The 57671-nt window shown below is 34.8% G+C and carries 48 protein-coding genes and 3 tRNA genes (1 of these 51 cut by a window edge); 36 read left to right on the top strand and 15 right to left on the bottom strand.

The window, feature by feature from the left end; all coding sequences use genetic code 11:
• From ABEB23_RS06730 to ABEB23_RS06710, 5 genes are all read left to right on the top strand, one after another.
• Positions 1 to 417 carry the 3' end of a RagB/SusD family nutrient uptake outer membrane protein gene (locus tag ABEB23_RS06730; RefSeq protein WP_348811737.1) on the top strand. 1179 nt of this gene lie to the left of the window's left edge, so 417 of the gene's 1596 nt are visible here — the last part of the coding sequence; the start codon falls outside the window, past its left edge; its stop codon occupies positions 415 to 417.
• Between the two features lie 112 nt (positions 418 to 529).
• Positions 530 to 1570, top strand: a complete 1041-nt coding sequence (locus ABEB23_RS06725; RefSeq protein WP_348811736.1) for an IPT/TIG domain-containing protein — start codon at positions 530 to 532, stop codon at positions 1568 to 1570.
• 515 nt (positions 1571 to 2085) lie between these two features.
• Positions 2086 to 3321 carry a glycoside hydrolase family 27 protein gene (locus ABEB23_RS06720; protein ID WP_348811735.1) on the top strand — a complete coding sequence of 412 codons (1236 nt, stop codon included), beginning with the start codon at positions 2086 to 2088 and terminating at the stop codon, positions 3319 to 3321.
• Between the two features lie 10 nt (positions 3322 to 3331).
• Positions 3332 to 4291, top strand: a complete 960-nt coding sequence (locus ABEB23_RS06715; protein ID WP_348811734.1) for a glycoside hydrolase family 5 protein — start codon at positions 3332 to 3334, stop codon at positions 4289 to 4291.
• A gap of 151 nt (positions 4292 to 4442) precedes the next feature.
• On the top strand, positions 4443 to 6551 hold the full coding sequence (locus ABEB23_RS06710) for an ATP-binding protein (RefSeq protein ID WP_348811733.1): 2109 nt from the start codon (positions 4443 to 4445) through the stop codon (positions 6549 to 6551).
• A 72-nt stretch (positions 6552 to 6623) separates the two neighbouring features.
• On the opposite strand, the gene ABEB23_RS06705 is transcribed toward ABEB23_RS06710, so the two are convergent.
• The 3 genes from ABEB23_RS06705 to ABEB23_RS06695 all read right to left on the bottom strand — a co-directional run bounded on the left by ABEB23_RS06705 (position 6624) and on the right by ABEB23_RS06695 (position 10010).
• Positions 6624 to 7958 carry an aminotransferase family protein gene (locus ABEB23_RS06705; protein ID WP_348811732.1) on the bottom strand — a complete coding sequence of 445 codons (1335 nt, stop codon included), beginning with the start codon at positions 7956 to 7958 and terminating at the stop codon, positions 6624 to 6626.
• A gap of 27 nt (positions 7959 to 7985) precedes the next feature.
• Entirely contained in the window at positions 7986 to 8435 is a 450-nt protein-coding gene (locus tag ABEB23_RS06700) for a GNAT family N-acetyltransferase (protein ID WP_348811730.1), read from the bottom strand.
• 117 nt (positions 8436 to 8552) lie between these two features.
• Positions 8553 to 10010 carry a CoA-acylating methylmalonate-semialdehyde dehydrogenase gene (locus tag ABEB23_RS06695; RefSeq protein WP_348811729.1) on the bottom strand — a complete coding sequence of 486 codons (1458 nt, stop codon included), beginning with the start codon at positions 10008 to 10010 and terminating at the stop codon, positions 8553 to 8555.
• Positions 10011 to 10216: 206 nt separating this feature from the next.
• On the opposite strand from ABEB23_RS06695, the gene ABEB23_RS06690 reads away from it, so the two are divergent.
• The 14 genes from ABEB23_RS06690 to ABEB23_RS06625 all read left to right on the top strand — a co-directional run bounded on the left by ABEB23_RS06690 (position 10217) and on the right by ABEB23_RS06625 (position 26768).
• Entirely contained in the window at positions 10217 to 11743 is a 1527-nt protein-coding gene (locus tag ABEB23_RS06690) for a Na+/H+ antiporter NhaC family protein (RefSeq protein WP_348811728.1), read from the top strand.
• 10 nt (positions 11744 to 11753) lie between these two features.
• Positions 11754 to 12401 carry a GNAT family N-acetyltransferase gene (locus tag ABEB23_RS06685; protein WP_348811727.1) on the top strand — a complete coding sequence of 216 codons (648 nt, stop codon included), beginning with the start codon at positions 11754 to 11756 and terminating at the stop codon, positions 12399 to 12401.
• Between the two features lie 55 nt (positions 12402 to 12456).
• Complete coding sequence (gene gabT / locus ABEB23_RS06680; RefSeq protein WP_348811725.1) at positions 12457 to 13803, top strand: 4-aminobutyrate--2-oxoglutarate transaminase; 1347 nt, start codon at positions 12457 to 12459, stop codon at positions 13801 to 13803.
• Positions 13804 to 13870: 67 nt separating this feature from the next.
• Complete coding sequence (locus tag ABEB23_RS06675; protein WP_348811723.1) at positions 13871 to 15226, top strand: agmatine deiminase family protein; 1356 nt, start codon at positions 13871 to 13873, stop codon at positions 15224 to 15226.
• A 5-nt stretch (positions 15227 to 15231) separates the two neighbouring features.
• Positions 15232 to 16098: a carbon-nitrogen hydrolase gene (locus ABEB23_RS06670; protein ID WP_348811721.1), complete on the top strand. Its 867-nt coding sequence runs from the start codon at positions 15232 to 15234 to the stop codon at positions 16096 to 16098.
• Between the two features lie 21 nt (positions 16099 to 16119).
• Positions 16120 to 17694 carry an amidohydrolase gene (locus tag ABEB23_RS06665; protein WP_348811719.1) on the top strand — a complete coding sequence of 525 codons (1575 nt, stop codon included), beginning with the start codon at positions 16120 to 16122 and terminating at the stop codon, positions 17692 to 17694.
• A 92-nt stretch (positions 17695 to 17786) separates the two neighbouring features.
• Complete coding sequence (locus ABEB23_RS06660; protein ID WP_348811717.1) at positions 17787 to 18272, top strand: Lrp/AsnC family transcriptional regulator; 486 nt, start codon at positions 17787 to 17789, stop codon at positions 18270 to 18272.
• Entirely contained in the window at positions 18265 to 19566 is a 1302-nt protein-coding gene (locus tag ABEB23_RS06655; protein WP_348811715.1) for an aspartate aminotransferase family protein, read from the top strand. Before ABEB23_RS06660 ends, ABEB23_RS06655 begins: the two co-directional genes overlap by 8 nt.
• Positions 19566 to 20987 carry an NAD-dependent succinate-semialdehyde dehydrogenase gene (locus ABEB23_RS06650; RefSeq protein WP_348811713.1) on the top strand — a complete coding sequence of 474 codons (1422 nt, stop codon included), beginning with the start codon at positions 19566 to 19568 and terminating at the stop codon, positions 20985 to 20987. Before ABEB23_RS06655 ends, ABEB23_RS06650 begins: the two co-directional genes overlap by 1 nt.
• A 74-nt stretch (positions 20988 to 21061) precedes the next feature.
• A complete protein-coding gene (locus ABEB23_RS06645; RefSeq protein WP_348811711.1) occupies positions 21062 to 21712 on the top strand; it encodes a GNAT family N-acetyltransferase in 651 nt (216 codons plus the stop codon).
• A gap of 69 nt (positions 21713 to 21781) precedes the next feature.
• On the top strand, positions 21782 to 22858 hold the full coding sequence (locus ABEB23_RS06640) for a CaiB/BaiF CoA transferase family protein (protein ID WP_348811709.1): 1077 nt from the start codon (positions 21782 to 21784) through the stop codon (positions 22856 to 22858).
• 48 nt (positions 22859 to 22906) lie between these two features.
• The gene (locus ABEB23_RS06635; protein WP_348811707.1) at positions 22907 to 24259 is read left to right on the top strand and encodes an NAD-dependent succinate-semialdehyde dehydrogenase; all 1353 of its coding nucleotides are present in this window, start codon (positions 22907 to 22909) and stop codon (positions 24257 to 24259) included.
• Positions 24260 to 24318: 59 nt separating this feature from the next.
• A complete protein-coding gene (locus ABEB23_RS06630; RefSeq protein ID WP_348811705.1) occupies positions 24319 to 25155 on the top strand; it encodes a TorF family putative porin in 837 nt (278 codons plus the stop codon).
• Between the two features lie 551 nt (positions 25156 to 25706).
• A complete protein-coding gene (locus ABEB23_RS06625) occupies positions 25707 to 26768 on the top strand; it encodes an outer membrane beta-barrel protein (RefSeq protein ID WP_348811703.1) in 1062 nt (353 codons plus the stop codon).
• Between the two features lie 180 nt (positions 26769 to 26948).
• Here ABEB23_RS06625 and ABEB23_RS06620 read toward each other — a convergent pair whose 3' ends face one another.
• The 5 genes from ABEB23_RS06620 to ABEB23_RS06600 form a co-directional block, all read right to left on the bottom strand.
• Positions 26949 to 27752 (bottom strand): N-acetylmuramoyl-L-alanine amidase, encoded by an 804-nt coding sequence (locus tag ABEB23_RS06620; RefSeq protein WP_348811701.1) that lies wholly within the window; start codon positions 27750 to 27752, stop codon positions 26949 to 26951.
• 11 nt (positions 27753 to 27763) lie between these two features.
• Positions 27764 to 28309, bottom strand: coding sequence for a hypothetical protein (locus tag ABEB23_RS06615; RefSeq protein ID WP_348811699.1), 546 nt, complete (start codon positions 28307 to 28309; stop codon positions 27764 to 27766).
• 46 nt (positions 28310 to 28355) lie between these two features.
• On the bottom strand, positions 28356 to 29669 hold the full coding sequence (rimO, locus tag ABEB23_RS06610; protein ID WP_348811697.1) for a 30S ribosomal protein S12 methylthiotransferase RimO: 1314 nt from the start codon (positions 29667 to 29669) through the stop codon (positions 28356 to 28358).
• 235 nt (positions 29670 to 29904) lie between these two features.
• Positions 29905 to 31416: an OmpP1/FadL family transporter gene (locus tag ABEB23_RS06605; protein WP_348811695.1), complete on the bottom strand. Its 1512-nt coding sequence runs from the start codon at positions 31414 to 31416 to the stop codon at positions 29905 to 29907.
• A 46-nt stretch (positions 31417 to 31462) separates the two neighbouring features.
• Positions 31463 to 32344, bottom strand: a complete 882-nt coding sequence (locus tag ABEB23_RS06600; protein WP_348811693.1) for a hypothetical protein — start codon at positions 32342 to 32344, stop codon at positions 31463 to 31465.
• Between the two features lie 101 nt (positions 32345 to 32445).
• Here ABEB23_RS06600 and proS point away from each other — a divergent pair, with 101 nt between their 5' ends.
• From proS to rpsT, 5 genes are all read left to right on the top strand, one after another.
• Positions 32446 to 33924, top strand: a complete 1479-nt coding sequence (gene proS, locus ABEB23_RS06595; protein ID WP_348811691.1) for a proline--tRNA ligase — start codon at positions 32446 to 32448, stop codon at positions 33922 to 33924.
• Between the two features lie 78 nt (positions 33925 to 34002).
• Positions 34003 to 34074 (top strand) — tRNA-Glu (locus ABEB23_RS06590).
• 49 nt (positions 34075 to 34123) lie between these two features.
• Positions 34124 to 34195, top strand: a tRNA-Glu gene (locus tag ABEB23_RS06585).
• 41 nt (positions 34196 to 34236) lie between these two features.
• Positions 34237 to 34308 (top strand) — tRNA-Glu (locus ABEB23_RS06580).
• A 34-nt stretch (positions 34309 to 34342) separates the two neighbouring features.
• Positions 34343 to 34594: a 30S ribosomal protein S20 gene (gene rpsT / locus ABEB23_RS06575; protein WP_039109573.1), complete on the top strand. Its 252-nt coding sequence runs from the start codon at positions 34343 to 34345 to the stop codon at positions 34592 to 34594.
• Between the two features lie 69 nt (positions 34595 to 34663).
• On the opposite strand, the gene ABEB23_RS06570 is transcribed toward rpsT, so the two are convergent.
• The gene (locus ABEB23_RS06570; protein WP_348811689.1) at positions 34664 to 35071 is read right to left on the bottom strand and encodes a response regulator; all 408 of its coding nucleotides are present in this window, start codon (positions 35069 to 35071) and stop codon (positions 34664 to 34666) included.
• Between the two features lie 4 nt (positions 35072 to 35075).
• Positions 35076 to 36788: a PAS domain-containing sensor histidine kinase gene (locus ABEB23_RS06565; RefSeq protein ID WP_348811687.1), complete on the bottom strand. Its 1713-nt coding sequence runs from the start codon at positions 36786 to 36788 to the stop codon at positions 35076 to 35078.
• Positions 36789 to 36976: 188 nt separating this feature from the next.
• Between ABEB23_RS06565 and typA the strand changes: the two genes are divergently transcribed.
• Entirely contained in the window at positions 36977 to 38773 is a 1797-nt protein-coding gene (typA, locus tag ABEB23_RS06560) for a translational GTPase TypA (RefSeq protein WP_348811685.1), read from the top strand.
• 63 nt (positions 38774 to 38836) lie between these two features.
• Here the strand turns inward: typA and ABEB23_RS06555 are convergent, their stop codons facing one another.
• From ABEB23_RS06555 to ABEB23_RS06535, 5 genes are all read right to left on the bottom strand, one after another.
• A complete protein-coding gene (locus tag ABEB23_RS06555; RefSeq protein ID WP_348811683.1) occupies positions 38837 to 39256 on the bottom strand; it encodes a DUF2141 domain-containing protein in 420 nt (139 codons plus the stop codon).
• Between the two features lie 219 nt (positions 39257 to 39475).
• Positions 39476 to 42262, bottom strand: a complete 2787-nt coding sequence (locus ABEB23_RS06550) for a T9SS type B sorting domain-containing protein (RefSeq protein ID WP_348811681.1) — start codon at positions 42260 to 42262, stop codon at positions 39476 to 39478.
• Between the two features lie 81 nt (positions 42263 to 42343).
• Complete coding sequence (locus tag ABEB23_RS06545; RefSeq protein WP_348811680.1) at positions 42344 to 44671, bottom strand: T9SS type B sorting domain-containing protein; 2328 nt, start codon at positions 44669 to 44671, stop codon at positions 42344 to 42346.
• Positions 44672 to 44685: 14 nt separating this feature from the next.
• A complete protein-coding gene (locus ABEB23_RS06540; RefSeq protein ID WP_348811679.1) occupies positions 44686 to 45522 on the bottom strand; it encodes an ABC transporter permease in 837 nt (278 codons plus the stop codon).
• A 75-nt stretch (positions 45523 to 45597) separates the two neighbouring features.
• Entirely contained in the window at positions 45598 to 46494 is an 897-nt protein-coding gene (locus tag ABEB23_RS06535; protein WP_348811678.1) for an ABC transporter ATP-binding protein, read from the bottom strand.
• Between the two features lie 278 nt (positions 46495 to 46772).
• On the opposite strand from ABEB23_RS06535, the gene ABEB23_RS06530 reads away from it, so the two are divergent.
• The 11 genes from ABEB23_RS06530 (at position 46773) to ABEB23_RS06480 (ending at position 57656) form a co-directional block, all read left to right on the top strand.
• Entirely contained in the window at positions 46773 to 47213 is a 441-nt protein-coding gene (locus ABEB23_RS06530; protein ID WP_348811677.1) for an META domain-containing protein, read from the top strand.
• 68 nt (positions 47214 to 47281) lie between these two features.
• Positions 47282 to 47803 (top strand): DUF4251 domain-containing protein, encoded by a 522-nt coding sequence (locus tag ABEB23_RS06525; protein WP_348811676.1) that lies wholly within the window; start codon positions 47282 to 47284, stop codon positions 47801 to 47803.
• 96 nt (positions 47804 to 47899) lie between these two features.
• Entirely contained in the window at positions 47900 to 48385 is a 486-nt protein-coding gene (locus ABEB23_RS06520) for a copper resistance protein NlpE (protein ID WP_348811675.1), read from the top strand.
• A gap of 257 nt (positions 48386 to 48642) precedes the next feature.
• On the top strand, positions 48643 to 49203 hold the full coding sequence (locus ABEB23_RS06515) for a DUF4136 domain-containing protein (RefSeq protein WP_348811673.1): 561 nt from the start codon (positions 48643 to 48645) through the stop codon (positions 49201 to 49203).
• Between the two features lie 82 nt (positions 49204 to 49285).
• Complete coding sequence (locus ABEB23_RS06510) at positions 49286 to 49768, top strand: hypothetical protein (RefSeq protein WP_348811672.1); 483 nt, start codon at positions 49286 to 49288, stop codon at positions 49766 to 49768.
• 337 nt (positions 49769 to 50105) lie between these two features.
• Entirely contained in the window at positions 50106 to 51374 is a 1269-nt protein-coding gene (locus ABEB23_RS06505) for a BamA/TamA family outer membrane protein (protein ID WP_348811671.1), read from the top strand.
• A 290-nt stretch (positions 51375 to 51664) separates the two neighbouring features.
• On the top strand, positions 51665 to 53005 hold the full coding sequence (locus ABEB23_RS06500) for a TolC family protein (RefSeq protein WP_348811670.1): 1341 nt from the start codon (positions 51665 to 51667) through the stop codon (positions 53003 to 53005).
• Between the two features lie 12 nt (positions 53006 to 53017).
• Entirely contained in the window at positions 53018 to 54082 is a 1065-nt protein-coding gene (locus tag ABEB23_RS06495) for an HlyD family secretion protein (RefSeq protein ID WP_348811669.1), read from the top strand.
• A gap of 5 nt (positions 54083 to 54087) precedes the next feature.
• Positions 54088 to 55656: an MFS transporter gene (locus ABEB23_RS06490; protein ID WP_348811668.1), complete on the top strand. Its 1569-nt coding sequence runs from the start codon at positions 54088 to 54090 to the stop codon at positions 55654 to 55656.
• A 181-nt stretch (positions 55657 to 55837) separates the two neighbouring features.
• On the top strand, positions 55838 to 56533 hold the full coding sequence (locus ABEB23_RS06485) for an ion channel (RefSeq protein WP_348811667.1): 696 nt from the start codon (positions 55838 to 55840) through the stop codon (positions 56531 to 56533).
• Positions 56534 to 56588: 55 nt separating this feature from the next.
• Complete coding sequence (locus ABEB23_RS06480) at positions 56589 to 57656, top strand: AI-2E family transporter (RefSeq protein ID WP_348811666.1); 1068 nt, start codon at positions 56589 to 56591, stop codon at positions 57654 to 57656.
• The last annotated feature ends 15 nt before the right edge of the window (positions 57657 to 57671 follow it).

Below are 57671 nucleotides of genomic sequence, written 5' to 3'. Positions count from 1 at the left end.
GATAACAATACTTATGTAATGCGTTATGCTGAGTTATTATTGATTCATGCCGAAGCTGTTTTAGCGGGAGGAGCAAGTACTTCGAATGCTTCAGCCTTGAATTCTATAAATGCTGTCAGAAGAAGAGGTGGATTAAGCAATTTGACATCGATAACTTTTGATGATATTTTTCTTGAAAGAAGAAAAGAATTGTGTTTTGAAGGAGACTATTGGTTCGATTTAGGCCGTATCGATAAAACAAAAGCAATTGCAATTATGTCGGCACAAAATAGAGGAGACCGATACGGAGCCCGCTATTATACTCCTGTATACAGTGAAGATCATGCAGCGAATGATTTCTATATGGATTATCCGGATAATGAGGTAGCAAAGAATCCAAAATTATTAGAAGCACCAGTTCCATATACCTTTAAATAATTATTAAAATTGATATTATGAAATCACCATTAATTGGAAGTTTGCGTTAGTAAACACCAATAAATAAAAGGTGATACCATATATGACTACTAACAAATAAAATTTTACATATATGAAAAATATAAAAATAAAATACCTACTGTCCTTTATTTCAATGGCTCTTCTGGTACTGGGTGTATTTTCGTCCTGTGATGATGAGAGTGCTGATTCTGGTTCAGGGCCGTTAGCAATCACCAGCGTGTGCAAATCAGTTGAAGGTGACCTGGTTCCGGTAACGAAAGGAGATCCTAAAAATTATTATATCATTAGAGGGTCTGGTTTTTTGACTCTTCAAAAAATTTACTTTAATGATTTTGATACTTATTTTAATCCAACGCTTGTTACAGATACTGAGATATTTGTATTAATTGATGAAAAAACACCTTATGCAGATGCGAGTAATAAATTAAAAATTGTTACAAAAGCAGGTACGGTCGTTTACGATTTTGTGATATCTCCTCCGTCACCAACTTTTGGAAGTTTTAATCCGGTTAATGCAGCAGATGGTGAAGAGATTACAATTTATGGAAATTATTTCTTAGATCCTGTTGTCAAAGTTGGAACCGAGACTGTTCCTGTGATTTCTTCTACTTTAACTGAGATTAAAGTTAAACTACCGGCGGGAGCCAACAAAAAATACATTTCAGTAACTAATATTTCAGGTACCGCAACTTCTGCTTATGCTGTTGGAACTGCAATTTACGATGATGTATCTTATTATGGTTTAGATTTCCCAGCTTGGAACAATCATACGTATGAATCGGATGGTAAAGCAGAGCAAGGATTAATTCATATCAAAAAGAAAATGGCCGCTTGGGATAATTTACAAGGAAACTGGTCTTGGTATGATCAAATCTCTGATTACAGTGGAATTAGAATTTCTGTAAAAGCAGATAGCCCTGGTACTCTTAAGTTTATTTTCAATGGAGATTGGTCTGAAAGAAACATGTTAACTGTTGGAACAGGATGGACTACTTTCATTATTCCATGGTCTGAATTAGGCAATGCAGATCATGTGCAAAACATTTCATTCCAAAACATGTCTAAGGATGCGGCAGGAAATGGTGTTGAAAACACATTCTATATTGACAATATTGGTTTTGTATTAAAATAAGTAATTTGGTTTTTTGAGTTAGTTTTAAGAATTCCCTAATCTGAGCAATTAGGGAATTTTTTTTTTTAAGAGTACACTAGTTCTGTTAGAAAAGTACATCCAATAGCTTAATTGTTACTGTATGCTGGCTAGTATTAAAAAACAAATAGTAGCAGAAAATGAAAAAAAAGTATCAAAATATGTAGGTTCTATTGACTATCCTTGTATGTTAAACTGTTTAGAGGTCGGGCACAAGTCATCGTCTAATTAAGCGAGTTAACAGGAAAAAATAAATGCGATAGAACAATGATTTTTTTGGGCGTGACCACAAGGGTCGGGCTGTACGTTCCCGCTTTTTTTCTTTTCAATTGCCCTAGGTTTAAACCAGAGGCAATTGAAAAGAAAAAAGAGCTCCACTGCCATCCCTCACGCGAATCCTGCAAAACAAGACCATTCGACTCTGAAGAAATCTGATTAAAGCGGCAAAATTTACGCGTCAAAAAACAAATAAAATAAATAATAAAACAGAATATAAAATGAAAAAAATAATCCTCAGCTTACTTTTAAGCGCAACAACAATTCTATGTTTTTCTCAAGGCAACACCCGCACACAAGAATTAGGAAAATACAAAGGCTTAGCCATGACGCCGCCAATGGGTTGGAATTCATGGAATACTTTCGCAACCAATATCGATGAAAAATTAGTCAAAGAAACAGCCGATATTATGGTGTCTTCCGGAATGGCTGCAGCAGGATACAATTATATTGTTCTTGATGACGGCTGGATGACAAAAGAACGTGATAATAACGGAGATTTAGTTCCCGATCCCGCAAAATTCCCTAGCGGTATGAAAGCAGTAATCGATTATGTACACAGTAAAGGATTGAAATTCGGTTTATACAATTGTGCCGGAACCCATACCTGTGCGGGTTATCCCGGGACGCGTGGTTACGAATATCAGGACGCTCGTTTTTATGCTAAATTAGGAATCGATTTTTTAAAATACGATTGGTGTAATACCGCTGGAATTACTGCCAAAGAAGCTTATACAACTATGAGCAATGCCTTAAAAGTTGCCGGAAAACCAATTGTTTTTAGCTTGTGTGAATGGGGAGACAATCAGCCGTGGGAATGGGGTGAGCCCGTTGGGAATCTTTGGAGAATTTCTGGGGATATTTATCCTTGTTTTGATTGCGAGTTCAAACATCCTGAAAATTGGTCTTCTTGGGGATTTATGAAAATTGTCGAAATGCGAAAAGACATTCGTAAATATTCAGGTCCGGACCATTGGAACGATTTTGATATGATGGAAGTGGGTAACGAAATGACTACTATCGAAGACAGATCGCATTTTGCCATGTGGTGTATGATGGCTTCGCCTTTAATTGCCGGAAATGATTTCCGAACAATGAAACCGGAAACATTGGCAATTTTAACAAACAAGAATTTAATAGCCGTAAATCAAGATGCTTTGGGAATTCAAGGATTCAAATTAACGATAGAAGACGGTGTGGAAGTTTGGGTAAAACCATTATCCGATGGAGCTTGGGCAATTACCTTTTTGAACAGAACCGATGTTCCTAAAAAAATCAATTTCGATTGGAAGAAGAACCCAATCAAAGATGCTGATTTTGGTTTTGAAGCCGATTTTAATACATCGACCTTCAAAATTAAAGACCTTTGGAAAAACAAGGACGCTGGTACTACCAAAAAGAATTTCACTGCCGCTATTGCTTCTCATGACGTTATTACTTTGAAATTAATTAAATAAATTCAACATCATGAAAATTAAAATAAGTGTGCTGTTTGCCTTATTGAGTTTTGCGTTTGCGCAGGCACAATTTGTGAAACGACACGGACAACTAAAAGTAGAAGGGACGCAATTGATTGATGAAAAAGGAGAAGCAATAGTCCTTCGGGGAATGAGTTTTGGCTGGCATAGCATTTGGCCAAGATTTTATAATGAAGGAGCTGTAAATTGGCTGAGAAAAGATTTCAATTGCAACATTGTCCGCGCTGCGATGGGTATCGAAATAGGGGAGAGACCTTATATGAAAGAACCTGATTTTTCAAAAGAAAAAATGGAAGCCGTAATAAAAGGCGCAATCAAATCTGATATTTATGTAATCATCGATTGGCACAGTCATAATATCAATTTGAAAGAGGCCGTAGCTTATTTTGATGAGATTTCGAAGAAATATGGTAAGTATCCGAATATAATTTATGAGATTTTTAATGAGCCTGACTACGAAACCTGGCCCGAAGTAAAGGACTATTCCGAAGCAGTAATTAAAGTTATCAGAGCGAACGATCCGGATAATATTATTCTTGTAGGTTGCCCTCGTTGGGATCAGGATATTCATCTTCCTGCAGCAGATCCAATAATAGGATACGACAACCTGATGTACACCATGCATTTTTATGCCGCCACGCATGAAAAATGGCTGCGGGATCGAACCGACGATGCCATAAAAAGTGGTTTGCCTGTTTTTGTTTCAGAATCCGCAGGAATGGAAGCCTCTGGTGACGGACCATTAAATGATGTGGCTTGGCAAGAATATATCGACTGGATGGAAAGCAGAAAATTAAGCTGGATTACCTGGTCGGTTTCAGATAAAGAGGAAACCTGTTCCATCTTAAAAAAATCAGCAAAGTCGGAAGGGAAATGGAAAGATGAGGATTTAAAAGAATCAGGAATCAAGGCGCGGACGTATTTACGGAAATATAATATTGAAAACTAAGTTGAAAAACTCCAGACTCAAGTCTGGAGTTTTTTTTTGTTTCCCCAGTAAAATAGCTAACTCACACAGTTTATTCAACATACATTGCCCGAAAACCAAAAATGAATCGATTTAAGTTTTGTATTTTTATTTAAAAAATTATCTTTGGTTCATGAAAAAAAGAGTAAAACTCAATACTTATATCAAGCTAATATTACTTATTAGTGCAATAAGTACACTCTTTTTATTATTGTTCCTTTCCCTTTATATTTACACTGTCCGGCAGGAAAAAGAAGTTTATAATTCCACTTTAGCACGCTATGATATTGAAATCAAAACCCTGTTTGATTTTAATTCCAAAACACAAATTGTAGCCATTTATGATATTACTTTTTGGGACTCCTTAGTTAATTTTATCAATAATAAAGATCAAGAATGGTTTGAAAGTCATATTGTGACCGAATTCGAATCATACGAAGTCGATTATATCGGAATTTACACTTTAGATCATGAGCTGATTAATAAAATATCCTCTTCAAAAATTAAATCAGTCGATTTTATTCCCGAACGAGTAATGGATCAATTGTATAAATCTAAGTTTAAAAGATTTTACATGAGGGTTCCCGAGGGAATTATTGAAGTTTTTGGGGCAACAGTACATCCTTCAGACGATCCAAAAAAAATCAAGCACAATCCTTCCGGATACTTTTTTATGGCCAGGCTTTTGGATAAAGCCTATTTCAAAAATCTTCAAAAAATTTGCAGTTCAAATGTTGATTTTTTAGAGCCTAGTGACTTGAAAAATGTGGAACACAGTTCCATTTTTTCTGTTTTAGAACTCAAAAATTCAGATGATAGTGAGGTTTCAAAATTATTTTTCAGAAGACCTTTTCATATCAATTTCGAGCGCACGAAAGAAATTCTTTATATTATTATTACGACTACCTTATTTAGTATTATAGGTTCTATATACTTTACAAGACGATGGGTTTATGGTCCTTTAAAGCTAATTACAAATATTCTGGAGAAAGGCGCTGAGAGTACCATTTATACTTTAAAAATGGAACCGGGTGAATTTGGATATATTGGAAATCTATTTGAAGAAAATAATAATCAGCAGAAGCAATTAGAAATTTCGAAGAAGAGAGCAGAGGAAAGCGATAAACTGAAATCCTCGTTCTTAGCTAATTTATCACACGAAATCAGAACGCCAATGAATGCTATTGTTGGTTTTAGCGATCTTCTGGCTAATCCTGATCTGAACGAAAAAGACAAAATGGAATTTTTAAAGATTATTAAAGATAGTGGTAACAGTTTAGTTTCGATTATTGAAGATCTTATAGAAATGTCTAAGATCGATGCCAATCAAATAACGCCAAATTACAGAGGAATTAATATTGAGAAATGCATGGAGGAATTGTACAACACTTTGAAAGTGACAATTCCTGTCGATAAAAATATCGATTTCTATATTATTCAAAATGACGAGAAAATTACAAAGGAGATTCTGACGGATGAGATTAAGTTAAAACAGGTTTTTGTAAATTTAATTACCAATGCCATAAAATTTACAAATACGGGACATGTGGCTTTTGGGTATACCGTGAATCATCAAAAAAATGTTATTGAATTTAGAGTAGAAGATTCCGGCGTTGGAATAAATGAGGGAAATCTGGACATGATTTTTGACCGATTCAGAAGAATAGAAGATGATTATACGATTGAATTTTGTGGTTTGGGACTTGGTTTGTCTATTTCTAAAGCCTATGTTGAAATGTTAGGGGGAACAATAGATGTTAAATCTACAATAGGTATCGGGTCTGTTTTTGTATTTGAAATTCCTCTGATTTATCAGGAATCAATAAGTATGGGTAACACTCTTCTGCCAAATCCAGTTTTTGAAAATCCAGGAAATAAAACAATTCTGATTGCTGAAGATGATAATATTAATTTCTTATTGCTCAAGAAAATTTTAGAATTAAAAAACTATACTATTCTAAGAGCTAGAAACGGTCAGGAAGCAGTCGATATGTGTATAGAAGACGGAACGATTGACGTCGTTTTTATGGATATTAAAATGCCAGTTTTAGGTGGTTTCGAGGCTTTTGAGACAGTTAAAAACAGTAGGCCAAATCTTCCTGTGATTGCTCAGACAGCTTATTCTTCCTCAGAAGACAAAGAAAAAATCATAAATAGTGGTTTTGCAGCCTATATTACAAAGCCATTAGATAAAACCAAAATATTTGAAATATTGGATAGAATATTTTCGAAAAGAGAATAAATAGAAATTTTAGGTATAAAAAAGGAAGACGTCCATATAAGATGTCTTCCTTTTTTTATAAAATGATACTGCTTAGATTACATATTCATCCGCAATTAGTAAAGCTTCTGAAATAATGGCTAATCCTTCGTCAATTTCGGATTCCGTAATCATCAAAGGCGGCGCAATAAAGATATAGCCCCATCTAACAAAGGTGTATAATCCTAATTCTCTCAGTTTAGCACCCACTTTGTTCATGACCTCCATTTCTGAAGCATTGGCATTAAAGGGCGCCATGAGTTGGTATGGCTTTTTACTTTTTACGATATCGAGACAACCTAACAAACCTTTGTTTCTAAAATCACCCATTGACGGATGTTTTTCACGCAGTTCGTTGATTCTTTTCTCCATATAAGCTCCCATTTTATTGGTGTTTTCGATCAGATTGTCACTTTCGTAAATATTGATTACGGCTAGCGAAGCTGCTAATGACACTGGATGCGAATTATAAGTCAATCCCAGCCATAATGGGGAATCTTCAAATTTAGCCGCAATTTTATCAGATACCATCAAACAACCCAGTGGAAGATAGGAAGAAGTCAGTCCTTTTGCCATACAAATCATATCGGGAATAATGTCGCTGTGTTCAAATCCAAACCATTTTCCGGTTCTCCCAAAACCACTCATTACTTCATCGGCAATAAAAAGGATGTCGTATTTTTCGCATAATGCTTTGATCCCTTTTAAGTAGCCATTTGGATAATGCAAACAACCGGAAGATCCGCTTTCTCCTTCAAAAATGAATGCCGCAATAGTATGACCACCTTCATAACGGATGATTCTTTCAACAGAATCAAGACTCCATTTCAATCGGGTTTCCTCGTCCTGATCACTTAAACCATAAAAATCATAGGGATCATCGAGATGAAAAATATTAGTGGCTTGTTGTGCATCAGTATATTGTTTTCTAGGATCTCCACCTACAGTCATACTGGCTGATGAGTTTCCGTGAAAACCTCTGTATCGTCCAAATATTTTATGTTTACCCGTGTATAATCGGGCCAGTTTTATAGCATTCTCAATAGAAGAAGCTCCGCAAAGAGTGAAAAAAGCCTTGTTTAAATCGCCGGGACAAATGGATGCTAATTTTTTAGCTAATCGTGCTCTGATTTCTGTAGTGCAAGACGGTGTCACATAACTTACCTTTTGCATTTGTTCGACAACAGCATCCGTGACGCGTTGGTCTCCGTGACCAATATTCACCGACATTAATCCACTGGAGAAGTCGATAATTTTTTTACCACCTATTTCGTATAAATAAACGCCTTCGGCTCTTTCTACAGGGATTGGATTTACATTTTTTTGGGCAACCCAGGTAAACAAACTATATTGTTTACTATCATTTATTATTTGTTCTTTGCTTAACATTCTTTTTTTAGAGTATTAGTGTTTTAATTATTTGACAGTGAGATCATAACTATATAAACCTTCTTCTCTGACAAATCCCATTTTATGATATAAACCTTGTGCTATTATATTATTTTTCGCGGTTCTTAATCGAATAGTGTTAGAATTTAATTCTTTTGCCAGAGCAACAGTTTGCTGAATTAATTTTTCACCAATGCCATTTTTACGGGTACTGGGGTCAACAAACAGGTCATTTAAAATCAGTATTTTATTCAGTGCTAAAGAGGAAAAAGTGACGTAGATTAAAGCAAATCCGATGGCTTTTTCTTTATTTTCTTCATCAAAAGCTAAAAAAACTATAGCTTCGTTGTTTTCCAATCTTTCTTTTAAATACGCTTTGTGTTTTTCGAAATTGGAAGGGTTTTTATAAAAAACAACATATTGATCAAATAAATTAGTCAATTGATCCAAGTCTTGAAGAGTAGCTTTTCGTATCATAACTATTTGTTTTAAAATGATTTGAATGTTAAATTACGAATTATATTTTTAATTTATATAAAAAGATACTCTTTCGTTTAAACTCAGCCTTCTGATTTCTCCATCACTGACGCATTTTTAGCTCATCCAGTTGGTTCCCGCTTCCGGATTCCATTTGGTCGTCGTTTTCTTTTCTTTAGTGAAAAATACAATAGAGCTTTTACCTGTAATATCACCTGAACCAAAACGGGATTCGTTCCATCCTCCAAAACCAAAGGGCTCTCTTGGAACCGGTACGCCAATATTGACCCCGCACATTCCGGCAGAAGCGTTTTCTGTTACATAGTTTGCCAAACCACCACTTTGTGTAAATACGGAACAAGCATTTCCGTAAGGATTTGCATTCTCAATTGCTAAAGCTTCATCTATAGTATTCACACGTACAATGGCAAGTACAGGTCCGAAAACTTCTTCTTTTGCAATTTTCATATCGGCAGTAGCGTAATCTATAATCGTAGGGCCAACATAAAAACCATTTTCTTTTCCAGGAACAATCGTATTGCGTCCATCCAAAAGGATTTTAGCTCCTTGTTGTTCTGCCTCGGTAATATAACCTTCAATTCTGTCTTTGGCAGCCTTTGAAATAACGGCACCTAATGTTGTGCCGCATTGTATTTTTGTGGCATCACCAACTAATTTATCCAAAATAACATCGCAGTTCCCAACAGCTACCAAAGTGGCGGCTGCCATACAACGCTGACCGGCGCAACCGCTCATAGAGGCTACAATATTAGAGGAAGCCATTTCGGGATGGGCGTCCGGTAATAAAATAATATGGTTTTTTGCTCCGCCAAGTGCTAATACTTGTTTTAGATTTTGACTGGCTCTTTGGTATACAATCTTGGCTACTTTGGTAGATCCTACAAAAGTAACGGCATTAATTCCCGGATGATCACAAATGTTTTCTACTGTTGATTGTGTACCGTTTATAATATTAAAGAGGCCGTCAGGAAGACCAGCTTCTTTTAATAGTTTTGCTGTATATTGACTGCTGATAGGCACTGCTTCAGATGGTTTTAAAATAAAAGCATTTCCTAGTGCAATGGCATTTACAATGGTCCAATGAGGAACCATGGTAGGGAAATTGAAAGGAACTATTGAAGCGACAATTCCTAAAGGTACTCGTGTAGAGGAGCAAAATACACCTTTACTCACTTCCATGTTTTCACCGTTTACAAATTGAGGAAGTGAACAGGCAAATTCGGTCAATTCGATCGCTTTATCAATTTCTGCTTTGGCCTCTCCATGAATTTTTCCATTTTCACGATAAATAATTTCGGTGAGTTCTTCGCTATTTTTCTCCAATAATTGTTTGTATCGGTAAAAAACCTGTGCTCTTTCTTTTAAGGTGATTTTCTGCCAGGCCTTTTGTGCTTTTTGTGCAGATAGTACAATTTCATTTAAATCTTCTATTGTTGATTCTTTGAAAGTAGTCAATTCACTACCGTCCAAAGGAGAAATAACAGTATGGATTTTATTGGAGCTTCCCGATTTAAACTCCCCATTTATAAAGTTTTTTACTTCGTTAAATAACATATTGTTGGTTTTAAGTTTTTTCAAATATACAATATTTATCAAAATAACAATAAATTTTTTTGGTTGTATTGAAAATATTGTTAGATTTACAAAATAATCACATGTAGATTAACTTTTTTACAAAACGCAATTTTATTGAAGTTGCCTGCATGTGAGTTTAAATACCAACCAATTTAAATTATAAATCTTAACCAAAAACAAAACGAATGAAATCAGTATCAACTATTATTGGAGTCGCCTTATTATTTCTGGCAGGACTTTGTTATTTTATTAATTGGCATGCCTTGGTTCCTGCTTTTACGGTGTTAGGAATTGCCATTATTACCAGAAAAGCTTTAGAGCCATTAATTATTGGTTGCGCGATAGGATTCATTTTATTAGCCCAACAGGGTGGTTCGGAAGAATATTTCCCGGAAGGAAAAGGGATGATTTTTCCTTTAAATATGTTTGATGGCCTTTTTAGTTCTATTGCTAGGGACGCACATGATCAAGGATTGATTTGGGTAATTCTGGTTTGTATATTATATGGAGCTTTTGTTCAATTAGTAGTTGTTTCGGGCGGTATAAAAGCAGTAGCCAGATATTCGGAGAATCACGTGCACAACAAAAAACAGTCACTAATAATGGCTTATTTTCTTAGTTTCTTCTTCTTTTTAGATGATTATTTGAGTGCTTTATCTGTAGGAAACACGATGAGACCAATAACTGATAAATTTGGTATTTCGAGAGAAAAATTGGCTTTAGTAATAAGCTTTGTTTGTGTTCCATTGACGATTATATTTCCTATTTCCACATGGACAATATTTTACGGGTCACAGTTAACAGCAATAGAAGGTGGTGTTTTAGACAGCGCTGGTCATGCAATTACCAGTCCAATAGAGGCCTTTTTAGGTACAATTCCGTATAATTTTTCGGCTTGGGTTTCATTAATTCTTGGAGCTTTAGTTGTGTTTCATGTGTTTCCAGATTTAAAAGGAATCAGAGACGCAGAAGCGAACGTGGTACCAATTGAACCAAAGCCTGAAAAGATTAAAAAGAATCCTGCGAAACAAGGAAAGCTGATTTATTTTATTCTTCCATTATCAGTTTTGGTGTGGTGTACTGTTTTTCCTTATCCTTTTGATATGGATTATTGGGGGACGGTGACATTTTCTACTGATTCAATCTTTGGAAGCATTGATGCACTTCGTGGTATTGCTACTGCAGTTGTTTTTACCTATTTGTATTTCATGATATTTAAAGTGATCAAATTTGATAAGATATCCAGACACTTTGTGTTAGGATTGGAGACGATAACTTTTGTATTAACTGTTTTAGGCTTTACTTATTTACTGAAAGATGTTCAAAATGCATTAGGTTTTAACGAATTTGTAGCTACTAATTTGCAAGGAATCAGTTGGTTAAATGGGTCTACTTTACCGTTTATAGTTTTTGCTTTGGTAGGTTGGATTTGTTGGGCTACTGGTTCAAACTGGGGAATCTACGCTATTTTGGTGCCAACAACGGCAATTATGTCGCATACATTGGGTGCTGATTTTTGGTTGTCACAAGGTGCATTGGCATCTGGAACTGTTTGGGGAGCAGCTGCTTGTTTCTTCTCGGATAATAGAGTACTAACGGCTCAATCCTGTAAAGTGGATATGATGAAACATGGAATTTCACAATTTCCGTATCAGTTGGTAATATTTGGGGTTTCTTCTATCATGTATCTTATAGCTGGTTTCATCATGTAATTTTTATAGTATGATAAACAAAAAGGTTTTAAACGATGCTTTTGTAGTCAGAAATGCTACTGCTCAAGATGTAGTCCGGATGGAGTACGTACAATCACAATGTTTTCCCACTTTGCATGAGTCAGAGTTGATGAACAGAAATCATTTTGCCAATCATATTAAAGTATTTCCAGAAGGGCAACTTGTAGTAGAAAAGGAAGGTTTAGTAATAGGGTCCGCCAGTACATTGAGGTGTCGTTTTCCCGAACATGAACATACTTTTTTAGAATCCTGCGATAATTTGTGGATTACTAATGCCCATGTAGCAGATGGTGACTGGATGTACGGTTTCGATATGGGCGTTTTACCAGAATACAGAGGTTTGGGATTGTCAAAAGAAATGTATAAGGCCCGTCATGAAGTATGCAAAGCATTAGGGATAAAAGCACAGATAATTGCTGGGATGACTATTGGTTATGGTAAATTCAAGGATCAGATGACAATTGAGGAATATTGTGACCGATTAGGAAAGAAAGAATTTACAGACCCTACAATTACCCCTCAAATGAATGCGGGATTTAGATGGATTAAACCGGTATACGATTATATAAACGATCCGGAATCCGGAAATGCAAGTATACTAATGTATTACCCGGTCGATGAAAATTATAGCATATAATATCATTTTTGAAATAAACAAATACAATAATAATTAGAATTAAATTAAAAAAGAAATGGGAACTCAAATTAAAAAAGTATCAGAAATTCCTGGACCAAAAAGCAAAGAAATGTTAGCAAGAAGAGCTGCGGCTTTACCTGCTGGTTTAGGAAAATCTACCGAAGTGGTTGTTGAAAAGGCAGAAGGTGCTTTGGTATGGGATGTTGATGGAAATCAATTAATTGATTTTGCTGGTGGAATCGGGATGGTGAATTTGGGTCACAGGCCTCAAGTGGTTATTGATGCCGTTAAAGCGCAATTGGATAAACACATTCATCCGGGTGCTTTGGTAACCACATTTGAACCTTATCTGGAATTTGCAGAATTGTTAAATAAAATTACACCAGGAGATTTTCCGAAAAAGACTTTGCTTGCCAATTCAGGTTCGGAGGCAGTTGAGAATGCTGTAGCGATTGCAAGATATTATACCAAAAGACCTGCAGTAATATGTTTTGAAGGCGCTTACCACGGTAGAACTATGCTTACGTTGAGTTTGACCAGTAAATACGGTTTGTTTAAAAGAGGATTTGGTAGTTATGCACAAGATATTTATCGTTTCCATTCTCCAAATGTATACAGAAGACCGGATAGTATGACCGAAGAGGAGTATATTGATTTTTGTATTGAACGTTTCGATCAAAACTTAATTTCTCACGTAGATCCGTCCGCTGTTGCGGCGATCATAATTGAACCAGTACAAGGTGAAGGTGGTTTTATTCCAGTACCGAAACGTTTCTTGGAGAAGATTCGTAAAGTTTGTGATGAGCACGGAATCGTATTTATTGCTGATGAGGTTCAGGCGGGAGCTGGAAGGACTGGGAAATTCTTGTCGATAGAACATTCGGGAGTGGTTCCTGATATTGTAACTATGGCAAAATCAATCGGTTCAGGATTGCCTATTTCTGCCATTACCGGAAAAGCCGAAATCATGGACGCTCCTCATTTAGGTGGAATCGGAGGTACCTATAGTGGAAGCCCGATTGCTGTTGCAGGTGCTTTGGCTACGGTAAAAGAAATCATTAAACCTGAGTTCTTGGATCGTGCCACTCATGTTGGTAAAATAATTACCGACAGAATCAATGCCATGAAAGAGAAATTTTCTGTGATAGGAGAAGTTCGTGGTCTAGGAGCGATGTTGGTTGTCGAGTTTGTAAAAGACAGAAAAACAAAAGAACCGGATATGGATTTTGCAATGGCCGTAATCAAAAAATCGGTTGCTAATGGAGTGATATTAATTAGAGCTGGTTTGTATACGAACTGTATTCGTTTTTTACCTCCAATTGTTATTACAGATGAGCAATTACATGAAGGTTTAGACGTAATTGAAAATGCAATTCAAGAAGTTTTGAACGAAAGAGTTTAAAGAAAAGTGTTCGGTCTCAGTTTTCAGTTTAAAAAAGTGGTTATTATAAATTTTTTATAAACAATATATGTTGAACAAAAAAAACATAATCAGAGGAGTAGGATTTGCATTAATAGTTGCCACTATTTCTTCTTGTAAAAAAACAGAAGAAAAAGGAAGTGTTTCGGAAACAGCTGCAACAACAACAGCTGTAAGATTTCCGGCTGAGTTTGAACCTCAAGAATCTGTTTGGATGGGATGGCCCACTTATGAAAATAAAGCGGGTTGGTCGATTGAAGATTTGCATGTGCAAATTTGGGCGGCCTTAGCACCAACCGTATTTGTAGATGTTGCCGTGAATCCGGATAATAAAGAAAGAGGTTTTAGTTATGATGACCAGATTAAGAGGATTCAGGGATTGATGGCAAAATACCATGTACCAGCAAATAAAGTTCGTTTTCATAAAATCGTGCATGAAGATGTATGGTGGAGAGATATGGGACCAGTTTATGTGGTAAATAAATCAAACCAACTTGAAATTGCTGATTTCTCTTTTAACGGTTGGGGATATGAACCCAGTGATTCGGAGTACTCCGTTGCCGAAGAAAAAATTGATGAGAATGTTGCCAAGGAATCAGCCCTGAAAATAATTTCTTCAAAAATGATTAGCGAAGGCGGTAATAGAGAATTTAATGGAAAAGGAACTATGATAGCGGTTGAAGCGGTTGAAAAACAAAGAAACCCTCATATGACTAAATCCCAAATGGAAGCAGAATACAAGCGCTTACTGGGAGTGACGAATGTTATTTGGCTACCTTACGGAAGATTCGATGATGACTTGACTTTTAAATCAAAATTGCCAAATCAGCAGGGAGTTAAGGAGATTTATACAGTAATTACGACTGGTGGACACATCGACGAGCACACTCGTTTTGCAAGCCAAAATAAAATTTTATATACGGCTATTTCAGATGAGGAGGCTAAAAAAGATCCAATTGCGGCCGAAAATAAACGTAGAATGGAGGCTAATTTACAAGTCCTGAAAAGTGCAAAAGATCAAGATGGCAATGCATTTGAATTGGTTCCAATGCCATCGGCTCCTGCAATATATGAAACATTAAAAGCAGGAGATGGAGTCTATGATTATTTAGTGTCTAATGACAGTATTATCAAACAAAATCCTATTCCAAAAGACAAACCCATAAAAGTGATATTAGCTTCTAGTTATTTGAATTTTTTAATTTCAAACAAAGTCGTGATTGCTCAAAAGTTTTGGAAACCAGGGGCTCCGGAAGCTTGGAAAGTATTAGACAAAAAAGCTGTTGATATTTTGCAAAAAGCATTTCCGGATAGAAAAATAGTAACCTTTGATCCTCGTGCTATCAATATTGGAGGAGGAGGAATTCACTGTAATACACAACAAAAACCGCTAATTACGAAATAGTTTTTATGAACAGTACAGTTAAAATAGCTTTGATTCAAGCGGCTTGCGTCGAAAATGTAGAACAAAATATTTTGGACAGCATTGCCAAAGTCAAAGAAGCAGCTCAAAATGGAGCCCAAATAGTTTGCCTTCAAGAATTATTCAACACTTTATATATAGGTCAGGATGTCGATGTCGCCTATTACGATTATGCCGAAGTGCTTCCCGGAGCAACATCGGATCGTTTTGGTGCCTTGTCAAAAGAACTGGGTATAGTGACAATTGTTCCGATGTATGAATTTGTTAGACCCGGAATTTATTTCAATAGTGTTGTAGTTTATGATGCTGATGGAAGTTATTTAGGGAAATATAGAAAAAATCATATTCCTGATGGACCGCAATATTTGGAAAAATATTATTTCACTCCAGGAAATACAGGCTACAATATATTCAATACAAAATTTGGAAAAATAGCAGTGGGAATCTGTTGGGACGAATGGTTTCCGGAGGTGGCAAGGATATTTGCTTTGCAGGGAGCACAATTGATTTTCTATCCTTCGGCAATTGGTTCAGAGCCTGATAGACCTGACATCAGTACTGCAAAAGCTTGGGAAAAAGTAATCAGCTCACACGGAATTTGCAATTCGATTTACATAGCTGCTGTTAATAGAGTGGGAACAGAGCAAGGGAAAAATTCAGAAATGACATTTTATGGTTCCAGTTTTATCAGTAATCCATACGGAGAAATCATGTCAAAAGGAGGAACTGACGAAGAAATTGTCTACGCCGACGTTGATTTCTCTATATGCAAAGAAGCCTCAGATTTACTTCAATTTCATAGAGACAGAAGAGTGGATACATATAAACCATTATTAAAAATGGTAATTGAATAATTTAAATAAAAAGAAAGAGTGTTGCTAATTTTAATACATAATGCCACAATTGTTACTATGGATCCTGCTTTACCCAAAGCGGATTCCATGGTAATTAATGGCTTGGGGAAAATTGAGTCCATTGGAACGGAGGCAGCCTTAAGAAATCAATTTGATTCTTTTTCTGAAGAAATTGATTTTGAAGGGAAAACAATTGTCCCTGGTCTAAATGATTCACACATACATGTTTGGAAAATTGGACATCTTCGCACGTATATGCTAGATGTTCGTGGAGTGAAATCTATTGCTGAATTCAAAAGATTACTGAAAGAGTTTGCTGAGAAAAATCCAAATTCCAAATGGATTATGGCGCGTGGCATAAATGAAATGGTAGTAGAAGAAAAACGGTTGCCAACCAAAGAGGATTTAGATGAAGTTATTTCAGATAGGCCGGTTTTTGTAATTCGGACTTGCGCGCATATCGGAATTGCAAATTCAATAGCTATCGAAATTTCGGGTGTTGATGAAACAACAGAAGTTCCTTTTGGTGGGGAAATCCGTAAAAATGAAGATGGAAGTTTACAAGGTATTTTTACCGAACGAGCTTTAGGGTTAATCATGAATAATATTCCTTCATTTACTTTTGAAGAATACAAAAACATGATTCTTGAAGCGCACAATTATTTAATGAGTCTGGGTATAACCAGTGCCACTGATCCGGCAGCGAATGAAGAATTGCTGGATGCCTATATTAAATTAGATCAAGAAGGTCTGTTGAAAGTGAGGATGAATGTTTTTCCGTTGAGAATTCCTGACGGAAGCGATGAAATTCAGGTGTTACCGGAACCATATGAATCGGAATTTTTGCAAATTAAAACAGTGAAATTTTTCTCAGACGGAGGTTTGAGTTCGGCTACAGCTGCTTTGAATGTACCGTATAAAAATACCGATGGTTACAAAGGTGTTCTGAGATTAGATTATGATAAATTTTTTCAGACCGCAAAAGAAGCTGTTGATAAAGGATTTTCGGTAGCAACGCATGCTATTGGACATCAGGCAGTCGATTTGACTTTGAAAGTGTACCGTGATTTATTTAAAATTGACAATACTTTAAAACATAGAATAGAACACGTTGGATTTTTATCCGATGAAAACATAAAAGATTTTAAAGAAATGAATATGACCGCAGCCATGCAGCCTATTTTCATTTACGAATTGGCCAACAATTTCAAAAATACCTTAACGGATGATTTGTTAGCCGTGGTCTATCCTTGTAAAACAGTACTAGATAACGGTATTAACCTGGCATTATCTACCGATGGTCCGGTGGTAAAAGAAATAAATCCTTGGATTAACATAGAAACGGCCATTACTCGTAAAGCAGCTGACGGGTTTGTCATTGGTGAAAATCAAAAAATTACATTGGAGCAGGCATTACGAGCCTATACGGTCGGGAGTGCAGTTGCCGATAATTTGAATGAGGTCAAAGGCAGTTTGTCTGTTGGTAAATATGCAGATTTTATTGTTTTGAACCAAAATCCATTTGCATTAGAGGACGTTTCTGTTGTAAAAACAATCGAAACTTGGATTAATGGAAAATTAAATTACAAAAAATAAGTATTAAATCGATAAATAAAACAAAATAAACGATGTTTTTTGTAAAATAATTAATTATATTTGACTCGTTATAAATTTTAAAATAAATTAAAATGAGCGTATTAGACGATGAGTTAGATTATCAAATATTAACTCTACTTCAAAAAGATGGTAGAATGTCATTTACAGAAATTTCTAAAGAAATAAATGTAGCTGTCAGTACCATTCGACACCGATACATCAATTTGGTCGAAGATGGAACCTTGAAAATAATTGGAAGGGTTGATCCAAATAAAATTGGATTTAATGCTTATGCCAGTGTATTGATTTCGGTGAAACCAAAGTCCTATATGAATAACATTTTTGAAGAATTGACAAAGCTGCCTGAAATTAGTTTTTTGGCTTTGGTTTCGGGAGATTATGATATAGAAGCGAATGTCATGTGTCGGGATATGGAACATCTTAATGATTTAATAGGCGATAAAATACATGTTTTAGAAGGTGTTTTTGATACGAAAACGAATATGTATATGAAAATTTATAAAATTTCACAACCAGATTTAGAATTAGCAAAATTATCAAGAAAGCAAAATGAGTAATACAGATAAATTATACGAAAGAAGAAAAAAAAGCGTGCCAAATGCTTTGGGGATTTTTAATCCGTCGAGTATTCAATCCGCTAAAGGGGCTATAATCATTGATGCAGACGGGAGAGAATTAATTGATTTTGCTGGCGGAATTGGTGTAAATAATGCAGGTCATGGCGTACCTGAAATTATTGATGCCATAAAAAGTCAAGCGGATAAATTTATTCATGCCTCTTTTAATGTTTCTGTTTATGAGCAATATTTAGATCTGTCTGAGAAATTATGTGAGTTATTGCCACACGGAGATTCGACAAAAGCAATGTTGACATTATCTGGGGCAGAATCTGTTGAAAATGCTATTAAAATTGCTCGTGCCGTAACCGGTAAATCAGGGATTATCTGTTTTAACGGATCGTTTCACGGACGCACAATGATGGCCATGACATTGACCTCAAATGTTAAATATAAAGAAGGTGCCGGTCCGTATGCTCCAGAGGTATATCGATTAGAATTTCCTTATTATGGACCAAAAGAGAAGAAACAATTTCCAACAGAACAGGAATTTGCAGATTTTCATATTGATAAATTAAATAAATTTTTCTCTTCCTATGTTTCAGCTACACAGACGGCTGCAATAATTATGGAATTGGTTCAAGGTGAAGGCGGGTTTACTGTTGCTTCAAAACCGTATGTTGCCAAGCTGAGAGAAATTTGTACTGAAAATAATATTTTTCTGATTTTTGATGAAGTGCAATCCGGTTTCGGACGTACTGGACAATGGGCCGCTTTTCATAATTATGGAGTGACTCCGGATTTGTCGACTTGGGCAAAATCTATGGGTGGCGGAATGCCAATGGGTGCCGTTATTGGTAAACAAGAAATTATGGATGCGATAAAACCGGGTCTTATAGGTGGAACTTATGCGGGAGGTCCTTTGGGATGTGTAGCGTCTTTGGCAAGTATTAATTACATGCAAAAAAACAATATTAACGCTGCTGGTGATAAAGTAGGGAAAGTGGTTCGTGAAAAATTCAACCAATTAAAGGCATTGTATCCAAATAATATCAGTGATGTTCGTGGATTAGGAGCAATGTTAGCCATAGAATTTATTAATCCAGAAACTAAAGCGGCTGATGGAGATACGACTAAAGCTATTGTAAATAAATGTTTAGAGAAAGGATTGATTGTAATCACTTCCGGAACCTACGGGAATTGCATCAGAATTTTAAGTCCATTGTTTATAGAAGATGAGGTGTTGCAAAAAGGCTTGACTATTTTGGAAGAAACAATAAAAGAAATACTGTAATGAGAAAGCAATATATAAACGGAAACTGGTGTGACTCAATTGATGGCGGAACCTGGGATGTACAAAGCCCTTCTTCTGAAGAAATTATCGATATAGTTCCTTTTGGAAATACAGCTGATTGTAAATTGGCTATTGAAGCGGCTGATTCTTCTTTCAAAGAATGGAAAAATACGACCCCTTATTTTAGAGCTGAAATACTAAAAAAAGCTGCTAATTATATTCGCGCCAATGCAGAATCATTTGCAAAGGAAACATCATTGGAAACTGGAAAACCAATGCTGGAATCCAGAGGGGAATGGCAGGTTTCTGCTAACCTTTTTGAATGGTATGCAGAGGAAGGTAAAAGAAATTATGGTCGGGTAGTACCAACAAACAGAGCAGATAAACGCTCGATGGTGATTTATCAGCCATTAGGCGTAGTGGGGGTGATTACAGCTTGGAATTTCCCTGCTTATAATCCAGCCCGTGCTGTTGCAGCCGCTTTGGCAGCAGGTTGTAGTGTGGTGATGAGAGGTTCAGAATTCACGCCTTTGTCGAGTTTTAATTTGGCCACAGCCATACATGAAGCTGGAATTCCTAAGGGAGTTTTCAACTTAATTAATACCGAACCTGTTTCTACAGGAACTGAAATGATTGAAAATCCCTTATTGAAAAAAATAAGTTTTACAGGAAGTACTCGTGTCGGTAAAATATTAATGGATGGTGCTTCAAAAACGTCTACCAAATTGTCACTTGAATTGGGAGGTAATGCACCTGTAATTATCGAAAAAGATGTAGATGTTGAAGCGATTGCCAAACAAGCCTTAGTTGCCAAATTGAGAAATTGCGGTCAGGTTTGTGTTTCTCCGCAACGTTTTTATGTTCATGCTGATATATTCGACCAATTTGTTTCGATTGTAAAAGAGGATATTTCAAAATTAAAAACAGGTATTAATGGTGGTGATGTTGATTTTATTGGTCCGCTGATTAATAAGAGACAACAGGAACATTCCCTGACTATGCTTGAAAAAGCAAAAAGTGAAGGAGCTACAGTTCATATTGGAGGCGAAGCATCTGATAAAGGATTTTTTGTTCATCCGGCACTAATTGAAGCAAGACAGAATCAAACCTTTATTAAAACCGAAATCTTTGGTCCTTTGATGTTGGTTATTCCTTTTGAAACCAAGGAGGAGGTTTTGGAATGGGCTAATGATACCGAGTATGGTTTAGCGTCTTACGTATTTACCAATCATATCAAAACAGCCAATTTCTATGCTGAAAATCTGGAGTTCGGAATGGTAGGAATTAATGAATGGGCGGCACATGGAACTGAATTGCCATTTTCCGGATGGAAAAGTAGTGGCATTGGTCATGAATCGGGTGCCGAAGGATTAAAAGAATACATGGAGTTGAAACTGATCAGTTACGGGAATATGTCATAAAGTTGAAAGTCATAAAGTCAAAAACAATTGGTCTTTCAATCTTAAATCTTTTACTATTTCAATTAAAAATATATATGAAAAAAGAAATTTTAGGTAAATATATTTTGCAAACACCTTTGCCGGAACATGCAAAACAACAAGCCGAATTACAAGCAATTGTGTTTCCTACGCTTTCAGCTGAAGAGCTAATTACAGAAGAAAAATATAAAAGACATTTGGAGATTTTTCCAGAAGGGCAATTTATTGTTTTAGACGGAGACAGAGTAATTGCTTCTTGCACCACTTTACGTCAAAATTATCATAAAGGACACCATACTTTTTTAGAGATTTCAGATGATTTATGGTTAGGGACTCATGATCCAAAGGCAGAATGGATATACGGATTGGACGTTTCTGTTCATCCTGATTACCAGGGAAAAGGTATTGGAAGAGAGATTTATAATGCCAGACAGGAAGTAGCAAAAACATTAGGTTGTAAAGGTCAAATGACTGCCGGGATGCCAATTGGCTATGACAAAGTAAAAGAACAAATGACTATAGCCGAGTATTGTGACAAATTAATAAAGGGAGAAATAATTGATCCTACCGTTACGGCTCAAACCAAGTGTGGCTTCATTCTCGTAGAACCATTATTCGATTATTTAGATGATCCACGCAGCGGTAATTGTTCGGTGTTAATGTACTGGCCATTAGACCCGAATACAAAATTAACAGAACATCATTAATTATTGTTTCATTTAACCCTGTGGAGTGAAGTGAAAAATCAATAATTCTTTCTCGAAATTATTTTAAGAATGAAAAAACAAGAAGTGTTTGCGGACTTAAAAGTTGTTGAATTGGCAGGTGTTTTAGCGGGGCCAGCAGTAGGAATGTTTTTTGCCGAATTAGGAGCAACCGTTCTCAAAGTTGAAAACCCTTCAAATAATGGCGATGTAACCAGAAGCTGGCTTTTAGAAACGGAAGTAAAAAATGGTCAATCAGGTTATTACAGCAGTGTAAATTACCATAAAAAAGTACTTTGGGCCGACTTAACCCTCGAAGAAAAACGCGATAATGTTTTGACTCATATTGCTCAGGCAGATGTGGTTATTGCCAATTTCAAATCTTCTTCAGCTAAAAAAATGGGTCTGGATGCCGATACTTTACGAAAAAAATATCCAAAACTGATTTATGCTCAAATAAGCGGTTACGGGGTCAATGATGATAGACCGGCTTTTGATGTAGTGCTACAAGCCGAAGCAGGATTTATGTATATGAATGGAGAAAAAGAGGGTGCTGCTGTCAAAATGCCAATCGCCATTATTGATATTTTGGCAGCACATCAACTTAAGGAAGCTATTTTAATCGCTTTATATCAAAGAACTATTTCTGGCCTAGGTGCAACAGTTCATGTTTCCTTATATAATGCAGCTTTGGCGTCACTTGCGAATCAAGCTACTAATTATCTGATGGGAGGTATTACGCCACAACGAATGGGAAGTTTACATCCCAATATCGCTCCATATGGTGAGACTTTTTATTCCCGTGATGGCAAGGGAATTGTCCTTGCGGTAGGAAATGATAAACAGTTTGCATCGCTTTGTAACTGTTTGAATTTGGATGCTTTGTCAACAAATGTTTTATTTAGTGCCAATATAGAGCGGGTTAAAAACAGGGATAGTTTGAGTATTGTTTTGGCAAACGCTTTTGCGTCTTTCGATAGTGAAGTACTAATGGCTTTACTGAAAAAGAATAACGTGCCTTTTGGAGATATTCGAACGATGCCAGAAGTCTTGAATACTGAAACCGCCCAAAAATTGATTCTGACAGAAGTACTTCCGGATGGTCAAATAACAAAAAGAATGGCGACCGCTGTTTTTGATATTAATTAAAAAAAACGTAGCGACTTAGCCACTCAGTAACTTAGAACCTTAAAAGAAATGATATTCAAATCTATAAATCCGTTTACGCAAGCAGTGATTGCTGAGCATGAAGTTTTGACTAAAGCACAATTAAATGAAAAATTGGAGTTAGCAGAGAAAGCTTTTAAAAACTGGCGTACGACTTCTTTCCAAGAAAGAGCAGATAAAATGAAAAAGTTGGCAAATGTATTACGAGCCAACAAAGATGAATTGGGATTGCTTATTACTAATGAAATGGGTAAGATTCTGCCGGAAGGAATCGGCGAAGTCGAAAAATCAGCAGGGAATTGTGATTTCTACGCGGAGAATGCTGAGAAAATGCTCAAGGACCAACAATACGATACACCTTTTAAAAGCATGTCGGTTTACGATCCGATGGGGGCTGTATTTGCCATCATGCCTTGGAATTATCCTTTTTGGCAAGTATTACGTTACGCAGCGCCAGCAATTATGGGAGGTAATGTCACACTTTTGAAACATGCTCCAAATGTTATCGGCTGTGCCAAAGCTATTGAAAAGGCTTTTTTGGAAGCAGGTTTTCCGGAAGGAGTTTTTCAGCAAATTACTATTGATATTCCGCAAGTCGAAAGTGTAATCGCCTCGGACATTGTTCATGGAATTACGTTGACAGGAAGTGAAATGGCAGGTTCTTCTGTAGCGGCATTGGCTGGAAAGCACATAAAAAAATCAGTTTTGGAACTGGGAGGCTCAGACGCTTTTATCGTATTGAACGATGCTGATCTTGATAAAGCAGCTACTGTAGCAACACAATCAAGAATGCTCAATGCAGGTCAGGCTTGTATTTGCGCTAAACGTTTTATTGTCACTGAAAAAGTGGCTGATGAATTTGCAACCCTTTTTGCCCAAAAAGTAAGTGCTTTAAATCAAGGAAATCCATTGCGAGAAGGCATCAGTATGGGGCCTTTAGCCCGACTGGATTTAGCCGAAAAATTGAGCCATCAATTAGAGAAGTCATTGCAACAGGGCGCAAAAATTGTAATAGGAGGAGAGCGCGACCATTGTAATTTCCAACCTACACTGATTGATTTTGTTGATTCCAATAACATTGCTTTTCAGGAAGAAACCTTTGGACCTTTAGCAACCTTAATTAGAGCCAAAGATGAAAATGATGCTGTCGCCATAGCGAATAACCACAGATATGGTTTAGCATCGGCAATTTGGACCGAAGATCGTGAAAATGCCTACAGGTTGGCCAGAAAAATTGAAGCGGGTAATGTTTTTGTGAATTCGTTAGTACGCTCTGATTCCAGAATTCCTTTTGGAGGAATTAAGAAATCGGGCTATGGAAGAGAATTATCTGAAATTGGGATAAAAGAATTTATGAACATGAAATCGTTAATCATTGAATAATCATACCTAAGAATAAAAATTATATCTATTAACTTAAACAAACCGAAACCAACCAAAAGATGAAAAAAGTAGTCCTAATTTTAGCATTAATGTTAACCAGTAGCTTGGCATTTGCACAAGATGTGCCCACTAGTACCGAATCAACTGCTCCAGAAGAGGAGGATCCAAAATTTACAGCCGCGGTAGATGTTGTATATCCTTATTTATGGAGAGGTATCAAATATTATGGAGATAAAGTTGCTTTCCAGCCTTATGTTGCTTACGCATTTACAGATAAGTTTAGTGCAGGTTTGTGGGCAACAACCAATTTTTCAAATGCTGCAGATGCATACAATGAATTTGATTGGAATATTTCTTATCAGGTAACTCCAATTGTTGCTGTTATGTTGAGTGATTATTACTGGCCGGCAACCAAAAATAACCCAGATTGGGAAAGAAGTAGTTATTTTGATTATTCAGAAGGGTCTGCACAGTCATTAGATTTGTCTATTTTATTTGATTTTTCTGAAAAAGGAGTTCCTTTAGATCTTCAATGGAATACTTTAATCGGAGGGAATGACTATAAATATGATGACAACGGAAATAGATCAAGAGCTTTTTCAAGTTATGCTGAAGCTGGGTATACGCATTCTTTCGAAAGCGTTGGGATCGATGTAAGACCTTTTGTTGGAGCGGTAGTAATTAACGGAGGTTATTACGGTGTCGATGAAAATGATGAAGCAGGATTTTTCTTTTCGAATGTAGGAGTAAATGTGTCAAAAGACTTTAAAATTACCGAAAAATTTAGCTTACCGGTTTTTGTTAGATATACTTATAACGAAAATGGAAATGCTAATTCAGACGGAGAAATAAAACATAATTTTATTTCTGGAGGGATGACATTTACTATCAGATAATTTTTTTATTGATTGTTTTGGAATGCCAAAACGCAGATTGCGTTTTGGCATTTTTTTATGTTTGAAAGTTATCGTAATGCTTTTTTTATAGATTAAAAAAGCAAAAGGAAATACTAGTTTTTGTTTGTTTTTTATATTTTTAAATATATTTAAAAACAGGGGGTATTGTTTATTTTTGTTTTAAAAAATGGTTTAAAATGAATTATTTTTAGTTTAAAAATATTTTTAACTCTATTTTTTTAGGGGTGTGTATCTAAAAATTGATTATTGATTTTTCAAAATACTTTCTTTAAAATGTCAAATACCCATTATTTATCCGTGATTTTTTGATATCAATAATTCTTCCTTGAATGAGTGAAAAAAATGATTAAACTAAAATAAAAGTTAATAAATTCGCTTCAAGGAACAACAAATTACTTAGTAAAAAGTACCATTCTAAAGTTGTTTTTTTAATATAAAATGCATTGAAATATTAAAAAGTTTAGATTAAAACGGATTAGCTAAAACCGGAACAATAACCAAACTCGATACTAATTAAAACTAAATTAAACATGAAAAAAGGATTACTGATTATTGCATTAATGCTAACGACTACTTTTACATTTGCACAAGATGAAACACCATCAGCACCAGCTACAACATTTGCAGGTTCGGCTGACATGTATTACAAATATGATTTTTCTAACCAACAAGGAAATGGATTGACCAGTTTTACTTCTGCGCACAATTCATTTGAACTAGGGATGGCTTCTATTGAAGCATCTCACAAAATGGGTAAAGCATCTGTTTTTGTTGATTTAGGTTTTGGTAGCAGAGCTAGCGAATTTACCTATAATGATGATGCCAATACTTTTATGATTAAACAATTAAACTTCACTTATGAGTTTTCTGATAAGTTTAAAGTGATCGCGGGTAGTTTTGGAACACACATCGGATATGAATTATTGGATGCGGTAGATAACAAAAACTACAGTATGTCATACGCATTTACTAATGGTCCTTTCTTTAATACTGGTGTGAAAGCTCAATATACTTCAGGTAAATTCAGTATTATGGCTGGAGTTACTAATCCAACCGATTTTAAATCTGCAATTGATGCAGGTTCGACTCAAAAAACCTTTATCGGACAGCTAGGCTATGTGGCTGATTCAGGAAGTGCGTACTTTAACGTGACTTCAGGAAGCGCTAATCCAACTTCTGATAAAAATATCACTCAGTTTGATTTTGTAGGTTCTAAAAAACTAAGTGATGCATTCTCTTTAGGGTTTAATGGAACTTATGCTATGGTAGCAGATGATTTTGATAGTGATTTAGATGGAGAATGGTTTTCTTTGGTAGGTTATGCTAATTATACATTTAAAGAAAATCTTAGCTTAGCTTACAGATTGGAATATTTTGATGACGAAGATGGACTTACAGCTAGCTCTTCAGTTCGTGGAGGTGTAGGTAGTGTTGTTGGAAATACTTTATCATTAAACTATAAAGTAGGAAACTTAACAATCATTCCTGAGATTAGATATGACAGTGCATCTGAAGATGTTTTCTTTGATAGTGATGCTGCAGCGACAGGTTCAAATGCTTATGTTTTACTTGCGACAACGTACACTTTTTAATTACACAATATATTTTTTTTTACTGCCAGGGCACTTAATTTTGTGTTCTGGCAGTTTTTTTTACACATGAAAGGTCGTTACTTAAAAAGAGGTTTGTGTTCAGGAAAGACAGATATCCAAAAAATAAAAAGGTACTTTGAATGTTATTTCAAAGTACCTTTTTTACTTCTAGTTGGTTAGCTATTGTTTTTTGTAGATGCTATAAATAGTGTTTATTGTTTTTTCATCTAAAACATCATTAACCTCTGTTTGGATATAATGCAATTTAAATGCAGTAATGGCAGCCGAAAGGTTTTTGGTATTGTATCCAATAATTCGTAATCCTTGTTCAGCATTAAAATCTACAGGAGCGTTTTCCAAGACTTCATCAGGCCAAATACCAAATTCCTTTTTTGCTAAAAGTTGCCACGGAAATAAAGCGCTTGGGTCTTGTTTTCGACTCGGAGCAATATCTGCATGACCAATAATGTTTTGGGTGGGGATATTGTAATCTTTTTTTAACTTCGTTAAAAGAGCAAGTAAACTATTGATTTGTAAATCCGAAAAAGGTTCTGTTCCATTGTTGTCCAGTTCAATTCCTATTGAAGCAGAATTGATGTCGGTGTTCTTTCCCCAAGTGGCATTTCCTCCATGCCAGGCTCGCAAATAGTCATTTAGCATCTGAACAACACGCCCATCATCAGCAATGACATAATGTGCGCTAACTTGAGGCTTTACCAGGGTAAATGTTTTTAAGGTCTGCTGTAGGGAATCTTGTGCTGTATGGTGAATGATAATGAAATTTGGTTTTCGAAGATTGAAATTAACAGTTGCAATCCATTCCGTTCTAGTCCCATTTTGCAAAGGCACTGACTCTTTTTTAGAGATGTTTTTTTTAAGAGTAGTCAGTTGTTTTTTATATAATTTCTCGCTGCCCCTGTAAGGATTGGAAGCACATGAAGTTATAATTGCTGCCGAAATCAGGTAATAAAAAGGTTTTTTCATAAGGTAAAATATTACTCTTCTGCTTTTATGTCCAGTTTCTCTTCAGGTTTTATTTCTGATTTTTCCTCTGATTTTTCCTCTGATTTCTTTTTGGATTTCTTTTCTGATTTGGATTTTTTTGGATTCTTCATTTCCTCACTCAGAATGATGTATTTTTCTTTCTGCTCTTTATTTAAAAGAACCGTTACTTTTGAATCCGTAATATCAGAAAGGGCTTTAATGTCTTTAATTTTGTCTGCCTGACTGGTCTCCTGTTTTATAATGATACCCTGAGTTCTCATACTCTGAGTCAAAATGTTTGATATGGCGATTACCTGTAGTTCATCAAGAGTAAGCTCTGTTTTTAGTCTGTCCATTATTTTCCCTACAGTTACTTCAACAGGTATTTCTTTTGGCTGACTTCTCTCTGGGCCAGCATTATTCATTTGACTCATTCTGTTATTTCTGCCATAGCCATTATTTCCGTATCCATAACCACTATTGCCATATTGTGCTGAAACAGTATGGGCGGATAATAATAAAAATGCACTTACTAATAGAATTTGAAATGGTTTCATGTTAAGTTTTTTTAGAGTAGGACATCAGAAAATGGTTGTTGTAAAGCTAAGCAGGTTCTCCGTATAAATCAAATTCTGTTGCTTCAATAATTTTTACCATTACAAACTCTCCTGTTTTTACATAATGTTTAGAGGCATCAATCAATACTTCATTATCAACGTCTGGGCTGTCAAATTCAGTTCTTCCTACAAAATGCCCTCCCTCTTTTCTATCAATGATGCATTTAAAAGTTTGACCAACTTTTTCTTGATTCAAATCCCAGGAAATTTGAGATTGTAATTCCATTATTTCGTTCGCACGATCTTGTTTTACGTTATCCGGAACATCATCCTCAAGCAAATAAGCATGTGTGTTTTCTTCGTGTGAATAAGCAAAACAACCCATTCTGTCAAACTTCATTTCCTGAACAAAATCTTTCAAAATTTCAAAATCTTCTTGTGTTTCTCCTGGATAACCTACTATTAATGTTGTTCGAATAGCCATCCCTGGAACAGCAGCTCTAAAATCTTTTAAGAGTTGTGTTGTTTTTTCTTGCGTAGTTCCGCGTCGCATCGATTTCAAAATGGAGTCGGATATATGTTGTAGCGGAATATCAATATAATTACAAATTTTAGGCTCACGTTTCATAATTTCAAGCACATCCATCGGGAATCCGGTAGGGAATGCGTAATGAAGGCGAATCCATTCGATTCCTTCTACTTTTACTAATGCTTCAAGCAATTCGCCAAGATTGCGTTTTTTGTAAATGTCGAGACCGTAGTAAGTTAAGTCTTGTGCAATCAGGATCAATTCTTTGACACCATTTTTAGCTAGACCTTCGGCCTCTTTAACTAATTTTTCAATGGTTTGGGAAACGTGTTTTCCACGCATAATTGGAATAGCACAAAAGCTACATGGTCTGTCACATCCTTCGGCAATTTTTAAATAAGCATAATTTTTAGGAGTTGTAGTTAAACGCTCTCCAAGTAACTCATGTTTGTAATCGGCTCCTAGGGCTTTTAGTAATTGAGGCAATTCTGTAGTGCCAAAAAACTGGTCTACGTTTGGTATTTCCTTCTCTAAGTCTGGTCTGTAACGCTCCGATAAACATCCTGTTACGAAAACTTTATCGACTAACCCTTTATCCTTTTTGTCTGCATATTCTAAAATCATATTTACAGACTCAGCCTTGGCATTATCAATAAATCCACAGGTGTTGATTACAATAATGTTTCCTTCTTCAGCTTCGGGAGCCTCGTGCGTCACATCTTTTCCACTAGCGCGAAGTTGCCCCATAAGCACTTCACTGTCATATACATTTTTTGAACACCCAAGGGTGATAACGTTGATTTTGTTCTTCTTTAAAGACTTAGTTCTCATAGTATTATAGTCCCGATAATTTAGGAATTTTGCAAAATTACAATTTTTTATTCAAACTGGACTTGTTTCAGTTTCTTTTCAATTTTTTTATGAAGCTATTCCTGCTGTACGTTGCAATCTCCCGAAAAAAAATCGGGAGGATTTTCACTGCCATCAGGGCTAAAAAAAAACCGTCTTGTCAAAAACGAGACGGTTTTTCGATTATTTTTTATCTTTTATCGCGGATAGTCAAGATTTATAATTCAAACAATAAAGTCATCGTGAAGTTATTGTTTTTAGTGATGATGTTAGCGCCATCTGTAAATCCTTGGCTGAAAAATCCTTGGTTAGAATCTCTTTTGGCATAGGAATAGGAAAGGTCTGCTTTAATTGATCCAAAACTGTATCCTAAACCTCCTGAATAACCATTTAAATCTCCAATTGTATTTCCATTTTTATATGGACTTTGTTCGAAACGGTAACCTGCTCTTAGGCTCAAAGCTTCAATTTTATATTCGCCACCTATTCTTATTTCGTTTGAAACATCCAGAAGATTATTCATATTGTTATTTACTTCACGGAAATAAGGATCGTTTTCTGGTTCAAATTGGGTGTTGCTATAATTTTTTATAGCGTAATCAATACTTATTAATCCATTTTTTCCGAAGATATAAGCAAAACTTCCGGTAAGTTTATCTGGAGTCTGTAGTTCGTAGGGTGGGAAAAAATTGATAATGAAAGGGTCAACCACATCTGATGGTAATTCATCAATGTTATTGCTGCTTACACTAACCAGTCTTTGTGAAAGTTCATCATTCAAATCATACCAGGTTGGAGATTCATAGGCTAGTCCTAAACGAATTTCATTGGAGACCTTGGCAATTGCACCAATTTGAAAAGAGAACCCGGTACCGTAAGTATGTAAATTATTTTCGAAACTTAAGCGGTTTAGATCGTAATTGATATTCAGAGGATCGTGGTTGTTGTTTCTTTCGTAAAATGAGGTAGATTTTACGTAATCTGTAAAATGAGAATTTAAATTTATTCCTATATACAGCTTGTCTTTGTATAGGGTTGCTGCATTAAAGATTAGTTTTCCATTGTAGCCACTGGCGTAAATACTGTTTTCTTGATAATAGTTGCCACCAGCAGGAACATTTGATGTGTATAGAGTATTGTTAAGGTTGTTTTCGTCAACAGGATTTATAACATATCCCCAATATCCTAAATAAGCTTGTTGTCCGCCGTAATCTAGCTGCGCATATTCAGAGTTTTCTAAAGCATCCAAGGGCACTCCGTTCGCATAGCTTAAGAAGTAGCCGTCAACTGAGTTTGTTGGGTTAATTCCTGCAGAAAAAATGGAATTGTCATAATTGTTTGTGTTTTCATAGTTTACTGCCACAGAAAACTTTTTCCAATTGCTATTAGGATTATGGTTTTTAAAAACAAAGACACCCCCAGCTTGATTCAATTCAAATGAATTGTCATCCTCATTTGTTTGGGTGCCAAAATAGTTTGAATTGTTTTTAGTGTTATAATTATTAAAAGTCAATCCCATTTGATTGTTTGAAAAAACAGCGGAACCAGCTGGATTTACATTTAGTGAAGATAAATCACCACCAAGTGCTCCAAAAGCACCATTCAGAGCTCTAAAACGTGCTGTACCGTTCATGTTGTCTTGTGAATAACGGATAGCATCTGATATATCTTGTGACTGTGCTACACTAAAAGTGAGACCAGCGAATAAAAGGAATATATGTTTTTTCATTTTTTGTAGCGCTAAGTTTTATAATTTTTACATAAAGATAAGGTGGTTATCTTCTTCCACCACCTCCACCGGATGATCTTCCACCGCCACCGCCACCGGACATTCCGCCGCCGCCGCTAGATGATCTGCCTCCGCTATAACCTCCACCGGAGTTGTAACTTGGAGTGGATGATCTGGAAGGGCTGTAGTTTTGACTGCGAGAGCTGTTTGTTCGCGAAGAGGAGTTGTATTGAGATTGTGAATTACTTCTTCTGAATGTTGGACTGGAACTGGTGGTGGTGCCATTTCTATTGAAATTAGTGTAGCTTGTTCCTCTATTAGTGTTAGACCTATTTTGGGAATAACTTCTGTTATTGTAATTATTACTGCTGTAGACGCCATTAGAATAAGAAGAACCTCTTCTGCTGGAATTGTATGAATAATTGCCGTATCCATATCCGTAGTAAGGATATCCGTATCCATAGTAAGGATAGCCATAGCCATAATATGGGTAACCCCAACCGTATCCGTAATAAGGATAGCCGTAATAAGGATAACCCCAACCCCAACCGTAGCCATAATAAGGATATCCCCAGCCAAAACCGATAGACCAGCTCCAATTGCTAGGATAAACGCTTATGCTTGTTTCTTGATAATTACTTCCCCAGGCAGGATAGCCTGTGCTTATGGAGTCGTTACTAGTGCTGTAGTTGCCATAACTATCAACATCTGTAAAAGATTGATTGTTTTGTAAAGAGTTGAAGTAGTTCGCGTATTGATTATTTTGAGTTGTATTTCTGTTAGTTTTGGCGCCTGTATCGCCATATATACCATCACTGTCATAGTAGGAACTGTTTTGATACGATCCACAAGATGTAAACAGAAGACCCAAAAATCCAATAAAGGAATAAAGAGATGTTTTTTGGAAAGAAAAATGGTTAGTTTTCATATCTAGAGGATTTTTTATTGTTGCACATGACAAAAATAGTTAGTTTTGCGTAACTATTTAGTTAAAAAGAAGAAAACAAAATTTGTGCCAAACTATTCAATATGAGTAAGAACCTTACTACAAGATCGGAAGATTATTCGAAATGGTATAATGAGCTAGTTGTAAAAGCTGATTTAGCCGAAAATTCAGGAGTTAGAGGCTGTATGGTTATCAAACCGTACGGGTATGCAATCTGGGAAAAGATGCAAGCAGAGTTAGATCGTATGTTTAAAGAAACAGGGCATCAAAATGCTTATTTTCCTTTATTTGTGCCCAAAAGCATGTTTGAGGCTGAAGAAAAAAATGCAGAAGGATTTGCAAAAGAATGTGCGATTGTAACACACTATAGATTAAAAAATGATCCGGATAAACCAGGAAAATTAATGGTTGATCCGAATGCGAAATTAGAGGAAGAGTTAATCGTTCGTCCTACAAGTGAAGCAATCATTTGGTCTACTTATAAAGGTTGGGTTCAGTCTTACAGAGATTTACCTTTATTGATTAATCAATGGGCAAATGTTGTGCGATGGGAAATGAGAACCCGTTTGTTTTTGCGTACAGCAGAATTTTTATGGCAAGAGGGGCATACTGCCCATGCTACAAGAAAAGAAGCGGTTGAAGAGTCGGAAAAAATGATGAACGTATATGCTGAATTTGCTGAAAATTTTATGGCTATACCGGTTATCAAAGGATTGAAAACCGAAACAGAGCGTTTTGCCGGAGCTGAGGAAACTTATTGTATTGAGGCTTTAATGCAGGATGGTAAAGCTTTACAGGCAGGGACGTCACACTTTTTGGGTCAGAATTTTGCAAAAGCTTTTGATGTGAAATTTGCAAATGCTGAAGGGAAACAAGAGCATGTTTGGGGTACGTCTTGGGGGGTTTCTACCCGATTAATGGGTGCGCTGGTAATGACGCATTCAGATGATCAGGGATTGGTTTTGCCGCCTAATTTAGCTCCAATTCAAGTCGTGATAGTTCCTATTTATAAAACGGATGAGCAATTAGCTGAAATAACAAATGAAGTGAATGTTTTGACAGCAGCTTTAAGAAAATTAAAAATTTCTGTGAAGTATGATGATAGAACCACTCAAAAACCTGGCTTTAAATTTGCGGAATGGGAATTAAAAGGTGTGCCAGTTCGTATAGCTGTTGGTCCAAAAGATTTAGAGAATGGAACTTTTGAAGTTGCAAGAAGAGATACCTTGTCTAAAGAAATTGTTTCTAAAGCAGAAATCACAACTTATGTCGATGATTTATTAGTTCAAATCCAAGAAGATTTATTTAATAAGGCATTAAATTATCGAAATACGCATATTACTGAGGTAAATAGTTTTGAGGAATTTAAAACAATACTTGATACCAAAGCAGGCTTTGTATCAGCTCATTGGGATGGAACTGCAGCTACAGAAGAAAGAATTAAGGAGCTTACAAAAGCTACTATCAGATGTATTCCATTGGGTAGGTTAGAAGAGGCGGGAAGCTGTGTGTTTACTGGTAATCCTTCCGTTGGAAGAGTGTTGTTTGCGAAGGCATATTAAAAAAAAATAAATTTTTTTACATGTACTCTTGTGCGTTTGAAAAATAGATGTATCTTTGCATCCGCAATACAGAAGCAGGGTCCGTTCGTCTATCGGTTAGGACGCCAGGTTTTCATCCTGGTAAGGGGGGTTCGATTCCCCCACGGACTACAAAATCTGTTCGGTGCAAAAGAGTTTTCCTTAACTTTAAAAAGGTAATGGTCCGTTCGTCTATCGGTTAGGACGCCAGGTTTTCATCCTGGTAAGGGGGGTTCGATTCCCCCACGGACTACAATTTCAGTTGACAAATTGAAAAAAAACTTAGAGAGAATTGGTCCGTTCGTCTAGGGGTTAGGACGCCAAGATTTCGTCTTGGTAACAGGGGTTCGATTCCCTTACGGACTACAAAAGAAATAGTAAAAGATAAAAATAAAATAAAATGGCAAATCATAAGTCAGCTTTAAAGAGAATCAGAAGTAACGAAAAGAGAAGAGTGTTAAACAGATACCAACACAAAACTACTCGTAATGCTATCAAAGCGTTAAGAATAGCTACTGATAAGGTTGATGCTACATCTAAATTGTCAAGTGTGATTTCTATGATTGATAAATTGGCAAAAAAGAATATCATTCATGATAACAAAGCTTCTAATTTGAAATCTAAATTAACGAAACATGTTGCTAAATTGTAATAATTGCAATTTGTAGATATATAAAAAGCTCCTTTTTTAAGGAGCTTTTTTTGTGTGTGTTCATCTATTTTAAATTTTGGTTTTTACGTATTCCAGCATTGATTGGGTGATAGGTTTGGATAAAAAATCAATAATTATTGGATATGTTTTTGCTTTCTCTATGTCGTCTGGATCTATGGTTGAGGAGAGTATAATGACCTTAGTGGTATTAAAATCTGAATAATCATCCCTGATAAACAGATCTAAAAATTCCCAACCTCCCATTACAGGCATGTTTAAATCTAAAAATATTAATTGGGGATTTTTATTTGGCGCGCTATTAGTATTGGAATATTTGATAGTGTTAAAGAATTTAAGGGCTTCTTCTCCGTTTTGAGCTGTAATTATTTCATTTGCAAATGAAGACTTCGTAATTACTTTTTTACATAACATCAGTGTTATAGGGTCGTCATCAATGCATAAAATTAAATCAAACATTTTTTTATTTGTTTTTAAATGTTAATGTGAAGGAAGTTCCTTTATTGACTTCGCTTTCTATATCAATAGTTCCTCCCATTGTTTCTACTTGTGATTTTACCAGATAAAGGCCCAGTCCCTTACTATCAGGATAGTTGTGGAATCTTTGGTAAAGACCAAAGACTTTGTCTCGATTCCTTTTTAAATCAATACCTATTCCATTGTCTTTAAAAGTTAAATCTACAGAATCGTCAATTTGAGCAGCAGTGATTGTTATTTTTAGTTTTCGGTTTTCTGACTTGTATTTTAGTGCATTGGTCAGTAGGTTTAATAAAATACTTTCTATATAGGCTTTGTTTGTGTTGATAATAGAAACGTTTTCAAAATCTATTTTAATTATTGGTTTGTGTAATTCAATCTGAAAACTGAGTTGGCTAAAAACATTTTCAAAAACTTCTTTTATTAATATAGGTTCTTTTTTTATTGAAGGATTGTCTTTAATGATAATGACTTTCGTTAAATCATTGATCGTTTCGTTTAGCAAATGAGTAGATTTATTGAAGCCCTCTAAAATTTCTTTCAGTTCTTCGTTTTCGACCGGAATATCTTCTATTAGGTTTAATAGGCCTGTTAGGTTAGATAAAGGAGCTCTAAGGTTGTGTGAGGTGATGTATGAAAATTGTTTTAAATCTTTGTTATTTTGTGTTAATTCGCGAATGAGCTGTTCTTTTTCTTTTTCTTGTTTCTTCTCTTCAGAAATGTCTCTTTGTATGGAGATCCAATGAGAAAGTTCGTTTTCTATGTTGTAGATAGGTATCATGGAGAATCGTACCCAATATTCTTCTTTGTTTTTTTTGTAACTGATAATCTCAATAAGACATTCTTCTTTTTCTTTTATGGCTGTTAGAAGTTTTTGAAGTTCATTGGTGTCAGAATTTGGACCAAAAAATAAATCAAGAGATTTTCCCGTAATCTCTTGTGATTGGTATCCGGACATAATGGAGAAAGCGGGATTGACATAAATTATTTTTGGAATTCTGTCATCGCTTGAATTTGCTTCAGTTATTACAATGGAGTCTTTTGATTGTGTAATTACAGTTTCTAGTAATTTAAGTCGTTGTTCTTCTTCTTTTTGTTTGGTGATGTCTTGAATAGCACCAATCATTCTTATCGCTTTGCCGTTTTCATCTTTTAAAAGAAATCCACGGTCGAATACATATTTGTAAGTGTTGTCAGCACATCTGAAGCGGTATTGATCTTGCCATTTTTCTGTTTTTTGCTCTATAAAGGAGTAAAGTTTGATAGACATTTTTATACTGTCTTCGGGGTGAATTTTGTCAAACCACCATTTGGAACTATCGCCGACCTCATCTTCTTTGTAACCAAAGATGCCTTCAATTCCTTTATTCCAGGTAATTTGATCCTCCTGAATTTTCCAGTCCCATATTGTGTCACTTGTTGCCTTTGCTACAATATCATATTTTTCGTTGGACTCTTTAATCTCATCATTTGTTTTCTTTAATTTTTCGAAAATGGAAATATTTCGAGTGTCATTTTTAGATAAAATGTATTTGAAAAGTATTCCTGAAAACACTATAAATAATATGTCTTTTATGAGATTATAAGAATGATAATCAGCTTCGGAAGTATGTTTTTGCAATAATTTATGACAGATAATAGCCATAAACAAGGAGGCGATAATGTAAATTATTGTTATTTGATTGGTTTTATTTTTCATTACTTCAAATATAATTAATTTATAGTAAAAATATTAATTACCGTTTGAAACTTATTTTTAAAGTTTGTTGTTTTGATGCTTATTTGTAAGTCTAATTAGTTAACTATATGTAAATTATATGTAAACTATAACGTAAATGTTTTTTATATCAAAATAAAGTGTACTTTTGCACCCATTAAAAATCACAGATGGAATCTATTAGAAACATTGCAATTATTGCCCACGTCGATCACGGTAAAACAACTTTGGTTGATAAAATTATGTATCACTGTCAGTTATTTCGTGACAACGAAAACACAGGTGACTTAATCCTTGATAACAACGACTTAGAGCGCGAAAGAGGTATTACTATTACTTCTAAAAATGTTTCTGTAGTTTACAAAGGAACAAAAATCAACATTATTGATACTCCCGGTCACGCCGATTTCGGTGGAGAAGTAGAGCGTGTATTAAATATGGCAGATGGAGTTTGTCTTCTTGTGGATGCTTTTGAAGGACCAATGCCTCAAACTCGTTTCGTTTTGCAAAAAGCGATTGATTTGGGATTGAAACCTTGCGTAGTAATCAATAAAGTTGATAAAGAAAACTGTACTCCTGAAGAAGTTCATGAGAAAGTTTTTGACTTGATGTTTGAATTAGGTGCTCAAGAATGGCAGTTGGATTTTCCAACAGTTTATGGTTCGGCTAAGAATAACTGGATGTCTGATCACTGGGAAAACGTAACTGATAATGTTGAAGCATTGTTGGATATGGTTGTTGAAAATGTACCTGCTCCTAAGGTTTCCGAAGGAACTCCACAAATGTTGATTACATCTTTAGATTTCTCAGCTTTTACAGGCCGTATCGCTATTGGTCGTTTGGAAAGAGGAGTTTTAAAAGAAGGTATGCCAATCTCATTGGTTAAAAGAGATGGTACAATAATGAAATCAAGAATTAAAGAGCTTCATACTTTTGAAGGTCTTGGACGTAAAAAAGTACCTGAAGTAATTGCTGGAGATATCTGTGCGATTGTTGGAGTTGAAGGATTTGAAATTGGAGATACTATCGCTGATTTTGAAAACCCAGAAGCGTTGAAAACAATTGATATTGATGAGCCTACAATGAGTATGTTGTTTACAATTAACGATTCTCCTTTCTTTGGAAAAGAGGGTAAATTTGTAACTTCTCGTCATATTAGAGAGCGTTTGACAAAGGAATTAGAGAAAAACTTAGCAATGAAGTTAGGTGAAACTGATTCTGCTGATAAGTTTATGGTTTTTGGTCGTGGTGTACTTCACTTGTCTGTTCTTATTGAAACAATGAGAAGAGAAGGGTATGAGTTGCAAATCGGTCAACCACAAGTTATCATCAAAGAAATTGATGGTAAAAAATGTGAGCCAATTGAGGAATTGACAATCGATTTACCAGAAACTCTTTCAGGTAGAGCTGTTGAGTTCGTTACTATGCGTAAAGGTGAAATGCTGAGTATGGAAACTAAAGGTGACCGTATGATTGTAAAATTTAATATTCCATCACGTGGAATTATTGGATTGCGTAATCAATTGCTTACTGCTACTGCTGGTGAGGCTATTATGGCACACCGTTTTATAGGATACGAACCTTACAAAGGAGAAATTGCTGGACGTAACAAAGGTTCATTGATTTCTATGGAAAAAGGAAAAGCTATTCCTTATTCTATCGATAAATTGCAAGATCGTGGTAAGTTTTTTGTTGAACCAAATGCCGAAATTTACGAAGGTCAGGTAATTGGAGAAAACTCTCGTGGTGATGATATGTGTGTAAACGTAACGAAAGAGAAAAAACAATCTAACGTTCGTTCTTCTGGTAATGATGAAAAAGCTAGAATTATCCCTCCAATCATTTTCTCTTTGGAAGAAGCTTTAGAATACATTCAAAAAGATGAATATGTAGAGGTTACTCCAAAATCTATTCGTTTGAGAAAAATCTATTTAACAGAAACAGATAGAAAAAGATTTAAAATCTAAAAAGATTTTAATTTCAATATTTAAAAACCCGAATTCCAATTATAGGAGTTTGGGTTTTTTGTTTTAATGTGCTGTATTTATTTTGATATTCATTTTTGTATCAGCAGTAACTGTAAATTTTGCATCTTCGTATTTAGGTGGCCCCATAAATCCTTTTGCATTGTTGGAACAGGCAACTGGTTCTTTGGGCATCCCGATAAAGTTTTTGTCTAGTTTGCCATTGTTGTTTTCATCATGATAGATCATAACAGTATATTCTGCTTTGGGTATTCCGATAAAAGTAACAGCAGCTGTATTTGATTTAATTGCTGTCGAAACAGTTTTAAAAGCTGTTTTGAGGAATTTTCCTTTGGTATTGTATAATTCGGCGGTTAGTAATCCAGTATTGTTTTTCAAACCAGAGACGGCAATGGTTAGATTTGAATTTTGAGCGGATAGAAAACTAGAAACAGATAGTAGGATTGAGATAAAAAGTTTTGACATAGATGTTGATTTAAGTAGGCTATTGTAGCTGTGATGTGAGTAGATAAATATACAAAATTAGATGGTTATTGGAAAATGCTCTTGGTCTAGGAATGCGTGAGGGGTAGAAACTTGCTACCGAAGTAGCGTGGATGACCTGACTGCATAAAGATAAAGGGCCGACTCATCATTATGATAAGTCGGCCCTTTATCTTTATGGGGTCACGCCCCAAAGATTGTTTATCTTTTTAAAGTAAAATGTCCATTGCTTTCCCTTCCATCTGCTAATTTCACTGTAAACCAGTAATCATCAGAAGGTAAAGGAGCTCCGTTAAATGTTCCGTTCCAACCCTGGCTTGCCGGTGATAATTGTTTCAGTAGTTTGCCATATCGATCAAAAATATAAATTGTGGTACTTAGATCGAAAGTTGCATTTATCCCTTGAACGTTCCAATAATCATTGTAGCCATCGCCATTAGGGGTAAAATAATTTGGAGCTTGTAAAACTATTATTTCTTTCATTATCTGGCCACAGCCATTAGTGTTTTCTATCACCAACTGATGGATACCACCAGGAACATTTTCAAAAAAGGCGGAATTTTGAAAAGTTGTTGAAGTTCCGTTTTGAAACTGAATCATGTATTTATAATCATCTGGATTTACCACATCAATGATTACTTGATTTTCTGGTTTTAAATCGTGGATTGCAATATCATTTATTCTTGCTAAACGGGATACATCCACGTTAAAATTTATTGTTGTTGAACAATCGGATTTGTTTTTTACGACAACGGTATAATCTCCTTCTTTATTTATGGATATTGAGGGAGTACTTTCCCCTGTTGACCATGTATAGGTAAAATCACTGGTTGAGAAAGGAGTAATGATATCAGGTTGTAATGTAACTATTGGATTGGTGTCTCCTTCGCATATAATTCTATTTTCTAAAACATTAATTTGTGGTGTAGTTTCCACAAGGAGTTCTAATTGTCCGGTTCCGTAACAGCCTTCGTCGTTTTCTGCACGAATATATATTGTTTTGGGAGTTGATATAAATTCTCCGCTTAATTCATTTTTGCCTAGTGCACTATCGTTTTCAGTAGGATAAAAATACAGTCGCACATCTGTAGGTAAATCTAATTCACTTTTAATTTGTTGACTTTTTGTTGCCAAATTAAAAGCAGCAGTTCCGTCGCCGAGATCACATGCATGCATTGGTTCAGGAAGTATTGAGATATTTTTATTGGCATGAAGTATGACACTCCCTAAACTATAACAAGAGGAATTAGGCTGAGTAATTTTTGCATGTAACAGTTCGTCAGGAATATTGTTTTGATAGATAGTGGGAATTGATTGTGTATTATAGATGTCATTCTCCGCATCACTGATACTATGGTAATAATAGACTTCGAAATCTTTTTCACCCAAACAAATTCCCTCGTTCGCCAGTGTTAGATTAAAAGTACTTAAACCATCCGTTGGATTAGCATCTTGAGTATCACATTGTATTAATTTGTATGGTGTTGATAAGACTTTTGGAGCATCATAGATTGTGATTACTTTTTCCAGTGGATCTCTTGTTTCGCCGTTAACAGTTTTTGTTAAAATAACCTTATAGTCACCTGCTTTTGTATAGGCGTGATAAGCTTCGCGGTCGGTAGAGCTGGTGCCATCCCCAAAATCCCAAAGAACACTGTCAATAGTTTCAACTGAATTAATATAAAAATGAGTTGTTTGCCCTAAGCAATTAAATTCATAGTTAAAGGAGTAAAGGAACAATGAAGTAATAAAAGGTGGTAAGCCTAATTTTACAGTTTTTGATTTTAAATCAATGGCATTTTGCATGTAATTACAATCCGTACCATTTAATTCAGGATTATTTATAACAGATATTTTAGTTGTTCCTTCAGAAAAAATAGGATAGCCGGAACGGTATATTTTTTCATCTATTCCTAGCTGTAATGCACCTGCCACATGTAAGGATGTTGTTATTGTTTTATTTGAAGTAATAATATTGGAGCTTTTTAAATCAAATTGAAGTAATGAGCTTCCAGTTATAATAGATTCACCGTTAAAATTATTTGTGGTTACATAAAGTTTCTTTGATTTAGCTGAAAATTCTAAGCCATAAGGATTTGAATTTCCTAAAAGTTTTATTTCATTTGCTAACGATCCCGTAGTTGAATTGAAATCGTAAAGCAAAACAGTTCCAGTATTCCTTATGACATTGCCTTTTGGACCTTGTTCATTCGAAGATCTTGTGGAAGCATTAGCCATCGCTATTTTTTTTCCATTTGGGGATGCTTTCAAGTATCCAATAGCATTACCATTATATCCTCCTGTGGGAATATTGGATGAAGAGGTTGTTTTAACAGGTTTTTTTTCAACTCCTGCAGTACTTATTTTAAAAGCATAAAAATTATTTTTAAAATGAGTGATAACCCAAAAAGAAACACCATCACCATGTTGTACGGCTGTGATTTTTTCCGAACATTTAAATTTAACTTCCTCTTCATTATCCTTATTATAGGTTATAAGATGGACGTTTTTTTCTTCGCTGGAAATATCACCTAAACCATTGTTTAGTCTCAAATCTACCAGTGAGTAGTTTAAACCATTATTAGGAGGATCTTTATCATTTAAGGGATCGTCATCCACATTGTTTGGGTTGGGTTCATCTACCGTAAATATATAATAGAGATTGGGATTATTGGGTTTTGGGACAATGATTGCAGATTGTGTACTTGAATTATGCCCCAATAATCCAGAACCATTTGGCATTACCTGATGAGATTTATCATATACCAGAGAACCATCTGTATAAAAAAGTAAATTTCCGTTTTTGTCTGAAATACTGGCACAGCCTTCTGCCGTGCTTAACTTGCCATTTGTAAGGGCTACTGGACTACCGGAATTAAAATCGAGGCCTGCATTAACGCCAAAATACCAAATTGCGGCTTCTTTTTGTGCAAAAGAAGGAGTTGCAAAGTAGAGAGAAATACAGAATAAAAAAGTGCTAAATTTCATGTGTTTTATAAACTAACAAATGTAGGTATAATTTTGTGAAAAATAAAATATTAACATAATGCATGAATATTGTTTGATATTTTACCTTTTTAGGCTAAAATGACCTTTACTTTCTCTACCATCTGCTAATTTTAGGGTGAACCAATAATCATCTGAAGGCATCGGATTTCCGTTTAGTATCCCGTTCCAACCTGCATCTGAATTTGTCACTTGTTTAATAAGTTTACCATAGCGGTCAAAAATAAACAGGACACTGTTTGGAAATAGATCAAGATTTTTAATTTCCCAAAGATCATTATAGCCATCACCATTTGGCGTGAAATATTTTGGATAATCCATTACATAAAGAGTATATGGGGCTGATAGTCCGCAACCGTTTTTGTCTCTGGCATAAGCAAAATATTTTTCAGCGGCTACATTTTTGAATAGTGGGTCGTCTTGAAAATAAAATCCATCAAGTGAGAATTCATAGTTCCCAACACCAGAGTATTCTATTAAAACAGAATTTTCATTTTCGGAAAAATCATTTATGACAACTCCAGTAATTGTTGCAATTTCCGATGATTTTACAGTGTATTTTTTTATTTTTTCACAGCCATTTGAGTCAGTTACCTTTACAGAAAACTCACCAGGAGTGGTAACGATTATTGTGTTAGAAGTGGATCCTGTATCCCATAAATAACCAGAATAACCAGAATCAACGGTTAAAGAGACTGAACTTCCATTGCACAAAACAGCGGTTTCATCTTCAAAATTCGCAGGATTAAAAATATTTACTATCAATGTAACAGGAGTAATACTGTAACAATCAGAACCATTTATTATTCGGGCAAATATTGTTTGTTGATTTGGAATAGTTGTAGTGAATAAATTTGGCAAAGAATTTTTTTCTGAGACTGCATCGCTTTCGTTTATATAATATTCAACAAGAAGCCCAGAAGGCAATCCATTCAAAATTTGTGGATTTACTTGTGTGTCCAAGTCAAATTGATGTAACCCATCTTGAGTATCGTCAGTGTCACAAGTTGAAAAAGGAGGTTGGGAAGGAATAACATTATTTAAAATAGTCAATGTAAGTTGGGAAAAATTTGCACAACCATAACTGTTTGTGACTCTTGCTGTAAGAATTTGATTTTGAGTCGTATTTATATAAGCTAAAGAATTAACAATTGGATTTATTTGTCCTTGAGCATCCGTTAAAGATTCGTAATATTCTACATTGCTTAAGTCGGTAGCTCCTTTTTTTATTGCTGAATCCATCTTAGTTAAGTTAAAAACTGCTATATTATCGTTATTATCATCACATTGAATTAAGGTAGCACTGTCTAATGCAATTTCGGGGGCATATTCTATTTTTATTTCCTCTGTTGCTGTACAGCCGGCAGATAAAAGTACTTCTACTTTATACGTGCCAGAAGCATTAATTTGGTATGAAGAACTTGTAGCCAATGGAATTTCTATGCCATCTTTGAACCATTTGTATAAGTAACCTGAGGGCAGGTTGGTGTCAATTACGTAATTTTCTCCGAAACAAATTGGATTATTGTTGGACAAAAGACGATCCTGTCCTAAGTTAATATTTGAAGTAAAGCTACCAGCCTGAAGAAATACAGCGGAATCGTAATATTGTTCTTTGTCATCAGCGATGACCAGTTTTATATGGTAGGTTTTACCAACAATTACATCCGTTTGCGCTGTTAGAACTTTGGTTTGACCACTATAATTTACAGGGCTTGTATTGTTGTTGAATCCATTGAAATATTCTTGATTTATAGGAGGACATCCAAGATGTGTTACTCCATTTGCTTCTGTAAAATTATTTATTAGAGGATGAACATTTTCTGAGGATACAGGAGTACTGGTGTTAGGAAGAACAGCTAAATTTTTGTAGCTGTCAGTACTACCTTTTTCTTTTATAAGAAAGGCAAATCCATCTGAATATTCACATGGGAAGTAAGCTTGATATTCATTGGATGCAAAAATATAATTGAAGCTGACAAAATTCGTCAAAGGAGTGAAATCAAATTCTAAGGATGTCGCGTTTACACTTTCGATTCCTACTGTTTGGTCTAAATCCGAATCACCATCCCAAGATTCATCTCCGCCACCTCGATTGCTTACAAAAGGTCCTACAGAACTGGTACTGCTCCATGTGCTTAAAAGGATGCCCTCCGTAAAAGGGAAACTGCTTGTACCCGAATGAAAATAACCATAACTGTTTTTACTGCCTGAAAAGGAATCTCCTTTTACGGTAAAATTCGTAACATTGGCACAAGAGCTATTGACTAAAATGTCTTCGACAAGTTCCTGTGCTGTTTTAGTGTCATCAACAGTAATGTATTGCGCATTTGCAACAAAAAAATTACAACACGCAAAAGCACTAAATAAAGTTGTTGTTAGCCATTTCATAGTATACAAATATACTATAAATCTCTGTTTTTTAACAGTCTATAGGATAAGAAAATAAATAGGAAGGTCCAAGTCATAACAATTAAAACAGAAGCAAAATGCACGTCATAATCCTTTATATTTTCAACTCCAATTTGTGTTCCAATAGTTTTAACCACCGATAATCTTGTAAAAGGTTCTGCAATTAAATTAGACATGGATTGCAATGGAAAAAATTGTGCTATACGACTTGAAGTATCACTATCCGGAAAAATTCTAAATGCCAGAATCCCTTTGGTAATACTTTCAATAATAAACCAGACTAGAAGAAACCCTAATGCAAAAGCGGAACGTTTTACTAATATTCCTAAAAATAAACAGAAAGAGAAAAAGCCGACTAATTTGATAAAGAAAGCCAGAAGATACTCTAAATCCGAAAAAACAATACTTAATTCGGTATACGATGAGAAACTGTAGCCTAATAATAAACTCATCACAAATACAAAGATTGTTGAGCATAAAGCAAATAAGACAACGGTAAGAAATTTAGACAAAATAAATTCCTTCTTACTCATCCCATCAATGAGATTCTGTTTTAAGGTGCCATAACTGTATTCGTTTGCCATCATAGAAACAATTACGATAGCTAAAAACAATTTTAAAAAAGCAGCTATGTAAGTGTTGAAATGCCAAATGAAAGGGAAATTAAAAATACCCATTTCAGCAAGATGAAATTTAAAAATACCAAGATCGAATTTTATGGAAGCTATTAATGCAATGAAGGTAAGTAAAATAAAGTAAGTCAAAGTCAATATTCTGCTGGCTTTGTTTAACCATATTTTTTGTAATTCTATAGAGAGTAATCGTTTCATTTGAAGATAACTTAGATTGTTAGATTTTTAGATTGTTGGTGTTTTAATTGACAATGCCATTGAATTTTGCAATTGCTATTGATTCTTGGTTAATTCTAAAAATTGTTCTTCCAAACTATTTTTTCGTTTTACTAAATGACTGAGACTTATATTTTTTTCAAAAAGAAATTGATTTAAATCCTTTGCTTCCAAGTGACTTTTTAAAAACACCAACACTTTTTCTTCTTCTTGCTTGATTCTTTCGATTGCAGGATGCGTTTTGAGAGCTAGGATTAAATTTTCGGTATCATCGGCCTGTAATTCTAAGAATCCCTCGTTTGCAGACATACCATCAACGGAACCGGAATATAAAATTTCTCCTTTTCTAAGAACCAAAACATAGGAGCATACTTTTTCGACTTCATCCAATAAATGAGAGGCTAATAAAATGGTTGTGCCTTTGGCGGCAATTTGTTTTATAATATCTCGGATCTGATGAATTCCCTGAGGATCCAATCCGTTTGTGGGTTCGTCAAGAATTAAAATTTCGGGATCATTCAGTAGAGCAGAAGCAATAGCTAAACGTTGTTTCATTCCTAAAGAGAAAGTACTGAATTTGCTATTTTTTCTATCATTCAAGCCTACCAATTCCAATTTCTCATTTATTTTAGTATAAGGAATTCCTTTGATTTTACAGACCAATTTCAGGTTTTGTTCTGCCGTCATATAAGGATAGAAATTTGGTCTTTCAATAATGGCTCCCACTTTCTTTAGTGCCTCATGTGTTTGCATACTTCCTTTAAACCAACTGTATCCACCGGAAGTTTTATTAACTACATTCAGAACAATGCCCAAAGTGGTTGATTTTCCACTTCCATTTGGACCTAAAATTCCATAGACGTTACCTTTTTTTATTTCGAAAGAAACATTTTTTAATGCTTGAATGCGCCCGTATCTTTTGTTGAGATTCTGAACAGTTAGTATTGTTTCCAAATTGTCCTTGATTTTTTAAATTTTATATAGGACGAACAATATAGTATTTTGTTACTATAAAACTGTTTGATGCAATTTATTTATTGAGTCAAAAATAATTGGACATAGGTCTTTGTTACATTTAAATAAATGATATGAGTTGCTGAAATTTAATTAGATACTTTTTTTGAGAAAATTATGATTTAAATATTTAAAAAAATCTTAATTTAGATGCAGTTTTTTAATCAGGTGTTTTTTTACTTTTATAATTAAATTGTTGAAAATTAAATATTTATAGTATGGGTAAGAATATTTTATGGAGCATAATTATAAGTCTTTTTTTAGTCGCTTGTAATACGGTAAAAACAAACAAACAAGCATCTGTATCAGAACAACTTGATGGTGCTTGGGAATTGAATTACATCACAGGACCAAAAATTACATTCGATGGTTTGTATCCAAATAAAAAACCTACAATTGTTTTTGATCTGAAAGAAAATAGATTTTCCGGAAATAATAGTTGTAATAGTTATACAGGGGGATTAAATATTGAAGGCGATAAAATTAATTTCAAGAGTCCCATGGCAGTAACCAAAATGATGTGTGTGGATAGTAAAGGTGAAACTATTTATATGTCAAGCTTGGATAAAATTGATTCTTATACTGTTTCCGCGGACGGCAAAACATTAAGTTTTCTTATGGGAGATACTACGATGATGCGTTTTGGAAAAAAGATGTAACCTGTCTTTTAGTATTTTCTATATTTTGATCTCACTTATTTTTTTAATCATTTAAAAAATTTGACAAAATGAATACGAAGAATTTAATTACAGTACTGTTTCTTTTACTTGTAACGACTACTATTTTTTCGCAAGAAAAGACAAAGAAGCAATTAAAAGAGGAGAAGAAAATAGAGAAACAGAAGCAGACTGCCATTTTGGTAGATTCTAAAGATTTTGTTTTTGTGGCAGACAAAGCCCTTCCACAGGGGTATAAAACGATTGATTTAACTACTAATCCAAATTACGTGAAATTTCAGCCTGATTTTATTAAAAGCGAGATGCCGTTTTTTGGAAGAGCGTATAGCGGTGGCGGTTATGGTGGTGATGGGGGATTAGATTTTGAAGGAAAACCTGAGGAATACACTATTAACAAAGGAAAAAATGCCTACCAGGTCAAAGCGGTAGTTAAGGGACGTAACGATACCTATACTTTGTCTCTTTCCGTGTTTTTTGAAGGAAGTGCCAGTCTTACCATTAGCAGTAATAAACGTAGCACCATTTCCTATAATGGTGAAATTTCGGCACCAGTAAAAGAAGGAAATAAATAAAAACAGGAAGGTATTAAAGTAAATTTTAATTAAGCGAAGTGCTGATCAAGACAGCTGACAATTTCTTAGATTAAAAATTAAAACATTTCATGTGGTATGAAAAGTAACATCTTGTTATTAGTTGGTTCTTTATTATTATTTTTTAGTTGTAAAAAAGAAATTCAAGTAGAAGAAGTAAAGAAGGATTCTATTACTATTACTATTGCTAATGATACTTTAGATAATGGTATTAGCAAATCAGATATGCACAATTCCCAAATTTCATTGGATTGGCAAGGAACTTATAAAGGGGTGGTGCCTTGTGCCGATTGTGAAGGAATTGAAACCGAAATTACTTTAAATAAAGATTCAACTTTTGTTATGCATACAAAGTATCTAGGAAAAGCCAAACAAAAAGTTTTTGAGCAAAAAGGAACTTTCAGTTGGGATGAATCAGGATCTATTATTGTTTTACAAGATTTAAAAATAAAGCCTAATGAATATATGGTCGGTGAAAATACTTTAATGCAATTGGATTTGGAAGGGAATAGAATCACAGGAGAGTTAGCTGACAAATATGTCTTACATATGATGAAGAAATAAGGATATTCAGAAAGTCAATTTAACAGTAATTATTTGTATTATAGATAGTAAGAAACTTTATAGATAAAAAATAATCAATTCTGTTTCATTTGACAGGAATGATTATTTTTTTTAATTACGAATAAATTAATAGGATTTTTAAACTTAAATTTAAATATTTTTTTTATATTTGATAGAGTACAAATTTCAAAACCTACAGAGATTTGACATGTTAGTTTGCTTGTTTTTTTAATTTAAACCTTAAATATTTAAACAAAATGAACACAATTCGCAACTTCGGTTTATTTTTTAGTATTATTTTTATTTTGAATTCTTGTTCTCCTTCTTTATCAGTTACTACAGATTATGATAGGTCTGCAGACTTTTCAAAATATAAAACTTTTGCTTTTTATGATTTGGCTGACAAAAGTGGGTCTTTGAGTGATTTAAACAGGAATCGTATCATAAATGCGGTAAAGACAGAAATGAAAAACAAAGGATTTACAGAAACCAGTTCTAATCCTGATGTTATGGTGAATGTCACTACTGTTTTGGTAAATAAACAATCCGTTACAGCTGATACTAATACTTATGGATATGGTGGTTATTACCGTCCTTACAGATGGGGTGGAAGTTATAGTGGTACGACAACTTATAACGTTTACAATTATAAAGATGGATCACTTATTATAGACATTATAGATGCTGAAAAGAACCAACTGGTATGGCAAGGAACTGGGAATAAGGAAATTGATAAACCATCCAGTAATCCTGATCAGACCATTTCGGAAGCGGTTGCTAAAATCATGTCAAGTTATCCTCCTGGAGTAAAAAAATAATTGTGTAGGTTTTTTAATAATCGTTTATAACAAATATTAATTTTTAAAACAAAATTTATAGTAACTAAAAAAAACTAAAAAAATGAAAAAATTATTTCTTGTTTTAATACTTGCTGTGTCAGCAAGTTCATTTGCTCAAGCTGTTGCAAAAGAAGATGTTGAGATTATTCAAAGTGTCTATGGTAAATCAAAAGCTGATCTTGTAAAAAATTATATGGGGCTCTCGGGAGCTCAAGCGACAGAGTTTTCTGCTGTTTATGATCAATACGAGGCGGAGCGAAAAGTTCTTGGTCAGAAAAAGATTCAAATAATCAATGATTATGCGAATAATTATTCAAATCTAACAGATGAAAAAGCAGACGAATTAGCTCAATCCAATCTGAAAAACAATTTGGATTTTGATAAATTGCATTCAAAATACTATTCAAAATGTAAGAAAGTGATTGGAGCTAAGAATGCTGCCAAATTTATACAACTTGAAATTTATTTACAAACTACAATACTTAACGAAATACAAAATAGCATTCCTTTTATTGGTGAAATGGATGGAATGAAAGCCAATTAATTGTAAATGTTGTTTCAGAACATTGTATAGAATTAAAAAGTATCTGCATAAATAAGCCTCGAATGTGCCAACTTTCGAGGCTTTTTATTTTACATATCTGATTTTTTATGAAACATTGGAATTAAGCTATAAAAGTCAATTTGTTCAAATGTAAAATAGATTTATATTAAATGTTAACTGTTCTGTTAAAATTCTGAAAGGTTGCTGATTTATGGGATTCTCAGACTATTTTTTCTTATATTTGATATGAGATTTTAATTGCAAGATGTTTGTTTTCAGTTAATTAAATGGTGTTTAAATGGATTTTATTTAAATAAATAATTTAACACAATGAGTTATGATAACTTTTTTTAAAAAGATGCATCGGATTAATTTTGGTATAACGTTACTGCTGATTTTATTTTTGCATAATGTTTCCATAGCGCAAACAACTAAAGATTCTGTGCGCAACTGCCCGGTAAAATCACTTCCTGATTTAATAAAAAAGAAAGACTCGTTGTTGGTTTTAAAACCTGTTAAAAATAGTTTTTTTCTTGTGATACCAATTATTGGTTCTCAACCTGCTACAGGTTTTGTTTATGGTGGAGTTGGGCAGTATACATTTAAAGGAAAAAAACCGGAAGATAAATATTCGACGGTTAATCTAAGTGTAAGCTATACTACAAAAAATCAATTATTGGTAAATGCAAAAAATAATTTATTGCTTAAAAACAATAAAATTTTTTTTAGTGGCGATTGGCGCTATTATATTTTTTCTCAAGACAATTATGGATTAGGTTCTGATATTATTCCTCCTAACAGGAGAAATGATGGTTTTGAGATTAGTACTTTGAGAGAGCCAATGGAATATAATTATTTTAAGTTTCATCAGACTGTTTCATGGAATGTTGGAGGGAATTCATTTATCGGGGCAGGAGTGCATTTGGATGGGTATTCTGAAATTAAGGATGCAAATTTGGATATTGATGGTGGTCAGTTTACGGAACATTACAATTATAGTAAAAAGTATGGTTTTAGTGCTAATGAATACTATGTAAACGGTGTGAGCTTCAATTTTATCTATGATTCCAGGGATAATCAAATCAATACAAATAATGGTTGGTATGGTAATATTAATTATAGGATTAATCCATCCTTTGGTGAAAATCAAAAGGCAAGTTCCGTTTTATTTGGTGAATACCGATATTTTAAACCATTGAGTGTGACGAACAAGCAGCACGTTTTTTGTGTTTGGGCAATGGGACAATTCTTGACAAGCGGTACAGTACCATATCTTAATTTGCCGGCTATCGGATGGGATCAAAGAAGCAGAAGTGGAAAAGGATATACACAGGGTTTGTTCAGAGGTTATAATTTGGTGAATATGGAGGTTGAATACCGTTTTCCTATTAGCTGTAACCAATTATTCAGTGGAACCGTATTTGCAAATGCAACTTCTACCAGTGATAAAGAACGCGATATTCGGCTTTTTCAATACATACAGCCTGCGGTAGGTGTAGGTTTCCGAATCTTAATTGATAAAGCGACCCGTACAAACCTTATTGTTAATTACGGTTGGGGTAGGGATTCTCAAGCATTTTACTTAAATGCAGGTGAAACATTTTAAAAAAGCAATCTCGTTTATAATGCTTACCGATTGTGAAATAATTTTATTTACTAGTTATATAATCTCCCGTTTAATAGACGGGTTTTTGTTTTTTAAGGCAATTAGAAAATTAATCTCAAGATTGTGAATATTTTTAAAATATAATTGGTTTTTATTTTGGATTGTTTTTCAGTAATAATTAGTCTTTTTTTTGTTATAAAATTGTTAAAAAGTTGTATATTCGTTTGTGTATAAAGGGATAAGGATAATTAGCATGTTTTATTGTCGAACAAAAAATAGAAGGAAATTTGATGAATTATTCCATTTTAATGACTTTAAGAAAATATTTGATTCTGGCTGTGTCTTGTTTCACTATTGGAATTAGTGCTCAGGATAATGATTATCCAACGGGCTTAAAAGTTATAAATTTAGAAGAAGCAATTCAGTTAGGAATTCAAAATAACAGACAACTTAAAATTGCGAATACAGATGTCACTATTGCGAATGAAAATGTGACCCAGACTAAAATTGCCAAAGCTCCTCGTTTGGATTTTAATGCCGGTTACAACTATATTGGAAACCCAAAGATATATGAAGGTTTTTTTGAAAAAAGTTTAACGGTTAATTATTTTGATCATCTGGCATCAGGAAATATTCTTGCTACAATGCCAATATATAACGGAGGTGTCATTAATAATCAAATAGATTCACAAATATTGATGACCCAAATGCAGGAGTCCGTTGTTAAAATGACTGAAGCTGAAATCAAACTGGCGATAACTCAACAATATTTTACACTTGAAAAACTATACAGACAAATCGAGGTAACGAAGCAAAACATTATAAATACAAAATTACGTATTAAGCAGTTACAATCACGGGTTAACAATGGCCAAAACCTAATGAGTGATTTGTTACGTACAGAGTTGCAACAATCTAATTTTGAAGTTTCAGTATTTCGTGACACTAATAATATAAAATTGGTCAGTAATTATCTTGATGTATTAATTGGTCTTCCAACAGATACGGTACTTAAACCGGATGAGGCATCTGGAATTATGATTCCTACTGAAGACTTAAATTTACAAAAAATCTTATCAGAAGCTTATCAAAACAGATTTGAAATAAAACAATCTGAAATAGGCATACAATTATCTCAATCTGCTTTGGATATTACAAACAGCGGATTCAAACCTAATGTAAACGCTAATTTTATTTTAAATTCTCAATATCCGGCGCAATGGCCAGACTATCCAAACATAATCAACTACTGGGCAGCTGGTGTTAGTCTTAATTGGGATATTTCAAGTTTATACAATTTAAAACACCGTGTAAATGTTGATAAATTGCAAATTGACAAAAGTAACATTGCTTTAGAAGCGACAAAAGATCAAATAGATAAAGAAGTTAAAAGTGCTTTTGTTCGATTTATTGAAAGTAAAGTAAATATACCAACTTTCAAAAAAGATGTGGAGTTGGCCCAAAGTAATTACAAAATTGTAAAAAGCAGGTATGATAATGATTTCGCTTTAATTAGTGATATGGTTGATGCTGAGTTACAATTAAATGAGGCAAAAATCTCTTTGATCAATGCCAATTTAGAGTTAGTTATTCAATATTATTCCCTACAATATGCAATGGGGAAACTTTAAACCGATGGGATTATGAGTGAAGAAAGCACAAATAAAGAGGAGATTCAAAAAAAAGAAAAAAAAAGAAATACAATACTGACGGTGCTGTCTTTTGTTTTTTTGCTGGCTGGAGGGTTTTGGATTATAAGTTTATTTTTTGATTTCAGTAATTATGAAACTACCAATAATGCCCAAGTTGAATCTTATATAAATAATATTGCCGCCAGAGCCACCGGACATATCAAAGAAATTAGATTTGAGGCGAATCAGTTGGTTCATCAAGGTGATACTCTCGTAATTCTTGATGATGAGGAATATCAAATAAAGGTAAAACAAGCTGAGGCTGATTTGGCTGTTGCCGAAGGGAATTTACATTCGCTGCAACAAACAATAATTACATCCATATCCAATCAAGCCGCGTCCAAAGCCAAATTAGCAGGTGATTTAGCAGATCTTGAAAAAGCAAAAAAAGATTACGAACGATTTAAAAATATGTATGCGGATTCCGCAGTAACACGTAATCAGTATGATCAGGTGTTGTCCAAATTACAGTCAACAGAAGCTTATTTGAAGGCAGGTGAGAACGAGTTGCTGGCAAGCGGATCAGTAACCAAGCAAAGTAAAACCAATTTGGAGGCGGCCAGAGCCACTGTAGCCAGAAAAAAGGCTGACCTTGATGCTGCCAAATTGCAATTGTCTTATACGATAATAACTGCTCCAATTGATGGTTTTGTAGGGGAGCGCAATTTATCTGCTGGCGATCTTGTTAATGCAAATCAAGTTATAGCTTCTATTGTATTAAAACAAAAAATGTGGGTTACAGCCAATTTCAAAGAAACACAAGTAGAAAGAATTAAAGAAGGTCAACAGGTAACTATTTCCGTTGATGCTCTTGATGATAAGAAGTTTAAAGGAAAAGTAGTCGGTTTTTCACCGGCCACAGGAGCGAAATTTTCGATGGTAGAACCCGATAATTCAACAGGAAATTTTGTAAAAATAACCCAGCGCATTCCTGTAAAAATTGATTTTGAAGCTTCCGCAAAAGAACTGGAAGCTGTTAAACCTGGAATGAATGTCACTGTTGAAATAAAAAAATAAAAAGGATGGCTTCGATCAAAAAAGGAAGTGTGTTTACCCTTGTAGGACTTTATCTCCTTACGATTCCTTTTTTTAATGCCTTGAATGTAACCTCCTATGACAATTCGCAGATATTGGGGCATTTTGGTGCTTCCACCACTATTTTTACCTATTCGACTTATATTCCTTTTTTTGCAATGTTGGCCTTTTTGCCCTTAGGATTGAAAATAGGAAAACAAATTCCGATCCGGACAATGATTTTATGTGTTAGCTTTTTGTCTATAATTTGCAACACCGCTTCGTTGTATGCAAGCACTATCCAATGGTTTACCGTTTGGCGTTCCTTGTTGGCCATTTTGTCAATAATCGGGATTTTTGCTTCTATAATTCCGATACTTCTAAAATACAATCCAGCTTTTAATATGCCTATTTTGTACGGAATTATCCAATTTATTCTTCAGGGAAGCAAGCAGCTGTATCAATATTTTGGAACACAGATGAGCAGTATTCACAATTGGACTTTTGGGATCTACTTTTTGAATGTCAATTTTTTATTAGCGATACTTTTGGCTTGGGTATTTTATAAAAAAGATGTGGCGCCCATGAAATCAGTTTTTCAATTTGACTGGCGGGGCTGGCTTATTATGTTACTGTTTTTTATCATTATTCTTTTTCTCTGTGCCGAAGGACAAACTCGAAATTGGCTGACTGACCCAAGGGTGGCCACGGCAACTGCTTTTTTGCTGCTAATAATTGGTATTTATTTGCTTCATGTTCGATTTAGCGATAATCCTATAATCAACACTGATGTGTATAGGTACCGAAATGTAATTTTGGGATCTTTTCTCTTTTTTTATACGGGGATGATGAACGGCACAGGAAGCATCGTAACGGGATTTATGACCAATATTTTAGGATTTGACAGTATTTATGTTGCGCGGACGCATTTGGCTATTCTTATTGGTCTTTTTATAGCCATTCCGTTATCTACTTATCTTTTGTTCAAAAGAATCTATTTGGCTACGCTTTGGATCACCGGTTTTACCTGTTATGGAATGTACCATATTATTCTCTATTTTAGATTTTATCCCGAAATTGAATCAGCCGACTTTTTTGGACCTTTTATTTTTAAAGGTCTTGCTATCGGTTTTCTGTACCCGGCTGCCTCACTTTATATTTCAGAGAATGTGCCCAAAAATTTGGGTGACTCCCGAATGATGAGTGGTGTAATTTCACGTGCAGTTTTTGCCTCATTATTGGGAGGGGCAATTTTAGGAACTTTTATTTCCAATGTAAACGTGCAGCATAAAACTGGTCTTAGTCAGCAATTGTCTGAATTAAATCCTATGGCCAAAGCACAGTTAGACAAGAACAAAAATTATTATATGCTTCAGGGATTATCGGCATGGGAGGCACAAAAAAAAGCCGAAAAGAGTCTTTCAAATCAAACGTCACAGTCAGCATTAATGTTGGCTTACAAAGATATTTATCTAGTAATGGCAGCACTGTGTTTCTTTCCAATCTTAGTTATCTTGTTGTTTCGATTAGGACGAAGACCAATAGGAAGCGTTGCAGTGGAACCCATTCCGTTTTAAATGAGTTGCTCTGGTTCTAAGTTACTAAGATTCTAAGTTTTTAATATTTAAGGGGATCGTTTTAAAAAGAATAAAAATTTTTTTTAATGTCGAAGAGCAATATAGTAGGGTTTATAGAAGGAACGCAGCTTTTTTTCTTAAACTCTTAGCATCTAAAAAAATAATTAAAAAAATAAGTATCATGATAAAACATAAACAATACCGTTTCTTGAATCATTTCTGGGTTAAGGAAAGTGGTCTTAGCGGCATGCTGGTCCTTCTTTTTATAATGCAGTTTATTCTGATTCCATTATTTTCTAACTACTCTTTTTTTAGAGTAGTACTGAATCTTTTTTGGATGCTATTTCTTATGGCTGGTATATTTTCGCTGGCTGCAACTAAACGGCAAGCAATTCGGATTTCTATTATTCCGTTTTTATTTATTGTTTTTCGGTGGATTGATGTTTTTTATCCAATTCCCTTTGTAATTCTTGCAGAGATTTTACTTACTGTATGTACTTTCTCTTTATTAATCGTATTGGTATTTATGAAAGTCTTTGAACCCGGACCAATAACTGTTTATCGGGTAATAGGTTCAGTTGTGGTTTATATGCTACTGGCTAATCTGTGGTCTGTGGTTTACTTATTTTTATATGAACATATTGAAGGTTCCTTTCAACTCACTTTGCCAGCTTTTGAATTAAATAGTTTGCAGGCTAATTTTTTATATTTTAGTTATATAACTATAACTACCACAGGTTTTGGAGAAATAGTGCCGCTTCATCCGATTGCTCGTTCCCTGGTACAAGTAGAGGCTTTAACGGGGGTGTTGTATCCTGTTGTCCTAATTGGTCGGCTTGTGTCAGACGTGAATACTGCAAACAAGGAAAAGAAGTAACAACTATAATTTAATTTGTAACCTATTAATTTAACCAACCATAAAAATATTGAGTATGAAAAATTCTACTGATAATAAAAACAAACAGCTTTTTGAAACCATTTTGCAACTAGGACTTGTTTTCCTAATTATAGGATTTTGTATTAAGCTTTTATTGCCCTTTATGATGCCAATTCTTTGGGCTATTATATTGGCTATAGTGTTGTACCCCGCTTTCAATTTCTTGCAAAAAAAATTGAAGGGGCGTAAAAGCCTGGCTTCCTTTATAATCACTGCAGCTCTATTGATAATTATTATTTTACCAACTGTATTATTTGTGAATTCAGTTACATCAAGCATTGTCGATTTAAAAGCAGGGGTGGAGAATGGTACTTTAAAAGTGGCAACACCGGGTCAAAACATCAAGGACTGGCCTCTGATAGGGGATAAAGCATACGATTTTTTATATACATTATCCACCGATTTGAAAACGGGAATACTCCAATACAAAGAACAAATAGTCGAAGTGTCAAAAAAAGTATTAGGTAGCGTTCTTAGTTCTACTGTTGCTTTACTACAGGTAATTCTTTCGGTTATCATTGCGGGGGTATTTTTAGTTTCTACCAGTGCCCAAGATTTGGCAAGCAATTTCATTAAGAGAATTGCGGGTGATTCTGGAGAAGAATTTCTAAATATTTCTGTATCGACAGTATTTCAGGTGGTTAAAGGGATATTGGGTGTGGCCATTATTCAAACTCTTATCCAGGCTGTGGGACTCTTTGGTGCTAATATCCCTTTTGCTGGAGTGTTAACGCTCGTGTGTTTAATGCTTTCCATTATTCAAATTGGCCCTATCATCATCAATCTTGGAGTGATTGCCTATCTTTTTTCACAGGATAGCACCACTGCAGCGGCTTTGTGGTCCGTGTTTTTTGTCCTAAGCGGACTATCTGACAATGTTCTAAAGCCATTGTTGTTAGGAAAAGGAGCTTTAGTGCCTATGCTAGTTATCTTCCTTGGTGTAATCGGCGGGTTCATGATGTCAGGATTTGTGGGTTTATTTGTGGGACCAATCATATTTTCGATAGGCTATAAATTATTTTCGGCTTGGATGGAAGATAAACAGGAAAGCGCTGCAGTATAATTAATTGTTTTTTAT

The organism is Flavobacterium maritimum (genome assembly GCF_040049085.1).
GTDB lineage: Bacteria > Bacteroidota > Bacteroidia > Flavobacteriales > Flavobacteriaceae > Flavobacterium > Flavobacterium maritimum.
This window is presented reverse-complemented; position numbering and strand designations above follow the sequence as displayed.

Excerpts from the sequence above, each read along its gene's own strand:
- ABEB23_RS06710 (WP_348811733.1), top strand. The coding sequence starts at position 4,443 with ATGAAAAAAAGAGTAAAACTCAATACTTATATCAAGCTAATATTACTT.
- ABEB23_RS06615 (WP_348811699.1), bottom strand. The coding sequence starts at position 28,309 with ATGAAACCATTTCAAATTCTATTAGTAAGTGCATTTTTATTATTATCC.
- ABEB23_RS06655 (WP_348811715.1), top strand. The coding sequence starts at position 18,265 with ATGAGTAATACAGATAAATTATACGAAAGAAGAAAAAAAAGCGTGCCA.
- ABEB23_RS06500 (WP_348811670.1), top strand. The coding sequence starts at position 51,665 with ATGAATTATTCCATTTTAATGACTTTAAGAAAATATTTGATTCTGGCT.
- ABEB23_RS06505 (WP_348811671.1), top strand. The coding sequence starts at position 50,106 with ATGATAACTTTTTTTAAAAAGATGCATCGGATTAATTTTGGTATAACG.
- ABEB23_RS06600 (WP_348811693.1), bottom strand. The coding sequence starts at position 32,344 with ATGAAAACTAACCATTTTTCTTTCCAAAAAACATCTCTTTATTCCTTT.
- ABEB23_RS06715 (WP_348811734.1), top strand. The coding sequence starts at position 3,332 with ATGAAAATTAAAATAAGTGTGCTGTTTGCCTTATTGAGTTTTGCGTTT.
- ABEB23_RS06720 (WP_348811735.1), top strand. The coding sequence starts at position 2,086 with ATGAAAAAAATAATCCTCAGCTTACTTTTAAGCGCAACAACAATTCTA.
- ABEB23_RS06705 (WP_348811732.1), bottom strand. The coding sequence starts at position 7,958 with ATGTTAAGCAAAGAACAAATAATAAATGATAGTAAACAATATAGTTTG.
- ABEB23_RS06605 (WP_348811695.1), bottom strand. The coding sequence starts at position 31,416 with ATGAAAAAACATATATTCCTTTTATTCGCTGGTCTCACTTTTAGTGTA.
- ABEB23_RS06570 (WP_348811689.1), bottom strand. The coding sequence starts at position 35,071 with ATGTTTGATTTAATTTTATGCATTGATGACGACCCTATAACACTGATG.
- ABEB23_RS06530 (WP_348811677.1), top strand. The coding sequence starts at position 46,773 with ATGGGTAAGAATATTTTATGGAGCATAATTATAAGTCTTTTTTTAGTC.
- ABEB23_RS06700 (WP_348811730.1), bottom strand. The coding sequence starts at position 8,435 with ATGATACGAAAAGCTACTCTTCAAGACTTGGATCAATTGACTAATTTA.
- ABEB23_RS06620 (WP_348811701.1), bottom strand. The coding sequence starts at position 27,752 with ATGAAAAAACCTTTTTATTACCTGATTTCGGCAGCAATTATAACTTCA.
- ABEB23_RS06635 (WP_348811707.1), top strand. The coding sequence starts at position 22,907 with ATGATATTCAAATCTATAAATCCGTTTACGCAAGCAGTGATTGCTGAG.
- rpsT (WP_039109573.1), top strand. The coding sequence starts at position 34,343 with ATGGCAAATCATAAGTCAGCTTTAAAGAGAATCAGAAGTAACGAAAAG.
- ABEB23_RS06485 (WP_348811667.1), top strand. The coding sequence starts at position 55,838 with ATGATAAAACATAAACAATACCGTTTCTTGAATCATTTCTGGGTTAAG.
- typA (WP_348811685.1), top strand. The coding sequence starts at position 36,977 with ATGGAATCTATTAGAAACATTGCAATTATTGCCCACGTCGATCACGGT.
- ABEB23_RS06685 (WP_348811727.1), top strand. The coding sequence starts at position 11,754 with ATGATAAACAAAAAGGTTTTAAACGATGCTTTTGTAGTCAGAAATGCT.
- rimO (WP_348811697.1), bottom strand. The coding sequence starts at position 29,669 with ATGAGAACTAAGTCTTTAAAGAAGAACAAAATCAACGTTATCACCCTT.
- ABEB23_RS06510 (WP_348811672.1), top strand. The coding sequence starts at position 49,286 with ATGAAAAAATTATTTCTTGTTTTAATACTTGCTGTGTCAGCAAGTTCA.
- ABEB23_RS06660 (WP_348811717.1), top strand. The coding sequence starts at position 17,787 with ATGAGCGTATTAGACGATGAGTTAGATTATCAAATATTAACTCTACTT.
- ABEB23_RS06495 (WP_348811669.1), top strand. The coding sequence starts at position 53,018 with ATGAGTGAAGAAAGCACAAATAAAGAGGAGATTCAAAAAAAAGAAAAA.
- ABEB23_RS06670 (WP_348811721.1), top strand. The coding sequence starts at position 15,232 with ATGAACAGTACAGTTAAAATAGCTTTGATTCAAGCGGCTTGCGTCGAA.
- ABEB23_RS06630 (WP_348811705.1), top strand. The coding sequence starts at position 24,319 with ATGAAAAAAGTAGTCCTAATTTTAGCATTAATGTTAACCAGTAGCTTG.
- ABEB23_RS06645 (WP_348811711.1), top strand. The coding sequence starts at position 21,062 with ATGAAAAAAGAAATTTTAGGTAAATATATTTTGCAAACACCTTTGCCG.
- ABEB23_RS06565 (WP_348811687.1), bottom strand. The coding sequence starts at position 36,788 with ATGAAAAATAAAACCAATCAAATAACAATAATTTACATTATCGCCTCC.
- ABEB23_RS06555 (WP_348811683.1), bottom strand. The coding sequence starts at position 39,256 with ATGTCAAAACTTTTTATCTCAATCCTACTATCTGTTTCTAGTTTTCTA.
- ABEB23_RS06515 (WP_348811673.1), top strand. The coding sequence starts at position 48,643 with ATGAACACAATTCGCAACTTCGGTTTATTTTTTAGTATTATTTTTATT.
- ABEB23_RS06520 (WP_348811675.1), top strand. The coding sequence starts at position 47,900 with ATGAAAAGTAACATCTTGTTATTAGTTGGTTCTTTATTATTATTTTTT.
- ABEB23_RS06650 (WP_348811713.1), top strand. The coding sequence starts at position 19,566 with ATGAGAAAGCAATATATAAACGGAAACTGGTGTGACTCAATTGATGGC.
- gabT (WP_348811725.1), top strand. The coding sequence starts at position 12,457 with ATGGGAACTCAAATTAAAAAAGTATCAGAAATTCCTGGACCAAAAAGC.
- ABEB23_RS06540 (WP_348811679.1), bottom strand. The coding sequence starts at position 45,522 with ATGAAACGATTACTCTCTATAGAATTACAAAAAATATGGTTAAACAAA.
- proS (WP_348811691.1), top strand. The coding sequence starts at position 32,446 with ATGAGTAAGAACCTTACTACAAGATCGGAAGATTATTCGAAATGGTAT.
- ABEB23_RS06480 (WP_348811666.1), top strand. The coding sequence starts at position 56,589 with ATGAAAAATTCTACTGATAATAAAAACAAACAGCTTTTTGAAACCATT.
- ABEB23_RS06675 (WP_348811723.1), top strand. The coding sequence starts at position 13,871 with ATGTTGAACAAAAAAAACATAATCAGAGGAGTAGGATTTGCATTAATA.
- ABEB23_RS06625 (WP_348811703.1), top strand. The coding sequence starts at position 25,707 with ATGAAAAAAGGATTACTGATTATTGCATTAATGCTAACGACTACTTTT.
- ABEB23_RS06525 (WP_348811676.1), top strand. The coding sequence starts at position 47,282 with ATGAATACGAAGAATTTAATTACAGTACTGTTTCTTTTACTTGTAACG.
- ABEB23_RS06490 (WP_348811668.1), top strand. The coding sequence starts at position 54,088 with ATGGCTTCGATCAAAAAAGGAAGTGTGTTTACCCTTGTAGGACTTTAT.
- ABEB23_RS06640 (WP_348811709.1), top strand. The coding sequence starts at position 21,782 with ATGAAAAAACAAGAAGTGTTTGCGGACTTAAAAGTTGTTGAATTGGCA.
- ABEB23_RS06695 (WP_348811729.1), bottom strand. The coding sequence starts at position 10,010 with ATGTTATTTAACGAAGTAAAAAACTTTATAAATGGGGAGTTTAAATCG.
- ABEB23_RS06690 (WP_348811728.1), top strand. The coding sequence starts at position 10,217 with ATGAAATCAGTATCAACTATTATTGGAGTCGCCTTATTATTTCTGGCA.
- ABEB23_RS06545 (WP_348811680.1), bottom strand. The coding sequence starts at position 44,671 with ATGAAATGGCTAACAACAACTTTATTTAGTGCTTTTGCGTGTTGTAAT.
- ABEB23_RS06550 (WP_348811681.1), bottom strand. The coding sequence starts at position 42,262 with ATGAAATTTAGCACTTTTTTATTCTGTATTTCTCTCTACTTTGCAACT.
- ABEB23_RS06725 (WP_348811736.1), top strand. The coding sequence starts at position 530 with ATGAAAAATATAAAAATAAAATACCTACTGTCCTTTATTTCAATGGCT.